The organism is Micromonospora gifhornensis (genome assembly GCF_016863515.1).
GTDB lineage: Bacteria > Actinomycetota > Actinomycetes > Mycobacteriales > Micromonosporaceae > Micromonospora > Micromonospora gifhornensis.
The window spans coordinates 57,672-114,779 of sequence record NZ_BOPA01000003.1 but is presented as its reverse complement, the minus strand read 5'-3'; the positions used below and the strand labels follow the sequence as shown (position 1 = coordinate 114,779).

The 57,108-nt window shown below is 72.5% G+C and carries 50 protein-coding genes and 1 pseudogene (2 of these 51 running past the window's edge); 22 read left to right on the top strand and 29 right to left on the bottom strand.

The features are described 5' to 3' along the window. The 5 genes from Vgi01_RS01940 to mraZ form a co-directional block, all read right to left on the bottom strand. On the bottom strand, nucleotides 1-959 hold the 5' portion of the coding sequence (locus Vgi01_RS01940; protein WP_204289962.1) for a UDP-N-acetylmuramoyl-L-alanyl-D-glutamate--2,6-diaminopimelate ligase. The gene continues 562 nt to the left of window position 1, outside the view; the window shows 959 of its 1,521 coding nt (coding positions 1-959); the start codon lies at nucleotides 957-959; its stop codon lies off the left edge, out of view. A gap of 159 nt (nucleotides 960-1,118) precedes the next feature. Beyond that, nucleotides 1,119-3,335, bottom strand: a complete 2,217-nt coding sequence (locus Vgi01_RS01935) for a peptidoglycan D,D-transpeptidase FtsI family protein (RefSeq protein ID WP_204289961.1) — start codon at nucleotides 3,333-3,335, stop codon at nucleotides 1,119-1,121. A 3-nt stretch (nucleotides 3,336-3,338) separates the two neighbouring features. Next, nucleotides 3,339-3,947, bottom strand: coding sequence for a cell division protein FtsL (gene ftsL / locus Vgi01_RS01930; protein ID WP_204289960.1), 609 nt, complete (start codon nucleotides 3,945-3,947; stop codon nucleotides 3,339-3,341). After that, the gene (gene rsmH, locus Vgi01_RS01925; RefSeq protein ID WP_204290012.1) at nucleotides 3,944-5,044 is read right to left on the bottom strand and encodes a 16S rRNA (cytosine(1402)-N(4))-methyltransferase RsmH; all 1,101 of its coding nucleotides are present in this window, start codon (nucleotides 5,042-5,044) and stop codon (nucleotides 3,944-3,946) included. Before rsmH ends, ftsL begins: the two co-directional genes overlap by 4 nt. Before the next feature lie 209 nt (nucleotides 5,045-5,253). Continuing rightward, nucleotides 5,254-5,685, bottom strand: coding sequence for a division/cell wall cluster transcriptional repressor MraZ (mraZ, locus tag Vgi01_RS01920; protein WP_102660399.1), 432 nt, complete (start codon nucleotides 5,683-5,685; stop codon nucleotides 5,254-5,256). A gap of 345 nt (nucleotides 5,686-6,030) precedes the next feature. On the opposite strand from mraZ, the gene Vgi01_RS01915 reads away from it, so the two are divergent. The 3 genes from Vgi01_RS01915 (at nucleotide 6,031) to Vgi01_RS01905 (ending at nucleotide 8,775) form a co-directional block, all read left to right on the top strand. Beyond that, nucleotides 6,031-7,278, top strand: coding sequence for a MurT ligase domain-containing protein (locus Vgi01_RS01915; RefSeq protein WP_102660398.1), 1,248 nt, complete (start codon nucleotides 6,031-6,033; stop codon nucleotides 7,276-7,278). Further along, nucleotides 7,268-7,990, top strand: a complete 723-nt coding sequence (locus Vgi01_RS01910) for a type 1 glutamine amidotransferase (RefSeq protein ID WP_102660397.1) — start codon at nucleotides 7,268-7,270, stop codon at nucleotides 7,988-7,990. The genes Vgi01_RS01915 and Vgi01_RS01910 overlap by 11 nt, the downstream gene beginning before the upstream one ends. Before the next feature lie 152 nt (nucleotides 7,991-8,142). After that, nucleotides 8,143-8,775: a TVP38/TMEM64 family protein gene (locus Vgi01_RS01905; RefSeq protein ID WP_102660406.1), complete on the top strand. Its 633-nt coding sequence runs from the start codon at nucleotides 8,143-8,145 to the stop codon at nucleotides 8,773-8,775. A gap of 38 nt (nucleotides 8,776-8,813) precedes the next feature. Here Vgi01_RS01905 and Vgi01_RS30380 read toward each other — a convergent pair. After that, nucleotides 8,814-9,202 (bottom strand): annotated as a pseudogene (locus tag Vgi01_RS30380) (response regulator); the annotation flags it as partial. Between Vgi01_RS30380 and Vgi01_RS01900 the strand changes: the two are divergent. Together Vgi01_RS01900 and Vgi01_RS01895 are read left to right on the top strand one after the other, a co-directional pair. Continuing rightward, the gene (locus tag Vgi01_RS01900) at nucleotides 9,141-9,602 is read left to right on the top strand and encodes a DUF8746 domain-containing protein (RefSeq protein WP_505842218.1); all 462 of its coding nucleotides are present in this window, start codon (nucleotides 9,141-9,143) and stop codon (nucleotides 9,600-9,602) included. The pseudogene Vgi01_RS30380 and the gene Vgi01_RS01900 sit on opposite strands and share 62 nt — an antisense overlap. Before the next feature lie 132 nt (nucleotides 9,603-9,734). Continuing rightward, the gene (locus Vgi01_RS01895; RefSeq protein WP_204289958.1) at nucleotides 9,735-9,965 is read left to right on the top strand and encodes a hypothetical protein; all 231 of its coding nucleotides are present in this window, start codon (nucleotides 9,735-9,737) and stop codon (nucleotides 9,963-9,965) included. Nucleotides 9,966-10,046: 81 nt separating this feature from the next. On the opposite strand, the gene leuS is transcribed toward Vgi01_RS01895, so the two are convergent. Next, nucleotides 10,047-12,905, bottom strand: a complete 2,859-nt coding sequence (leuS, locus tag Vgi01_RS01890) for a leucine--tRNA ligase (RefSeq protein ID WP_204289957.1) — start codon at nucleotides 12,903-12,905, stop codon at nucleotides 10,047-10,049. Nucleotides 12,906-13,360: 455 nt separating this feature from the next. Between leuS and Vgi01_RS01885 the strand changes: the two genes are divergently transcribed. From Vgi01_RS01885 to Vgi01_RS01875, 3 genes are read left to right on the top strand one after another with little or no spacing between them, the layout of a single operon-like run. After that, entirely contained in the window at nucleotides 13,361-14,413 is a 1,053-nt protein-coding gene (locus tag Vgi01_RS01885; RefSeq protein ID WP_013735099.1) for an AAA family ATPase, read from the top strand. Nucleotide 14,414: 1 nt separating this feature from the next. Further along, nucleotides 14,415-15,710, top strand: a complete 1,296-nt coding sequence (locus Vgi01_RS01880) for a DUF58 domain-containing protein (protein WP_102660392.1) — start codon at nucleotides 14,415-14,417, stop codon at nucleotides 15,708-15,710. Nucleotides 15,711-15,726: 16 nt separating this feature from the next. Continuing rightward, a complete protein-coding gene (locus Vgi01_RS01875; protein ID WP_204289956.1) occupies nucleotides 15,727-18,198 on the top strand; it encodes a transglutaminase TgpA family protein in 2,472 nt (823 codons plus the stop codon). A gap of 671 nt (nucleotides 18,199-18,869) precedes the next feature. On the opposite strand, the gene Vgi01_RS01870 is transcribed toward Vgi01_RS01875, so the two are convergent. The 6 genes from Vgi01_RS01870 to Vgi01_RS01845 form a co-directional block, all read right to left on the bottom strand. After that, on the bottom strand, nucleotides 18,870-19,265 hold the full coding sequence (locus tag Vgi01_RS01870) for an SCO2097 family morphological protein (protein WP_102660460.1): 396 nt from the start codon (nucleotides 19,263-19,265) through the stop codon (nucleotides 18,870-18,872). 115 nt (nucleotides 19,266-19,380) lie between these two features. Next, nucleotides 19,381-20,640, bottom strand: coding sequence for a DNA polymerase IV (locus Vgi01_RS01865; RefSeq protein WP_102660459.1), 1,260 nt, complete (start codon nucleotides 20,638-20,640; stop codon nucleotides 19,381-19,383). Between the two features lie 67 nt (nucleotides 20,641-20,707). Further along, complete coding sequence (locus Vgi01_RS01860) at nucleotides 20,708-21,925, bottom strand: alkaline phosphatase family protein (protein ID WP_204289955.1); 1,218 nt, start codon at nucleotides 21,923-21,925, stop codon at nucleotides 20,708-20,710. Continuing rightward, the gene (locus Vgi01_RS01855; protein ID WP_102660457.1) at nucleotides 21,922-22,728 is read right to left on the bottom strand and encodes a methyltransferase domain-containing protein; all 807 of its coding nucleotides are present in this window, start codon (nucleotides 22,726-22,728) and stop codon (nucleotides 21,922-21,924) included. Before Vgi01_RS01855 ends, Vgi01_RS01860 begins: the two co-directional genes overlap by 4 nt. A gap of 51 nt (nucleotides 22,729-22,779) precedes the next feature. Then, complete coding sequence (locus Vgi01_RS01850; protein WP_204289954.1) at nucleotides 22,780-26,232, bottom strand: error-prone DNA polymerase; 3,453 nt, start codon at nucleotides 26,230-26,232, stop codon at nucleotides 22,780-22,782. A gap of 72 nt (nucleotides 26,233-26,304) precedes the next feature. Beyond that, a complete protein-coding gene (locus Vgi01_RS01845; protein ID WP_204289953.1) occupies nucleotides 26,305-27,885 on the bottom strand; it encodes a DNA polymerase Y family protein in 1,581 nt (526 codons plus the stop codon). A 182-nt stretch (nucleotides 27,886-28,067) separates the two neighbouring features. Between Vgi01_RS01845 and Vgi01_RS01840 the strand changes: the two genes are divergently transcribed. Continuing rightward, complete coding sequence (locus Vgi01_RS01840; protein ID WP_204289952.1) at nucleotides 28,068-28,739, top strand: hypothetical protein; 672 nt, start codon at nucleotides 28,068-28,070, stop codon at nucleotides 28,737-28,739. Between the two features lie 170 nt (nucleotides 28,740-28,909). On the opposite strand, the gene imuA' is transcribed toward Vgi01_RS01840, so the two are convergent. Together imuA' and Vgi01_RS01830 are read right to left on the bottom strand one after the other, a co-directional pair. After that, on the bottom strand, nucleotides 28,910-29,629 hold the full coding sequence (gene imuA', locus Vgi01_RS01835; RefSeq protein WP_102660453.1) for a DnaE2-dependent mutagenesis accessory factor ImuA': 720 nt from the start codon (nucleotides 29,627-29,629) through the stop codon (nucleotides 28,910-28,912). Nucleotides 29,630-29,785: 156 nt separating this feature from the next. Then, nucleotides 29,786-30,235, bottom strand: coding sequence for an SAV_6107 family HEPN domain-containing protein (locus Vgi01_RS01830; RefSeq protein ID WP_102660452.1), 450 nt, complete (start codon nucleotides 30,233-30,235; stop codon nucleotides 29,786-29,788). A gap of 580 nt (nucleotides 30,236-30,815) precedes the next feature. Here Vgi01_RS01830 and Vgi01_RS01825 point away from each other — a divergent pair. The 7 genes from Vgi01_RS01825 (at nucleotide 30,816) to Vgi01_RS01795 (ending at nucleotide 37,109) form a co-directional block, all read left to right on the top strand. Next, a complete protein-coding gene (locus Vgi01_RS01825; RefSeq protein WP_102660451.1) occupies nucleotides 30,816-31,304 on the top strand; it encodes a YbaK/EbsC family protein in 489 nt (162 codons plus the stop codon). A 93-nt stretch (nucleotides 31,305-31,397) separates the two neighbouring features. Further along, on the top strand, nucleotides 31,398-32,135 hold the full coding sequence (locus tag Vgi01_RS01820) for a monooxygenase (protein ID WP_102660450.1): 738 nt from the start codon (nucleotides 31,398-31,400) through the stop codon (nucleotides 32,133-32,135). After that, entirely contained in the window at nucleotides 32,132-32,695 is a 564-nt protein-coding gene (locus tag Vgi01_RS01815) for a GNAT family N-acetyltransferase (protein ID WP_204289951.1), read from the top strand. Before Vgi01_RS01820 ends, Vgi01_RS01815 begins: the two co-directional genes overlap by 4 nt. Next, complete coding sequence (locus Vgi01_RS01810) at nucleotides 32,692-33,549, top strand: carotenoid biosynthesis protein (protein WP_204289950.1); 858 nt, start codon at nucleotides 32,692-32,694, stop codon at nucleotides 33,547-33,549. The genes Vgi01_RS01815 and Vgi01_RS01810 overlap by 4 nt, the downstream gene beginning before the upstream one ends. Further along, complete coding sequence (locus Vgi01_RS01805) at nucleotides 33,546-34,673, top strand: glycosyltransferase family 2 protein (RefSeq protein WP_102660447.1); 1,128 nt, start codon at nucleotides 33,546-33,548, stop codon at nucleotides 34,671-34,673. The genes Vgi01_RS01810 and Vgi01_RS01805 overlap by 4 nt, the downstream gene beginning before the upstream one ends. Nucleotides 34,674-34,728: 55 nt before the next feature. Then, nucleotides 34,729-36,216: a phytoene desaturase family protein gene (locus Vgi01_RS01800; protein WP_102660446.1), complete on the top strand. Its 1,488-nt coding sequence runs from the start codon at nucleotides 34,729-34,731 to the stop codon at nucleotides 36,214-36,216. A gap of 122 nt (nucleotides 36,217-36,338) precedes the next feature. Continuing rightward, a complete protein-coding gene (locus Vgi01_RS01795) occupies nucleotides 36,339-37,109 on the top strand; it encodes a GNAT family N-acetyltransferase (RefSeq protein WP_102660445.1) in 771 nt (256 codons plus the stop codon). Nucleotides 37,110-37,157: 48 nt separating this feature from the next. Here the strand turns inward: Vgi01_RS01795 and Vgi01_RS01790 are convergent, their stop codons facing one another. The 3 genes from Vgi01_RS01790 to metF are packed head-to-tail and all read right to left on the bottom strand — an operon-like array spanning nucleotide 37,158 to nucleotide 39,792. Further along, nucleotides 37,158-38,105, bottom strand: a complete 948-nt coding sequence (locus Vgi01_RS01790; RefSeq protein WP_239088755.1) for an RNA polymerase sigma factor — start codon at nucleotides 38,103-38,105, stop codon at nucleotides 37,158-37,160. Between the two features lie 36 nt (nucleotides 38,106-38,141). Further along, complete coding sequence (locus Vgi01_RS01785) at nucleotides 38,142-38,831, bottom strand: CDP-alcohol phosphatidyltransferase family protein (protein WP_102660443.1); 690 nt, start codon at nucleotides 38,829-38,831, stop codon at nucleotides 38,142-38,144. Nucleotides 38,832-38,874: 43 nt separating this feature from the next. Then, nucleotides 38,875-39,792 (bottom strand): methylenetetrahydrofolate reductase [NAD(P)H], encoded by a 918-nt coding sequence (gene metF / locus Vgi01_RS01780; RefSeq protein WP_013735117.1) that lies wholly within the window; start codon nucleotides 39,790-39,792, stop codon nucleotides 38,875-38,877. A gap of 276 nt (nucleotides 39,793-40,068) precedes the next feature. Between metF and Vgi01_RS01775 the strand changes: the two genes are divergently transcribed. Continuing rightward, complete coding sequence (locus Vgi01_RS01775) at nucleotides 40,069-40,500, top strand: helix-turn-helix transcriptional regulator (RefSeq protein ID WP_146017636.1); 432 nt, start codon at nucleotides 40,069-40,071, stop codon at nucleotides 40,498-40,500. Between the two features lie 9 nt (nucleotides 40,501-40,509). After that, entirely contained in the window at nucleotides 40,510-41,592 is a 1,083-nt protein-coding gene (locus tag Vgi01_RS01770; protein WP_102660442.1) for a polyprenyl synthetase family protein, read from the top strand. 237 nt (nucleotides 41,593-41,829) lie between these two features. Here the strand turns inward: Vgi01_RS01770 and Vgi01_RS01765 are convergent, their stop codons facing one another. Further along, nucleotides 41,830-42,207, bottom strand: coding sequence for an Rv2175c family DNA-binding protein (locus Vgi01_RS01765; protein ID WP_204289949.1), 378 nt, complete (start codon nucleotides 42,205-42,207; stop codon nucleotides 41,830-41,832). Between the two features lie 164 nt (nucleotides 42,208-42,371). Here Vgi01_RS01765 and pknB point away from each other — a divergent pair, with 164 nt between their 5' ends. Together pknB and Vgi01_RS01755 are read left to right on the top strand one after the other, a co-directional pair. Beyond that, nucleotides 42,372-44,360, top strand: coding sequence for a Stk1 family PASTA domain-containing Ser/Thr kinase (gene pknB / locus Vgi01_RS01760; protein ID WP_204289948.1), 1,989 nt, complete (start codon nucleotides 42,372-42,374; stop codon nucleotides 44,358-44,360). Next, a complete protein-coding gene (locus tag Vgi01_RS01755; RefSeq protein ID WP_013735121.1) occupies nucleotides 44,360-45,232 on the top strand; it encodes a deoxyribonuclease IV in 873 nt (290 codons plus the stop codon). Before pknB ends, Vgi01_RS01755 begins: the two co-directional genes overlap by 1 nt. Nucleotides 45,233-45,463: 231 nt before the next feature. Here Vgi01_RS01755 and Vgi01_RS01750 read toward each other — a convergent pair whose 3' ends face one another. The 4 genes from Vgi01_RS01750 to Vgi01_RS01735 form a co-directional block, all read right to left on the bottom strand. Further along, complete coding sequence (locus Vgi01_RS01750) at nucleotides 45,464-46,486, bottom strand: threonine aldolase family protein (RefSeq protein ID WP_204289947.1); 1,023 nt, start codon at nucleotides 46,484-46,486, stop codon at nucleotides 45,464-45,466. Nucleotides 46,487-46,591: 105 nt separating this feature from the next. Then, the gene (locus tag Vgi01_RS01745) at nucleotides 46,592-47,998 is read right to left on the bottom strand and encodes a class II 3-deoxy-7-phosphoheptulonate synthase (RefSeq protein ID WP_102659501.1); all 1,407 of its coding nucleotides are present in this window, start codon (nucleotides 47,996-47,998) and stop codon (nucleotides 46,592-46,594) included. A gap of 86 nt (nucleotides 47,999-48,084) precedes the next feature. Beyond that, entirely contained in the window at nucleotides 48,085-48,564 is a 480-nt protein-coding gene (locus Vgi01_RS01740) for a hypothetical protein (protein WP_204289946.1), read from the bottom strand. 202 nt (nucleotides 48,565-48,766) lie between these two features. Beyond that, nucleotides 48,767-50,377, bottom strand: a complete 1,611-nt coding sequence (locus Vgi01_RS01735; protein ID WP_102659499.1) for a glycosyl hydrolase family 18 protein — start codon at nucleotides 50,375-50,377, stop codon at nucleotides 48,767-48,769. A gap of 202 nt (nucleotides 50,378-50,579) precedes the next feature. On the opposite strand from Vgi01_RS01735, the gene Vgi01_RS01730 reads away from it, so the two are divergent. Continuing rightward, nucleotides 50,580-51,065, top strand: coding sequence for a glutathione peroxidase (locus Vgi01_RS01730; protein ID WP_204289945.1), 486 nt, complete (start codon nucleotides 50,580-50,582; stop codon nucleotides 51,063-51,065). Nucleotides 51,066-51,203: 138 nt separating this feature from the next. Next, nucleotides 51,204-51,893 (top strand): NADPH-dependent F420 reductase, encoded by a 690-nt coding sequence (locus tag Vgi01_RS01725; protein WP_204289944.1) that lies wholly within the window; start codon nucleotides 51,204-51,206, stop codon nucleotides 51,891-51,893. A gap of 215 nt (nucleotides 51,894-52,108) precedes the next feature. Here the strand turns inward: Vgi01_RS01725 and Vgi01_RS01720 are convergent, their stop codons facing one another. The 6 genes from Vgi01_RS01720 to Vgi01_RS01695 all read right to left on the bottom strand — a co-directional run. Next, a complete protein-coding gene (locus Vgi01_RS01720; RefSeq protein WP_146017590.1) occupies nucleotides 52,109-52,837 on the bottom strand; it encodes a hypothetical protein in 729 nt (242 codons plus the stop codon). Nucleotides 52,838-52,931: 94 nt separating this feature from the next. Then, the gene (locus Vgi01_RS30375; RefSeq protein ID WP_239088754.1) at nucleotides 52,932-54,440 is read right to left on the bottom strand and encodes a helix-turn-helix transcriptional regulator; all 1,509 of its coding nucleotides are present in this window, start codon (nucleotides 54,438-54,440) and stop codon (nucleotides 52,932-52,934) included. A 3-nt stretch (nucleotides 54,441-54,443) separates the two neighbouring features. Continuing rightward, nucleotides 54,444-55,037 (bottom strand): GNAT family N-acetyltransferase, encoded by a 594-nt coding sequence (locus Vgi01_RS01710; RefSeq protein WP_204289943.1) that lies wholly within the window; start codon nucleotides 55,035-55,037, stop codon nucleotides 54,444-54,446. Between the two features lie 111 nt (nucleotides 55,038-55,148). After that, complete coding sequence (locus Vgi01_RS01705; RefSeq protein ID WP_102659494.1) at nucleotides 55,149-55,499, bottom strand: DUF2203 domain-containing protein; 351 nt, start codon at nucleotides 55,497-55,499, stop codon at nucleotides 55,149-55,151. 217 nt (nucleotides 55,500-55,716) lie between these two features. Further along, a complete protein-coding gene (gene proC, locus Vgi01_RS01700; RefSeq protein WP_238358924.1) occupies nucleotides 55,717-56,478 on the bottom strand; it encodes a pyrroline-5-carboxylate reductase in 762 nt (253 codons plus the stop codon). Between the two features lie 127 nt (nucleotides 56,479-56,605). Further along, nucleotides 56,606-57,108 carry the 3' end of a 6-phosphofructokinase gene (locus Vgi01_RS01695; RefSeq protein ID WP_102659493.1) on the bottom strand. 526 nt of this gene lie beyond the right edge of the window, so 503 of the gene's 1,029 nt are visible here — the last part of the coding sequence; the start codon falls outside the window, past its right edge — the gene reads right to left on this strand; the stop codon is at nucleotides 56,606-56,608.

Sequence of the window (57,108 nt, the reverse complement as noted above, 5' to 3'; positions counted from 1 at the left end):
AGCACGGCGACGGCCAGCAGGGCGTTCGCCACGTTGTGCCGCCCGGGCAGCGCCACCCCGGCGTCGAGGACCAGCCCGTCGGGGCCGTGCAGGGTGAACCGCTGGGCGTACCCCTCGCCGTCGACGTTCTCCGCCCACCAGGTGGCGGAGGGGTCACCGGCGGCCGAGTAGCTGATCGTGGCGGGCTTGAACAGGGCCTTCAGCGCCGGGTCGTCATGGTTGAGCACCTCGTGGGCGCAGCGGCCGTCGAACAGTCGGGCCTTGGCCGCGAAGTAGTCGTCGGCGTCGGCGTGGAAGTCGAGGTGGTCGGAGCCGAAGTTGGTCCAGCCGCCCACGTCGAAGCGCACCCCGCCGACCCGCCCCATCGCCAGGGCGTGGCTGGACACCTCCATGACCACCGCGCTGACGCCGCGTTCGAGCGCGGCGGCGAGCATCGCGTGCAGGTCGGTGGCCTCCGGCGTGGTCCGTACGCTGTCCAGCACCAGGTCGCCGAGGCGGGTCTCCACGGTGCCGATCAGGCCGGTGGTGTGACCGGCCGCCCGCAACCCCGACTCGACGAGGTACGCGGTGGAGGTCTTGCCGGCGGTGCCGGTCACCCCGATCACTGTCAACTTCTCGGTCGGGTCGCCGTAGACGGCCGACGCGAGCGTGCCGAGCACCGCGCGCGGGTCGGCCACCACCAGGGTCGGCAGTCCGTGCCCGGCGGCCAGTTCGGCACCGGCCGCATCGGTGAGCACGGCGACCGCGCCGGCCGCCGCCGCGTCGGCGACGAACTCCGCGCCGTGGCGTCGGGCACCGGGCAGGGCCGCGTACAGATCGCCGGGGTGGACCTCACCGCTGGCGTGGGTCACCCCGGTCACCATCGCATCGACGGTGGTGGGGGGCGCCACGGCGAGCCGGGCGGCTAGGTCACCGAGCCGGATTCCGGTCACGGTACGGGGACGAGGATTGCCGCGCACGGCGTCAGACCCTACCCGGTCGCCCGCTGATGGCCGCACGGCGCGCCTGAATCTCCGCCACAGGGGGTCGAACCGCAGGTCGTGGCCGACTGGCGAACCGAAGGCGGAATCGACCCGCCGGCCGGACGTGCCGGCGGGTCGACCGTGGCGCACTCCGGCCTACGGGAAGACGGTGAACTTCGGTGGCGCCTCACTCGACGGCGGCACCTTGAAGTGCCGCAGGGTGAAGGTCATCATGTCCCGGAACGCCGGAGCTGCGACCTTTCCACCACCACCGCTCGGGCTGTGCACGAATACCGCGATCACGTACCGCGGGTTCTCCGCCGGTGCCATCCCGATGAACGAGGCCACGTCGCCGGGCTGCTTCTTGCCGTCGACCAGCCGCCAGCCGGTGCCGGTCTTGCCGGCCACCCGGTAGCCGGGGACCGCGGCGGCCAGCCCGGTGGCGTTCTCCACGGTGGTGACCGCCTCCATGATCGTCCGCAACGCCTTGGCGTTGTCCGGGCTGAGCACCGGACGGGTCGCCGGCGGCTCGGCCGGGGTCCGGTTGCCCTGCGGGTCGATCGTCTCCTTGACCAGGTGCGGCTGGATGTACGTGCCGTCGTTGGCGATGGCGGCGTACGCGGCGGCCATCTGCAACGGGGTGGCGTCGACGCTGTGCCCGATCGGCACCGACCCGTGCGACGAGTCGCTCCACTCCGACAACGGCAGCAGCCGGCCGCTGGCCTCCCCGGGCATGCCGACACCGGTCGGCTTGCCCAGGCCGAAGCGGCGCTGGTAGTCGATCAGGCGTTCCGGGCCGAGCTTGTCGGCGATCTGGATGGTGCCGACGTTGGAGGAGTAGGCCATCATCCCGGCCACGCTCATCCGGCGACCGTTGGCGAAGTGCGTGTCCGGGAACCAGGTGTCGCCCTTGCGGATGGCGTTGGACACCGGGAACGACGTGTCGGGGGTGATCACCCCTTCCTGGAGCGCCGCCCCGAAGGTGATCGCCTTGTGCACCGAGCCCGGATCGACCACGAAGCTGGTGGCCGCGTCCTCCCGGTCGGTCGGGTCGCTGTGCTGCGGCCGCGCCGCGTTGTAGGTCGGCTCGCTGGCCTGCGCCAGCACCTCCCCGGTACGCACGTCCAGCACGATCGCCGCGGCGGTGCTGGCCTGCGCCGCCTTGGCCTGCTCGCTGAGGATCCGCTGCGTCATGAACTGCAGGTCCCGGTCGATGGTCAGCACCATCGAACTGCCCGGTTTGGCCGGGGTGGTGCGACTGTAGCCGCCGGGGATGGGCGCACCGAGGCCGATCTCGAAGGTCCGTTCGCCGTCCTCGCCGTGCAGCAGGTCGTCGTAGCGTGCCTCCAGCCCTTCCAACCCGGCCATGTCGATGCTGGTGAAGCCGATCAGGTTGGCGGCCAGGTCACCGCCGGGCACCTCGCGTCGCTCGTCGCGCTGGGTGTAGATGCCGGGCAGTTCGAGCTTCATGATCTCGCGGGCGCGGTCGATGTCCACCCCCCGGGCCAGGTACTCGAACCGCGAGTCGACCCCGTACCGCTTGCGGGGTCGCATCTTCTCGGTCAGTTCCGAGGCCGGGATGCCGAGCAGCGGGGAGAGCGTCCGGGCGGTGGACTCGATGTCCTTGACCCGGGTGGGGTCGGCGTAGACGTAGCGGGCCTCGACGCTGTGCGCCAGGGCCGCGCCGCCCCGGTCGTAGATCGCCCCGCGCGGCGCGGGTAGCTGCACGGTGCGCAGCCGGTCGGCCACCCCGCCGTCGGCGTACGCGGGCGTGTCCACCGCCTGGAGCACGACGAGCCGGATGCCGATCGCGACGAACATGACCATCACCAACGCGGTGCCCAGCCGCAGACGGCGCACCGGATCGGCGAGCCGGGGCGGGCGGGGCGGCTTGCGGGCGGGGCGGCGCGGGGCCGCCCCGTCCTCGCGGCGAGGATCCCGGCCGCCGACCCGCCGACGTGGCGACTCGGCCGCTTCGCCACGCGGAGTGCGGGCCGTGACGGTACGCACCACCGTGGCCCGGCCGGTGCCGCCGTCCCGACGCGTCGGACCGCCGGGCCGGCCACCGGCCCGGGTCGCCGCCGCCCGACCGCCGTCGAGCACCTGCAGCGCCGGCCGGAACGGATCCTGCGACCTACTGCTGCGCGGGGTACGCCGCTGCTCGGCCCGACCGGCCGCCGGGGTGCCGCCGCCTTCCCGGATGGTGCGGCCCCGCGGGGTGTACGCCCGGGCGTCGGAGATGCCACCGATGCCCGGTTCGCCACCGCGCTCCCCGGTGGTGCGCGGCGGTACCCCCCGATCCGATGCACCACGCGACGAACCGCGCCGGGAGCCTGTGGCGTCCCGGCGCGGTTCATCCGACCTCGATGGCACGGTCTACCCCTCCGCGCCCTGAGTGCTCGTGATCGACGCCTGCCCCCCGGCCGGCTGCGGCACCCCGATCAGCTTGCCGTCGGGCAGCCGGATCAGGGCCGGCTCCCCCGACTCGACCAGCCCCAGCTTGCGGGCCTGGGCGGCCAGGTTGCCCGGCGCCTCGGCGTCGGCGATCTGCTTGGTCAGCTGCTGCTGCTCCACGTCGAGCTTGGCCTGCTGCTCCTGCAACTCCAGCAACCGGAAGGCGTTCTCGTTGATCTTCGTGTTGACCGCCAGGATGCCCAGCACCCCACCGACGACCAGCATCACCACCAGCGCCGCGAACGGCGCCCGAGGCACCCGCACCGGCGGCGGCGGAGCGACCCGCAGTCGCGGTGCCGCCTCCCGCTGCGGCTCGCTGACACCGGCCCGCTCGACCGGCCGCAGCGCGGCGCTGCCCTCGGTGCGGAACTCGCGCGCCCCCCGGGCGCGAGTCTGCTCCAGCGGGCTCATCCGCTCCGTACGCCGGGTGGTGTCCCCGGCCCCCCGGGCCCGCTCCGCCGCGATCCGGCCCCCCGACCGCGGTACGCGCTGCCCGGCGCCGGCGATGTTCCGGCGCTTGTCCACGCTCATGTTCCCTCCCCCTCTTCGTCCGTCGTCTCCCCCGGCCGTGGACCCGATTCGGATCCGGTGGCCGATCCCGTCCCCGGTTGGTGCATCGCCTTGACCCGGCGGCGGTACCGTTCGCGGTCGGTACGCCCCTGCTGCCGGGCCTGCGGGTCGATCCGTTCCGCCGCCCGCAGCCGCACCGAGGCGGCGCGCGGGTTGGCGGCGACCTCCGCCTCCCCGGGCAGCTCCGCGCCCCGGCTGAGCAGCCGGAACGTCGGCTCCGACCCGGGCAGTTCGACCGGGAGGTCGACCGGGCCGGTGCTGCGGACCCGGTCGACGAGCGCATGTTTGGTGAGCCGGTCCTCCAGCGAGTGGTAGGACAGGACCACCAGGCGACCGCCGACGGAAAGTCGGTCCAGGGCGGCCGGCAGTGCCGTCTCCAGCACTGCCAGTTCCCTGTTTACCTCGATCCTCAAAGCCTGAAACGTTCTCTTTGCCGGGTGTCCACCCGTTCGTCGGGCTGGCGCCGGAATCGACTCCCGGACCAACTCGGCCAGTCGCGCCGACGAGGTGATCCGGGCGCGTTCCCGTTCCCGGATGATCGCCGAGGCGATCCGGCCGGCGAACTTCTCCTCGCCGTACACCCGCAGCACCCGGGCCAGCTCCGGATGGGTGTACGTGTTGACCACCTCTTCGGCGGTCACCCCCCGGGTCTGGTCCATCCGCATGTCCAGCGGCGCGTCCTGCGCGTACGCGAACCCGCGGTCGGGCGCGTCGAGTTGCAGCGAGGAGACGCCGAGGTCGAACAGGATCCCGTCGACTGTCGGATAGCCCAGCCGGTCGAGCACCTCGGGCAGCTCGTCGTAGACGGCGTGCTCCAGGTGGATCCGGTCGGCGAAGCGGGCCAACCGCACCCGAGCGTGCTCGAGCGCCTCGGTGTCCCGGTCCAGGCCCACCAGGATCGTCTCCGGATGCGCCTGCAGGACCGCCTCGGCATGGCCGGCCAGGCCCAGTGTCGCGTCGACATGCACGGTGCGCCCGCTGCGACCCAGTGCGGGGGCCAGCAGCTCGAGACACCGCTCAAGCAGCACCGGCACGTGCGTGCCGCGTAGCTCCCCCATGTCGACCCCCACTGGCTTGACCTTGTTTTCTTCTGCGTCCTGCTCGTCGGACGACGCCGTGCCGTCGTACCGCCAGATCCCCATCCGCTCCCCGCCCGCCCGTCGGGCCACAGCCCTCCGTGTCGGATCGTGCGCCTGGCACCGGGGAAGGGATGCCAGGAACTCGAAAGCGGCTGGAGATCTCGCAGTACGTCGGGCGTCGTCACGCCCTACAGACCGCCGGGCAGCACCCCTTCCTCGATGTCGGCGAAGTCGTCTTCGCTCTCGGCGAGGTAGGTCTCCCAGGCGACCTTGTCCCAGATCTCCACCCGGGTGCTCGCGCCGATGACCACCAGGTCCCGGTCGAGCCCCGCGTAGCTGCGCAGGTGTGCCGGGATCGTCACCCGGCCCTGCTTGTCGGGCACTTCGTCGTGTGCGCTGGCGAAGAAGACACGGCTGTAGGCCCGGGCCGCCTTGTGTGTCATCGGCTGCTCACGCAACTGATCCGCGATGCGCTGGAACTCAGGCGTCGGGAAGACGTAGAGGCAGCGCTCCTGCCCTTTGGTGATCACGACACCCCCCGCCAGCTCATCCCGGAACTTCGCCGGAAGGATCAACCGGCCCTTGTCGTCCAGGCGCGGAGTGTGGGTGCCGAGAAACACGGCCCAACCCCCTCGCCCTTGTAGCGGCGTTCGCGCGCCGCTGACCCCCCGGGCCGGTGGGCCCTCCCGGCCTCACCAATGCGCCCCACTCTACTCCACTTCCCTCCACCCGCAACCAGATTGGACCGCGTGGCGCGCCACGTTGGACCACAAAAGCGCACGTCAGTCGGGGTGGGGCGGAGTGGAGGGCGCAGCGGGCCCCGCGGCCTGGTCCGCTATCCGACATAGATCCACTCCGGCCGGCCAGCCGCCACCGACCGCATCGCCGACAAAGCCCACCCGAACGGATCGGCAATCTGAGCCCCGCCATGGTCCGGTAACCTCGCTCGCGTGACGGACGCAAAGATGCCCCTTCGGGCAAAGGTGGCCAGTTCCGTGTCACGGACCGCCGCGGCGCTGTCGCGGGCTGCGGGCCGTGGCGACGGTTCGGTGATCGGCGGCTGGATCGGCTTGAAGATCGACCCGGACCTGTTGGCTCATCTCTCCGCCGGTCGGGCCATCGCGCTGATCTCCGGCACCAACGGCAAGACAACCACCACCCGACTGGCCGCCGCGGCCGTCGGCGTGCTCGGTCGGGTCGCCACCAACTCGTTCGGCGCCAACATGCCCACCGGCCACACCTCGGCGCTGGCGAAGGCGGGCAGCACCCCGTACGCCGTGCTGGAGGTCGACGAGCACTACCTCGCGCAGGTGATCGAGGCGACCGAGCCGCACGTGGTGGCGCTGCTCAACCTCTCCCGCGACCAGCTGGACCGCGCCAAGGAGGTCGCCATGATGGCGCAGCTCTGGCGCGCGGCGCTGGTCCGGCATCCCGACATCCGCATCATCGCCAACGCCGACGACCCGATGGTGGTCTGGGCGGCCACCCCGCCGGCCACCCACGACCAGCGGATCACGCCGCCGCACGTCACCTGGTTCTCCGCCGGGCAGCGCTGGCACGACGACTCCTGGGTCTGCCCCGAGTGCGGGTCCACCATCCAGCGCTCCGGCGAGCAGTGGTGGTGCACCGGCTGCCCGCTGCGCCGGCCGCAACCGCAGTGGACCGTCGACGAGCAGGGCGTCCTCGACCCGACCGGCGCCTGGTACAAGGTCAAGCTCCAGCTTCCCGGCAAGGTCAACATCGGCAACGCGGCCACCGCGCTGGCCGTCGCCGCCGAGTTCGGCGTACGTCCGTTCGACGCCGTTCCCCGCCTGGCCGACGTCACCTCGGTCGCCGGACGGTACGCCCAGGTCGTCCGGGACGGGCGTACGGTCCGCCTGCTGCTGGCCAAGAACCCGGCCAGTTGGCTGGAGGCGTTCGACATGGCGGAGCTGGCGCCGACACTGCTGTCCATCAACGCGCGGGATCCCGACGGGTTGGACACCTCATGGTTGTTCGACGTCGACTTCGCCCCGCTGCGCGGACGCCAGGTGCTGATCACCGGCGACCGGGCGTACGACCTTGCGGTCCGCCTCGACGTCAACGACGTGCCGTTCCAGCACGTACGCACGTTCGACGACGCCGTGCGGGCGGTGCCGCCGGGGCGGCTGGAGGTCATCGCGAACTACACCGCGTTCCAGGACATCCGAGCGGAGTTGGACCGTGTCAACTGAGACCCTGCGCATCGTCTGGATCTACCCCGACCTGCTGTCCACCTACGGCGACCGGGGCAACGCGCTGATCCTGGCCCGGCGGGCGCGCCAACGCGGGTTCCCGGTCGAGGTGCATGAGGTCCGCTCCGACCAGCCGCTGCCGACCACCGCCGACATCTACCTCATCGGTGGCGGCGAGGACGGGCCGCAGGCGCTCGGCGCGCAGCGGCTGCTCGCCGACGGTGGCCTGCACCGGGCCGTGGCCCAGGGGTCGGTGGTGTTCGGGGTCTGCGCCGGCTACCAACTGCTCGGCACCTCGTTCTTCGCCAAGGGCACCCAGTACCGCGGCCTGGAACTACTCGACATCAGCTCGGACCGGGGCGACAGCCGTGCGGTCGGCGAACTGGCCGGGGACATCGACGCCCGGCTGGGTCTGCCGCCGCTTACCGGCTTCGAGAACCACGGCGGTCGTACCCGGCTCGGCCCCGGTGTGTCCCCGCTGGCCCGGGTCACCGCCGGGGTCGGCAACGACGGCGCCACCGAGGGGGCCTGGCGGGGCAAGCTGCTCGGCACGTACTCCCACGGGCCCGCGCTGGCCCGCAACCCGGCCCTGGCCGACCTGCTGCTGCGCTGGGCCACCGGCGCCCAGCAGTTGCCGCCGCTTGACGACACCTGGGCCGACCGGCTGCGCGCCGAGCGTCGAACCGCGGTGGCAGCTGCCGCCCGGCCATGATCCCGGCCGTCCGGCGGCTGCTCGGCCGCCGGTCACCAGATCCCGGCGGTGCTCCGTCCGGCGGCACCGCTCCGTCGCGGGGTGCGTCGTCCGGCGGTGCGCAGCGACGGGTGTTGCGCGTCGTCGCGACGTCGTCGGCGCTGCGGTTCGGCATGCTGTTGTTCCTGCTCGCCGGATTCGGGTTGATGCTGCTGCTCACGCCGCTGCCCGACCCGGCGACGCTGCCGCACCTGGCCGACCGGCTGGGCGGGTTCGCCCCGGTCGCGGCGGTCCTCGGCGGTGCGCTGCTGCTGGTCGCGCTGGTCCCGCGTACCTTCATCACGCTCGCCGCCGGCGCGATCTTCGGAATGCTGCCCGGCGCCCTGTACGCGTTGGGTGCCGCACTGCTGGCGGCAGCGGTCGGCTTCGCCGTCGGCCGGCTGCTCGGCCGGGACTTCGTCGCCGAACGGGTACGCGGCCGACTGGCCCGGCTGGACCGCTGGTTCACCCGGCAGAGCGTGTTCGGGGTGATGACCGTACGGCTGCTGCCCATCTCCGGGTTCGGCCTGGTCAGCTACGGCTACGGCACCACCGGCGCGCGGCTGCTGCCGTTCCTCACCGGCAGCGTCATCGCCTCCGCGCCGACCGCGTTCGGCTACGCGGCCCTCGGTGCCGCCGTCACCTCCCCCGGCGGGATCAACTGGTACGCCGCCGCCCCCGCCGCCCTGGGCTTCATCGCCAGCGCAATCCTGCTCACCCGCTGGTGGCGCGCCGAACGCCGAACCCGCGCCGCCCACCGCCCCTGACCACCCACCCTGGAAGCGTGCAGTTTCGGAGAAGATGCTGCCTCCGGAGGCCCTGAAGCGACACTTTCCCTGAAACTGCCGCCCGGAGGGCCGGAGGGGTGGTTACGGGGGTCGGTGATCCCGGCCAACGACCGCGAGCGGGGCGCCGCTGCCGGCCGACGGATGAACTCGGCGATGAGCCGGCGGGTGACGCCCGGGGCGATCAGCGCGTCCCCGGCGGCGACCACCCGGATCGCGGCGAGGATGTCCTCCAGCGCCATGTCCTTGACCAGAAAGCCGCTCGCCCCGGCGCGTAACGCGCTGTGCACGTGTTCGTCGTCGTCGAAGGTGGTGAGACCAGCACCCGGGTGGGACCACCCGCAGCGATGATCTGGCGGGTCGCCTGGATGCCGTCCGTACCCGGCATCCACAGGTCCATCAACACCACGGGGCTCGCCGCCGAAGGCCGTACCGTCTTCGTCTCCAGCCACCTGATGGGCGAGATGGAGCATTGTGTCGACCGACTCGTGGTGATCGGCCGGGGCCGGTTGATCGCCGAGGAGTCCCTGGCCGAGTTCGCCGCCCACGCCGGCCGGTCGGAGGTGGTCGTGCGTACACCCGATCCGGCATCGCTGGTGACGGCGCTGGCCACCGAGGGTGCGACCACACGGTGCGATCCGGACGGGACGCTGACGGTGACCGGAGTGACCGGAGAGCGGATCGGCGAGCTGGCTCTGGGCCTGCGGATCCCGCTGCACGGGCTGACCACCCGCACCGCATCGCTGGAGAAGGCTTTCATGGCGCTCACCGCCGCCGACGTCGAGTACGCCGCCGGGGAGGACCGATGACCACCGTGACCCCGTCCGCCACCGGGCGCACACGGATCCGGCAGCCGGCACGCTACCGGGATCTGCTCGCCGCCGAATGCCCTGGCGGCGCTGACCCGGCACACCGCGCCCGCGATCGTCGCCGCCGCGACCGTGCTGCTCCTGCTGCCCACCGCCGTCGACGCCGACGAACGCTGGAGCGCGCTGATCCGGCACGCCATGCCGGTGCCGGCCTGGCAACGGTTGATGGAGCCGACCGGTCCCCTGCCGTGGATCAACGACCCCTACCCGGCCACCGTCGCCTGGTCCTGGACGACGTACGCCGTCTGGGCAGCGGTGGCCGCCATGGTCACCGTACTCGCGCTGCACCGCCGCGAGCCGTAACGCCGGCGCGCCTGTTCGCTCGGTGTGTGGTTAAGAAGGGGCCCTTCCTCTACACGAGGCGTTAGGAAGGGCCCCTTCCTTTCACAGCACCACGGAGACCATGCGGCCGGGGATGACGATGACCTTGCGGGGGTCCTTGCCGGCCAGCACGGCGGCCACCGCCTCCAGCGCCTGCTCCCGCACCGCTTCCTCGGTCGCGTCGGCGGGGACCTCGATGCGGCCGCGGACCTTGCCGTTGATCTGCACCGGGTAGGTGACCGACTCGGCGACCAGCAGGGCCGGGTCGGCGACCGGGAAGTCCGCGTAGGTCAGCGAGGTGTCGTGCCCCAGTCGCCGCCACAGTTCCTCGGCGATGTGCGGGGCGACCGGGGCCAGCATCAGCACCAGCGGCTCGGCCACCTCGCGCGGGGTGGCCGGCAACCGGGTCACCCCGTTGGTCAGCTCGATCAGTTTGGCGATCGCGGTGTTGAACCGGATCGCCTCCATGTCGCCCCGGACGCCGTCGATCACCTTGTGCAGCAGTCGCCTCGTCGCCTCGTCGGCCGGGGTGTCGACCACCCGGGACGCGCCGGTCTGCTCGTCGACGATGGCCCGCCACACCCGCTGCAGGAACCGGTACGAGCCGATGACCGCCCGGGTCTCCCACGGGCGGGACACCTCCAGCGGCCCCATCGACATCTCGTACACCCGGAAGGTGTCGGCGCCGTAGGCGGCGCACATCTCGTCCGGGGTGACCACGTTCTTCAGGGACTTGCCCATCTTGCCGTACTCGCGGTTGACCTGGACGTCGCCCAGGTAGAAGCCGCCGTCGCGTTCGGCGACCTCCTCGGCGGGCACGTACGCGCCACGGGCGTCGGTGTACGCGTACGCCTGGATGTAGCCCTGGTTGAACAGCTTGCGGAACGGCTCGAAGCTGGAGACGTGGCCCAGGTCGTACAGCACCTTGTGCCAGAACCGGGCGTACAGCAGGTGCAGCACGGCGTGCTCGGCACCGCCGACGTACAGGTCCACGCCGCCGCAGTCGCCCTCGCTGCGCGGGCCCATCCAGTAGCGCTCGTTGTCGGCGTCGACGAACCGGCCGTCGTTTGTCGGGTCCAGGTAGCGCAGCTCGTACCAGCAGGAGCCGGCCCACTGCGGCATGACATTCGTCTCGCGGGTGTACCGCTTGGGGCCGTCACCCAGGTCCAGCTCCACCTCGACCCAGTCGCGGCGGCGTGACAGCGGGGTCTCCGGGTCGCTGTCGGCATCCTCCGGGTCGAAGGTACGCGGGGAGAAGTCGTCCACCTCGGGCAGCTCGACCGGCAGCATCTCCTCGGGCAGCGCGATGGCGGTGCCGTCGGCGTCGTACACGATCGGGAACGGCTCGCCCCAGTAGCGCTGCCGGCTGAACAGCCAGTCCCGCAGCCGGTAGGTGGTCGCGCCCTGACCGTTGCCGGTCTCCTCCAGCCAGGCGATGATCCGGGCCTTGGCGTCGGCCACCCCGAGGCCGTTCAGGTGCAGGCCGCGGTCGGGCGCGGCGCTGTTGATGGCCGGGCCGTCACCGGTGTACGCCTTGCCGTCGAAGTCCTCCGGCGGCGCCACGGTACGCACGATCGGCAGCTCGAACACCTCGGCGAAGTCCCAGTCCCGCTCGTCCTGGGCGGGCACCGCCATGATCGCGCCGGTGCCGTAGCCGGCCAGCACGTAGTCGGCGATGAAGATCGGGATCTGCCCTCCGGTGACCGGGTTTGTGGCGTACGCCCCGATGAAGACGCCGGTCTTCTCCTTGGTGTCGGCCTGCCGCTCGACGTCGGTCTTGGCCGCCGCCGCCTTGCGGTACGCCTCGACGGCGGCCCGGGGGCTGGCGTGCCCGCCGGTCCACGCGTCCCGGGTCCCCTCCGGCCAGGCGCCCGGCACCAGCGCGTCGACCAGCTCGTGCTCGGGCGCCAGCACCATGTAGGTGGCCCCGAAGACGGTGTCCGGCCGGGTCGTGAACACCCGGATCGGGGCGGTCGCCGTCGGGAAGTCGATGTGGGCGCCGGTGGAGCGGCCGATCCAGTTGCGCTGCATCAGCTTGATCGGCTCGGGCCAGTCCAGCTTGTCCAGGTCGTCCAGCAGCCGGTCACCGTACGCGGTGATCCGCATCATCCACTGCTTCAGGTTGCGCTTGAAGACCGGGAAGTTGCCCCGCTCGGAGCGCCCGTCGGCGGTGACCTCCTCGTTGGCCAGCACGGTGCCCAGGCCGGGGCACCAGTTCACCGGCGCCTGCGACACGTACGCCAGACGGTGGTCGTCGATGATCGCCCGCTGCTCGGCGGCGGACAGCTCACCCCACGGACGTCCGTCCGGGGTGCGCCGGGTGCCGCCGGCGAACTCGGCGGTCAGCTCGCTGATCGGGCGGGCCCGACCGGCGTCGCGGTCGTACCAGGAGTTGAAGATCTGCAGGAAGATCCACTGGGTCCAGCGGTAGAAGTCCGTGTCGATGGTGGCCACCGACCGACGCTGGTCGTGGGCCAGGCCCAGCCGGCGCAGCTGCTCCCGGTACCGCTCGATGTTGGCCTCGGTGGTGGTCCGGGGGTGGGTGCCGGTCTGTACCGCGTACTGCTCGGCGGGCAGGCCGAAGGCGTCGAAGCCCATCGCGTGCAGCACGTTGCGCCCGGCCATCCGCTGGTAGCGGGCGAAGCAGTCGGTGCCGATGTAGCCCAGCGGGTGCCCGACGTGCAGGCCCGCGCCGGACGGGTACGGGAACATGTCCAGCACGTACAGCTTCTCCGCGCCGGAGCGCGGGTGGGCCGGGTCGGCCAGCGGGCCGGACGGGTTCGGCGCGTGGAAGGTGCCCTCGCGTTCCCAGACGTCCTGCCAGCGGCGTTCGATGTCGTCGGCCAGCGTCGCGGTGTACCGGAACGGTGGGGTGTCGCTGGTCGGGATGGCTGCCTCGCTCGCTCGTTGCCGCTCGCTCATGGCCTTCTCCTCGCATCGCTCGGCGGAGTCTGTCGGAGTGCTGGCTGGTCTCGGATCTGTCTCGGCGGCCCGCCCCGGCCCGGCGGCGGGCACGAAAAAGCCCCTCACGCAGGAGGGGCCGCCGTGCTGTCGCGCCTTCAGCGCATCAGCACGGCTGGGTAAGCAGGAAGACTCCGGCCATGTCCGGCAGTGTACCGCCAACCGGTACGAGCGCGTCGTGCACCACCCACCCGGGCCCCCATCACCCGAGAAGAACCAGCGACATGCGCTGCGTGAGTGACAAACGTTGCGTAAGCGCTCAAACAGCTGCGCAGGTCGGCGTCGGCGACAAACATGGTTAGCCTGAGAGGCCAGTGAGATTGTTGCGGCAGACGAGGCTTGCACGTCGCGAACCCAACGGCGGGGCCAGGTGCTCTTACTACAGAGCTGCCGTGATGGCGACGAGGAGGAGGCCCGTGACACAGCAGACCTGGGACGAGGTTGGCGGCCTGTTGCCGTTCGACGAGTTCCGCGCCGCGAGCGACGCCATCGTGGCCAACATCGAACAGGTAATCGAGGGCAAGACCGCCACCGTGCGGCTCGCCCTGGCCGTCCTGCTCGCCGAAGGTCACCTGCTCATCGAGGATGTGCCGGGGGTCGGCAAGACGAAGTTGGCCAAGGCCCTGGCCCGCTCGATCGACTGCTCGGTACGGCGCATCCAGTTCACCCCCGACCTGCTGCCCAGCGACGTCACCGGCGTCAGCGTCTACAACCAGGAGACCCACGACTTCGAGTTCCGGCCGGGTGCCGTCTTCGCCAACCTGGTCGTCGGCGACGAGATCAACCGGGCCTCGCCGAAGACGCAGTCCGCCCTGCTGGAGTGCATGGAGGAACGCCAGGTCACCGTCGACGGCGTGACCTACCAGCTGCAGACGCCATTCATGGTGATCGCCACCCAGAACCCGATCGAGATGGAGGGGACGTACCCCCTGCCGGAGGCGCAGCGGGACCGCTTCACCGCCCGGATCGCGATGGGCTACCCGGACCCGACCGCCGAGCTGGCCATGCTCGACGCGCACGGCGCGGTGGATCCGCTGGCGGCGCTGCGGCCGGTCTCCGACGCCGAGACGGTACGCCGGCTGATCGGGCACGTCCGGCAGGTGCACGTCGCCGACGCGGTCAAGCAGTACGCCATCGACCTGGTCACCGCCACCCGCGAGTCGCCCGACCTGCGGCTCGGCGCGTCCCCCCGGTGCACGCTGCAACTGCTGCGCACCGCGCGGGCGGTGGCCGCCCTCGACGGGCGCGACTACGTGCTGCCGGACGATCTTCAGGTGCTCGCGGTACCCGTGCTGGCACACCGGCTCATCCCGACCGCCGACGCCCAGCTCGCCCGCCGCACCACCGACGCGATCATCGCCGACCTGGTGCACCGGTTGCCGCTGCCGCACGACCGTAAGCGCTCGCCGTACGACAACCGGCCGCCGACCGGCAACGGCCGGCCCCCCTTCGAGCCGCGGAGGCCGTGACGTGCGTGACGGTCTACGCGGACTGACCACCCGTGGCCGCTCGTTCCTGGCCGCCGCGGTGGCGGCAGCCATCTCCGCCGTCATCCTCGGCGAGAAGGATCTGCTGCGGGTGGCCGTGCTGCTGGCCGTCCTGCCCCTGCTGGCCGCCCTCTACGTCGGCCGGAGCCGGTACAAGCTGGCCTGTCACCGGTCGCTTGAGCCGCACCGGGTACCGGTCGGCGCGAGCGCCCGGGTGGTGCTGCGGTTGCAGAACATGTCCCGGCTGCCCACCGGCACCCTGCTGCTGGAGGACCGCCTGCCGTACGCGCTGGGCAGCCGCCCCCGGGTGGTGCTGGAACGCCTCGGCGCGCACCAGGCCAGCTCGGTGGCGTACACCGTGCGGGCCGACGTACGCGGCCGGTACGAGGTGGGTCCGCTGGTGGTCCGGTTGACCGACCCGTTCGGGTTGTGTGAACTGACCCGGGCCTTCCCCGGCACCGACCGGCTCACGGTCATCCCGCAGGTGGTGCCCCTGCCGTCGGTGCGGCTGCCCGGGGAGTACACCGGCAGCGGGGAGAGCCGGGCCCGTTCGGTCGCGGTGCACGGCGAGGACGACGCGGCGACCCGTGAGTACCGCCGCGGCGACGACCTGCGCCGGGTGCACTGGAAGTCGACCGCCCGTACGGGTGAGCTGATGGTGCGGCGCGAGGAGCAGCCCTGGGAGAGCCGGGCCACCGTCGTGCTGGACACCCGGGCGTACGGCCACCACGGTGACGGGCCGACGGCCAGCTTCGAATGGGCCGTCTCGGGGGCGGCAAGCATCGCCGTCCACCTGCGCCAGGCCGGCTACAAGCTGCGGCTGGTCACCGGGGGCGGCGCGGACGTCGACGCGGGCGAGGGCGGCGACGGGCTGCTGCTCGACCATCTCGCGGAGGTCCGGCTGGACCAGCGGGTCGAGATCACCACCCTGATGCAGCACGTCCGGCAACGCGCCGACGGCGGCCTGGTCATCGGCCTGTTCGGAACGCTGAGCACCGCCGAGGCGGAGTTGCTGGCCGGTCTGCGGGCCAACAACGCCACCTGCGTGTGTTTCCTGCTGGACAGCTCCGCCTGGCTCAATCTGCCCGCACACGCCCGGGCCGAGGCCGACCAGGCACACGACGCCGCCGCCCTGGTCCTGCTCCAGGCCGGCTGGCGGGTCATCGGCGTCGACCACGGTGCGCGACTGCCGGCGCTCTGGCCGCAGGCCGGCCGCGGCTCACAAGGGTTCGCCCTGCGTGCGGCGATGGCCGAGACGGTGGCCGGCGGCGTGCGATGAACGGAAGGTCCCCCTCATGATCGCCCACCGGAACCTGGGCCTGGTGGCCGCCGCAGCGACGCTGCTCGCCGCCGCGCCCCTGTCGGCCATCTTCGAACGCTGGACGTGGTTCGTGCAGGCCGTCATCGCGGTGGCCGCGGTGGCCGCCGCGGCGGCGCTGGCCCGGCTCGGCCGGGCCCCGCTCTGGGCCCAGGTGCTGGCCATGCTGGGTGGCCTCGTCCTCGCCCTGACCTGGCTGTTCCCCAGCGGTTCCGAGTTGCTGGCCGTGCTGCCCGCGCCGGGCACCTTCGGGCACTTCGCCGAGCTGCTCACCGGCTCGGTCGAGGACATGCGCTCCTACGGTGTGAAGGTTCCCGACACCGATCCGCTGCTGTTCGTCACCGTGCTCGGCATCGGCTCGGTGGCGGTGCTGGTGGACGTGCTCTGCGTCGGGATGCGCCGCCCGGCCCTGGCCGGACTGCCGATGTTGGCCATCTACTCGGTGCCGGTGGCGGTCTACGTGGACAGCGTCCCGCCGCTGCCGTTCGCCATCGGCGCCGCCGGTTTCCTCTGGCTGCTCGTCACCGACAACGTGGACCGGGTCCGCCGGTTCGGCCGCCGGTTCACCGGTGACGGCCGCGACGTCGACGTGTGGGAGGCCTCCCCGTTGGCCGCCGCGGGCCGGCGGCTGGCCGTGCTGGGCCTCGCGCTGGCGGTGCTGGTGCCGCTGGCCGTGCCGGGGATGACCGTCGGCCTGATGAACTCGCTGAACTCCGGTGCCGGTTCCGGCCTCGGCGGCCCGGGGCTGGGCGGTTCCCCCGGTCGGGTGGACCTGTTCGCCGCGCTCAGCGGTGAACTCAACCAGTCGCAGGTGACCGACCTGGTCAAGGTCACCACCACCGAGGAGGAGCCCTTCTACCTGCGCTTCGGCGTCGCCGACGACCTGCGCGCGGACGGCTTCCGGGTCCGCGGCCCCAACGGCCAGCGAGCCACCGGGGACCTGCCCGACCCGGGCGGGCAGCGACCCGGCGTCGAGCGTACGCAGCACCGGGCCACCGTGGAGGTGTCCCGCGAGCTGAACATGCCGCTGCTGCCGTTCTACACCGAGCCGGTCAACTTCTCCGACCTCGGCAACAACTGGTTCTACGACCCCAACCTGCAGGTGCTCTTCTCCAACCGGGACAACTCCCGGGGCAAGAAGTTCTCGTTCGACTACGTGCGTTCGACGTACACCCCGCAGGCCCTGCGCTCGGCGCAGCCGCTGCCGGCCGACCTGCCGTTGCGTCGGCAACAGACCGTCACCCCCGACGTGCCCGAGGTGCGGGCCCTGGTCGCGGAGCTGACCCAGGACAAGCGCACCGAGTACGACAAGGTGCGCGCCCTCTACGACTACTTCTCCGAGGACAACGGCTTCACCTACCAGCTGAGCACCGCGGAAGGCACAAGCGGTCAGCAGATCCTCGACTTCCTCGAGAACAAGGCCGGCTACTGCCAGCAGTACGCCGCCGCGCTGGCCTGGATGGTGCGCGACGCCGGCATCCCGGCCCGGGTCGCGTTCGGCTTCACCAACGGCAACCGGCGCAGCGGTGACACGCTGACCCTGACCAACCGGAACCTGCACGCCTGGACCGAGGTCTACTTCGACCAGATCGGCTGGGTGCCGTTCGACGCCACCCCGACCTACGGGGTGCCCGGCTCGACCCGCTCCGCCTGGGCGCCGGACGTCGACGCCCCGGAGGAGACGACGCCGCAGACCGACACGTCGGACGCACCCGACGACACCGACACCACGGAGACACCGGATCGCGGTCCCAACCAGTTCGAGGAAGGTGTCGACACCGGCGCGGGCGCCGACCCGAACACCCCGGCCAGCCGTACGTCGACCTGGCCCTGGCTGACCGTCGCCGGCCTGCTGGCGCTGCTCGCCCTGCTCGCCGTGCCGGCGCTGCGCCGACTCGCCCTGCGGCGGCGACGCGGTCGACTCGCCCCGGTCGCCCGGACACTCGACCCGTCGACCGCGGACTCGACCACCACTGGTCAACCACGGGTGACGGTCAGCACCGACCCGGACCGGGCCCGCGCCGACGCACACGCCGCCTGGGACGAGCTGATCGACACGCTTGTCGACTACCGCGTCCGGGTGGACCCGACGGAGACCCCCCGGGCGACCGCCGACCGGCTGGCCCGGGAGTCGGTCGGCACCGACACCGACGCCGGTACGGCCGTACGCCTGCTCGGACGGGCCGAGGAGCGGGCCCGCTACGCGCGCGACCCGTTGACCGGCGAGCCCCTGCCGGCCGCACTGCGCACGGTGCGCAGCGCCCTCGCCGGACAGGCCGACCGCCGAACCCGGCTGCTGGCGACCACGTTGCCGCCCTCGGTGCTGGGCCGCTGGCGTACCGCCATCGCGGACACCTCCGCCCGCCTGGTCACCTCCGGCGGACAACTCCGATCCCGACTCCTACGCTTCAACCCCCGCCGCCTACTAGCCACCCGCACCACCCGCTAACCCCCACCCCCACCCACGCCCGCCCCCCGCGCCCCACGCCCCGCGCCCCGCGCCCTGGGCCCTGGCCCCTGGGCCCCTGGGCCCCCGCGATCTTGCAGTTTCGGTCGCCCGAATGACCGTTTCGCTGCAATAAGTCCCGACCAAAAGTGCAAGATCGCGGGACGGGACCCGACGCAACGCAGGGCGGGACGTGACGGGAAGTGACGGGACGCAGGACGCGACACGGGGCGGGGCGGGGTACGACCGGGCCGGGCGCAGAGCGCGACGTGCCCGCACGGGATCCTGCGCCCGCGATCTTGCAGTTTCGGTCGCCAAAATGCCCGCCTTGCTCCAGTAAGTCCCGACCGAAAGTGCAAGATCGCGGGGACGCCGGGCGAGCGCGGGGCGAACGCGGACGCGGGGCGAACGCGGGGACGCGGGGCAGGGCTCAGCGGTACGCGAGGGCGCAGGGTCAGGCGGGATCGGGTGCTGGGGGGCCGGGGAGCGCGGCCAAGGGCTATGGGTGACGCGCGAGGTGGGTGGGTGGGGCGTGCGGGGTGAAGGGTGCCGTCAAGGGGGTGGGGCAGGCCGATGGCTCGATCGACCGGGGGTCGATCGAGTCAGGTGTGCGCCCCGGGGTGGGCCCGGTGACGCGATCCGCCGCCTAAGGCTGCACGGGCCGGATCACCGGGTCAGCGGTGCCCCTCCGGGCGCTGCCGCCACCGGTCCTCCATCCGGTCGATGAAGCCCGGCCTCCGGCCGGCACGACCGCGGGATCGGCGACGACTCGCCGTGCCCCCGACGACGTGCAGGTCCGGCGACTGCGCTCGACGGTGCGACTGCACGGCGAACGCGGCCGAGGCCAGCATGACAACGAATCCCGCCACTGCCAGCGGCGGAGTTTTGATCACCGCGCCATATACCAACAACGCCAAGCCGGCGATGATCAGGCCGGCAGCGACGAGCAGGCGACGCCGCGCGTGGAAGCGCGGATCGCTGGCGCGCACGGCCGAGGCGAATTTGGGGTCCTCGGCAAGCGACCGCTCGATCTGCTCGAACAGCCGCTGCTCGTGCTCCGAGAGCGGCACGGCACTCCTCCCCGGTCACGTTGGTCGGTCCGGTCGGGCCGACAGACCGTGGCAGCCAACCGGCTGCTTACCCGCAAGTCTACGAGGGGGCTCGCGCGTCGGAAAGCGGGACGACCTATGGCCGCGTCGGATTTTCCTTTCGTCGCGTATCTCGGCCGCTGAGAAGACTCGCCGGGCCTATGACGGACCGCCCGAATCGGGCAGCCGCCGCGTCGGCGGCGACCTCCGCCTCCCGCCATCCGCGCTCCGGTTCACCAAGGGTGAGCTGCCGGGGTGTGGCGTCCGCCCGGTGCAGTCCTTCCGCTCGTACGCCGACGAGACGGATTCGCTCGCCGGAGGGCAGGGCGGCGAACAAGGACCACGCTATGTCGAAGATCTCCCGAGCGACGTCGGTGGGAACTTCCAGAGTGCGCGATCGACTGATGGTGCGGAAGTCCGACATCCGCACCTTAATCGACACGGTCCGCCCGACCTGTTCGGCATCGCGCAGTCGGGCACCGACCTTCTCGGCCAACGCGAGGAACGTCCGGCGGAGGTGTTCCGGGTCGTCGACGTCGACGTCGAAGGTGACTTCCGCCCCGATCGACTTTTCCACCTGCTCGGGGCTGACCCGGCGCGGATCCCGCCCCCAGGCCAGCTCGTGCAGGTGCGCTGCGGCGGCCTGGCCCAGCGCGGTGCGCAGCATGCCGATCGGCGCCTGGGCGAGGTCACCGACGGTACGCAGACCGAGCCGCAGCAGCGCCTCGGCGGAACGCTCCCCCACCCCCCACAACGCCGACACCGGCAACGGGTGGAGGAAGTCGAGCACCTGGGCGGCCGGGACGACGAGCAGCCCGTCGGGTTTGGCGCGGGTCGAGCCGAGCTTGGCGACGAACTTGCTCGGCCCCACCCCCACCGAACAGGTCAAGCCCTGTTCGGCCTCGACCCGTTCACGGATGCGGCGGCCGATCGTCGCCGGTGAGCCGAACAGCCGCCGGGCCCCCGCGACGTCGAGGAACGCCTCGTCCAGCGAGAGCGGTTCGACCAGCGGGGTGACGTCCCGGAAGATCTGCATGACCGCTCGGGAGGCGGCCGTGTAGCGGGTGAAATCCGGCGGCAGGAAGATCGCGTGCGGGCAGAGGGCGCGGGCCCGCATCGTGGGCATCGCGCTGCGTACGCCGTACCGTCGGGCCTCGTAGCTGGCGGAGCTGACCACCCCGCGCGGGCCGACTCCGCCGACCACGACGGCCCGGCCGCGCAACTCCGGCCGGTGCCGCACCTCCACCGAGGCGTAGAAGGCGTCCATGTCGACGTGCAGGATCGGGCAGCCGGTGTCGTCGGCGTCCGGCCCGAAGCGGGGATCACCGCCCCGGGGTAACGACTGGCTGCGGCCCACCTGGGCAGGTTAGCCCCCGGCACCGACATCCAGGCCGGTCAGCCCCCGGCACCGACATCCAGGCCGGTCAGCCCCGTACGACAAGCAGTGGAATGGTCATCTCGGCTGCCGTGTCCGCGCCGTGGAAACCCACAAGCCGGGACAGCATCGGGCTCTCCGACCGGCTGGCCAGCACGGCGTACGTGTCGTTGCAGACCACCACCACGTCGCCGATGCGGCGCAGGTGCTCCTCCGGTACCGGCCCGAACCAGCCGGTGGCCACCGCCTCGTCGCGGGTCAGCACCCGGGCGGCCGGGCCCAGCACCTGCGACCAGGCGGCCCGTACGTCTTCGGTGGCCCCCGGGACGACGTGCAGGTAACGCACCCGGGGTTCCCCCGCGACCACCTGCAACCCGGCGGTCAACCGGGGGTCGGTGTCCAGGTCGAACCGGTGCTCGGCCGGTACGTTCAACTGCCCGTGGTCGGCGGTGACCAGCAGCGCCGCGTCCGACGGCAACCCGTCCACCAGCCGGGCCAACAGCGCGTCCAGGTCGGTGACGGCGGTACGCCAGGGCACCGAGTCGACGCCGCTGAGGTGGCCGTGCCGGTCGACGTCCGGGTGATAGCCGGAGACCAGGGTGCGTCCGGTCCCGGCGGTCAGGGCGGCCAGCATCGTGGCGGCCAGCGCGTCGACCCCGGCGGCGCCCCGGTAGTCGCCTCCCCGGTTGGCGGCCACGGTCAGGCCGCTGCCACCAAACTCCGGCCGACTGACCACTGTCACCGCGACACCGGCGGCCCGGGCGCGTTGCAGCGCGGTGGTGACCGGCTGCCAGCGCATCGGTGGCGGGTCGTCGGTCCACTCGATGTGGTTGAGCACCCGGTCGGTGCCCGGCACTCGCAGGGTGAAACCGAGCACTCCGTGCGCGCCGGAGGCCGTACCGGTGCCCAGGGTGACCAGGCTGGTCGGGGTGGTGGAGGGGAATCCGCAGGTGAGCGGTCGTCCCGTGGTGGCGGTCAGCCCGGCCAGGGTCGGCGCGTACGGCGCGGCGATCGGGAGCTGGTGCCAGCCGAGCCCGTCGACAAGCAGCACCGCGATGCGGCGTACCCCGGCCAGTTCGTCGGCGAGCCCGAGCAGGTCGGCGCCGCCGGGCACCCCGAGCACCGCCAGCGCGCTGGGCAGCACGTCCGCCAGGCTTCTCCCGCCGTACTCCGGCGTCACCGGTGCGAGGAGGGAACCCTGGACGCGTTCGCTGCCTCCCGGATGCGGCACGGCAGTGCCGCCGGGCGTCGCGGTGGGGTCGGTCATGCCGGGCGGCGGGCGAACAGGTGCAGTTGCACGGCAAGGTCCCGCCAGGGCGGGCGGGCAGCCAGCGCCCGCTCCAACTCGACGAGGGCACCCTGCTGGCCGTCCGCCACGGCCGCGGGCAGCAGGTCGGCGAGGACGCGTACGCCGTGGATCTCCTCGACGGTGAGGCCGGCGGCGGTCAGCAGCGCGGCGGCGCCCTCGGCGTCGAAGCGGCGGCGCAACGTGTCCCGGGGCCCGGCGGTGCCGGCGGGGTCGGTGGCCAGCGTGGCGGCCACGTCGAGGTGCCCGTTCATGGCCCGGCCGAGCACCGCCGCCGACCGGCCGGCGACCAGCACGCTCACCGCGCCGCCGGGACGCAGTGCGGTGGCCAGCGCGGCCACCACCGACGCCGGCTCGTCGACCACCTCCAGTACGGCATGACAGAGCACCAGGTCGACGCTGTCCGGCTCGACCAGCCCGGCGAGCGCGTCACCGTCACCCTGCACCGCGCGTACCCGGTCGGCCACCCCGGCCTCGGCGGCCCGGCGGCTGAGCGCGGCGAGCGCGTCCGGACTGGCGTCGACCACGGTGACCTGGTGCCCGGCCTGGGCCAGCGGCACGGCGAAGCCGCCCGTGCCGCCACCCACGTCCAGCACGGTCAGTTCGGCGGAGGGCCGACGGTCCAGCTCGGCGCGCAGCACCGACCAGACCACGGCGGTACGGGGGGTCAACGGCGGCCCGGCCGCGCCTGGGGTCTGTTCCACCCGGTCGAGCCTAGGGCCTGCCCCGCCGGCCCTGCAGCCGAGGTTGAGTCCACCGGGCATCGGCCCCGGTCACACCGGTCGGGTACGCCGCAGCGGCGCTGTCCATCGTCGTCAGCGGAAATCGCGGGAGGCCGGCCGGACCGGCGGCTCGATGGCCTCCAACCGGTCGGCGATCAGGTTTGTCACCCCCTCGTGCCGTTGCAACCTTCCCCGCACCACAAGCGCCGCGCTGGTCCGGGCCACCCGCCGCTGGCGCTGCCACAACCCCGGTGAGCAGGTCACGTTGAGCATCCCGGTCTCGTCCTCCAGGTTGAGGAAGGTGACCCCGCCCGCGGTCGCCGGCCGCTGCCGGTGGGTGACGATCCCGCCGACCCGGATCCGCCGACCCGGTTCCACCCGACCCAGCCGGTCGATCGGCACCGCACCCATCGCCTCCAACTGCGGGCGGATGAACCGGGCCGGATGATTCTCCGGGGACAACCCGGTGGCCCACACGTCGGCCACCAGCCGGTCCACCGCCTCCATTCCGGGCAGGGTCGGCGCGGCCGCGCCGGTCACCGTGCCGGGCAGCCGGTCCGGTCGGTCCTGCGCCGCCGCGCCCGCCGCCCACAACGCCTGCCGCCGGCTCAGTCCGAAACAGGCGAAGGCGTCCGCGGTGGCCAGGGCCTCCAGGTGGGCAGCGGTCAGACCGACCCGCCGGGCCAGATCCGGCATGTCCCGGTACGGCCCGTGCGCCGTCCGCTCCGCCACGATCCGCTGCGCCACCGGCTCGCCGAGGGTACGCACACCCGACAGTCCCAGCCGTACGGCCGGCCCGCCCAGCCCCCAGGCGTGCGGCGGCTCCCCCGGCTGGCTGCCCCACCGGGTGTCCGCTGTGGACTCCAGCACCGGTTTCACACCGCTGGCGTTGACGTCCGGTCGACGGACCTCCACCCCGTGCCGGCGGGCGTCGTCGACAAGGGTCTGCGGCGAGTAGAAGCCCATCGGTTGGGCGCTGAGCAGCGCGGCCAGGAACGGACCCGGGTGGTAACGCTTGAGCCAGGAGCTGGCGTACACCAGGTAGGCGAAGCTCATCGCGTGGCTCTCCGGGAAGCCGTAGCTGGCGAACGCGGTGAGCTTGCGGTAGACGTCGTCGGCCAACTCGCCGGTGATGCCCCGCTGCGCCATGCCGGCGTAGAGCCGGTCGGCGATGCGTGCCATCCGCTCCACCGAGCGCTTGGCCCCCATCGCCCGACGCAGCTGATCGGCCTCGGCCGCGTCGAAGCCGGCCAGGTCGATGGCGAGCTGCATCAACTGCTCCTGGAACAGCGGCACGCCGAGGGTCTTCTCCAGGGCGTTGCGCATCAGCGGATGGGCGTACGTCACCGGCTCCTGCCCGTTCTTGCGCCGGATGTACGGGTGCACCGAGCCGCCCTGGATCGGGCCGGGCCGGATCAGCGCCACCTCCACCACCAGGTCGTAGAACGTCCGGGGCTTGAGTCGGGGCAGGGTGGCCATCTGGGCCCGGCTCTCCACCTGGAACACCCCGACCGAGTCGGCCCGGCAGAGCATGTCGTAGACCTCGGGGTCGTCGAGCGTCATGTCGCCCAGATCCAGGCTCATCCCGATCATGTCGTAGCCGTAGTGCAGCGCCGAGAGCATGCCCAGGCCGAGCAGGTCGAACTTGACCAGGCCGACGGCGGCGCAGTCGTCCTTGTCCCACTGGAGCACGCTGCGGCCGGGCATCCGGCCCCACTCCACCGGACACACCTCGATCACCGGCCGGTCGCAGATCACCATGCCGCCGGAGTGGATGCCCAGGTGCCGGGGGAAAGTCTGCACCTCGTTGGCGTACGCGACCACCTGCTCGGGGATCTCCGGCACGTCCACCGCCGCCACGTCACCCCAGCGGTCGATCTGCTTGCTCCAGGCGTCCTGCTGACCGGGGGAGAAACCGAACGCCTTGGCCACGTCCCGCACCGCCGACCGGGGCCGGTACGAGATCACGTTCGCCACCTGGGCGGTGTGCTCCCGGCCGTACCGGGCGTAGACGTGCTGGATGACCTCCTCCCGGCGGTCGGACTCGATGTCCACGTCGATGTCGGGCGGGCCGTCGCGTTCGGGGGCCAGGAAGCGTTCGAACAGCAGCCGGTGCCGGACCGCGTCCACATTGGTGATCCGCAGGGCGTAGCAGACCGCCGAGTTGGCCGCCGAGCCCCGGCCCTGGCAGTAGATGTCGGCCCGGCGGCAGAACTCGACGATGTCGTAGACCACCAGGAAGTAGCCCGGGAAGCCCAGCGCCTCGATCATGTTCAGCTCGTGGTCGAGCTGCGCGTACGCCTGCGGGTGGGCCTCGCGCGGGCCGTAGCGTTCCCGCGCGCCGGCCTCGGTGAGCTGCCGCAGCCAGCTCATCTCGGTGTGCCCCGACGGCACCGGGTACGCCGGCAGTTGCGGTGCAACGAGTTGCAGGTCGAAGGCGAGTTCCGCGCCGAACTCGGCGGCCCGGGCCACCGCACCCGGGTACGCGGCGAACCGGGCCGCCATCTCGGCACCGGAGCGCAGGTGGGCGGTGCCGGCGGCGGGCAGCCAGCCGTCCATCTCGTCCAAGCTGCGCCGGGCCCGTACGGCGGCCAGGGTGGTGGCCAGTCGACGTCGCCCCGGCGTGGCGTAGTGCACGTTGCCGGTGGCCACTGTGGGCAGCCCGGCGGCGGTGGCCAGCTCGGCCAGGGCGTCGTTGCGGTCCTCGTCGACCGGGTGCCCGTGGTCGGTCAGTTCCACCGCCACCGTCTCCGCCCCGAACAGGGCGGTGAGCCGGTCCAGCTCGCGGGCCGCCGCCTCGACCCCCTCGGTGAGCAGGGCGGCCGGCACGTGCCCCTTGCGGCAGCCGGTCAGCACCAGCACGTGGTCGCGCAGGTCGGCGGCGATCTCCTCCAACTCCCCGTAGACCGGGCGACCCTTCTCCCCGCCCCGCAGGTGGGCGCGGGCGATGACGGTGGCCAGCCGGGCGTACCCCTCGTGACCGTGGGCCAGCACCAGCAGGTGCTTGCCGTGCGGGTCGGGTACCCCGTTCTGCGGGCCGGGCAGGCCCAGGGTCAGCTCCGCCCCGAAGATCGTCGGCAGGTGCAGCGCGCGGGCCGCCTCGGCGAAGCGCACCACGCCGTAGAAGCCGTCGTGGTCGGTGACGGCGAGCGCGGTGAGTCCCAGCCGGGTGGCCTCCTCGACCAGTTCCTCCGGGTGGCTGGCGCCGTCGAGGAAGCTGAAGTTGGTGTGCGCGTGCAGTTCCGCGTACGGCAGCACATCGTCGGGCCGGGTCAGCTCCGGTGGCAGGTAGTGCTCCCGCCGCCGGCTCCAGGCCGGCGAGTCACCCCCGTCGGCGTCGACGGCGAGCGGATCCACCACATGCAGATGCCGCTCCCCACCGCCTTCCCCTTTCCCGCTGCCCTTCCTGCCCCCACCACTCCGGCCCTCACCGCTCCTGCCCCCGCCGCTCCTACCCCCGCCGCCCTGCCCGTTCCCGCTCCCCGGCCGACCGGAAAGCACCCGCTCCAACTCCGACCACGGCAGCCGTGGATTGTGGAAACTCATCGTCCCCACCTCGCCGCCACGATCTTGGTACGTTCCGGCCCCCAGGAGGGCTGTTTCGTACCAAGATTCACGTCAGTCATAGATCGCCTCCAGCAGCCATCGGCCGCGCTCGACGGCGAGCAGCAGTGCGCTGCCGTCGGCCAGGCAGACCTGGAAGCGGGCTCGGCGACGGGCCTCGGCCGGGGCCCACCATCGCTCGTCGACCGGCCACGGACCGGCCCAGCCGACGATCTCGGCTGCCCTGCCCACGCCGACCGGGACCAGGGCTTCCACCGTCGCATCGATGCTCAGCCGGGCCGGCGGGGCACTCATCGCCAGCCGGGCACTCACCGTCACCGGCTCACCAGCGGCATCCCACACCTGCGCGGCGAGCGCAGTGGGCAGCACCACCGCCGGCGAGGGCGGCGGCAGCCGCCCCGGCCAGGACGGCAGCGGGGTGGCATCGGGACGGGCGGGTAGCCGTTCGTCGCCCCATGGGACCAGCCGTACCTGGTCGGCCGGAGAGCGCCCGCCACCGAGCACGGCGGTGACCACCGCTTCGGGGCCGAGCAGTCCCTGCACCCGGCTCAGCGCCCGATGCGCCCGCTCGCGCTCCTCGCCGGTCTCGCCCCACAGCCCGGGTTGCAGGCCGGCCTGGGCCAGCAGCCCGTCCGGCACCAACCGCAGCCGGATGATCCCGGCGGTGGGCCGGGCCGGGCCGCCCCGGCGAGCGCCGGTGAGCCAGCCGTCCAGTTGCCAACGGACCCGGTCGGCGATCGCCGCCGCGTCCAGCAGACCGTCGTGCCGCCAGACCCGGTGCAACTCCTGGCCGTGCGCAGTGACCGCCTCGATGCCGAGCCGGGTGCAGGCCAGCCCGTGCCCGGCGAGCCGCTCGTGCAACCGTTCGGCCAGCGTCCGGGCGGCGAACGCCGCGACGTCGACCCGCTCGATCGGCTCGTCGAGGTCGGTGGTGACCGTCAGGTCGACCGGGGGCCGCCGGACCGCGAGGGGGCGGTCGTCCCGGCCGGCGGCCATCCGGTGGGCCAGCGCCCCGTCGAAGCCGAACCGGGCCAACACGTCACCGGCGGACAGCGCGGCGAAGTCACCGAGCGTACGCACTCCGAGCCGGCGCAGCAGGTCGGCCAGGGTGGGCCGGCCGAGCGCCTCGACGGGCTGGGCGGCCAGGAACTCCGGTGTCTCGCCGGGCGGCACGATCCGCCCCTGTCGGGCGGCCAACCCGGCGGCGAAGACCCCGTCGGCGACACCGACCTGGCTCTCCACCGCGCAACTCTGCGCGACGTGCTCGACGATCCGTTCGGCTGCCGCCTCCTCACCGCCGAGGTAGCGGCTCGGCCCTCGGGCGGGCAACGCGCAGGCGCCCGCGCGGACCACCTCGACCCCGACCGCCACCTCCTCGACCGCGGCCACCACCGGCTCGAAGGCCCGTGCGTCCCGCCCGGGATCGTGGTCGACGACGGTCAGCCCCGGGCAGCGGCCCTGTGCCTCCCGCCGGCGCAGCCCTCGGCGTACCCCCTCGGCCCTGGCCTGTTCGGAGCAGGCGAGGACCCGGTTGGCGTGCAGCACCGCCACCGGCCCGGTGGCCGGTACCCCGTCGGCTATCTCGGCGGCGAGCACCGGCCAGTCCGGGCACCAGAGCAGCAAGGTCCGTGTCATCGGCCGTACCTCGCGATGGTCGTGCTCACCACCAGGCCGACTTGACCCCGAAAGCTAATGGCATTAGCTTTCTGGCTACAGCAGTAAGCCAAGTCCTGCCGGGCCGCCGACGTTGCACTGCGGCGGTTCCCGCCACCCCTGCTGCCCCTCATCCGGCCCGCATGGCCGTCAAGGAGTCCGCAATGAACCGGATCCGAGCCGGTGCCGCCGCCCTCGCCGCCGCGGCCGTCATGTTCGTCCTCTATCCCGCCCTGCGCCCCTGGCACGACGAATCCACCGCGGCCGGCGCCCTCGCCGCGATGTCCGCCAGCACCTGGGTGCCCTCGCACACCTTCGCCATGATCGGCTTCATCCTGGTGCCGCTCGGCCTGCTGGTCCTCGCCCGGACCGTCGCCGGCACCGGGTCGGGCCGCACCCTCGTGGCCGCCTTCGTCACCAGCACCGTCGGCGCCGGTCTGGTGCTGCCGTACTACGGCGCCGAGGCGTTCGGCCTGCACGCGATCGCTCGCCAGGCCACCACCAACCCACAGATCGACCTGCTCGCCCTGGCCGATCAGGTGCGGTACGACCCGATCGCGATCTCCACCTTCGGGATCGGCCTGCTGGCACTCGCTGTCGGCGCCACCCTCGCCGCGGTGGCGATCTGGCGCGACAACCTGCTGCCCCGACTCAGCGGGGTGCCGTTCGCCCTCGGGTTCCTGCTCTTCCTGCCCCAGTTCTTCACCCCGGCGGCGGTCCGGATCTCCCACGGCGTACTGCTCGGCGCCGGGCTGCTCTGGCTCGCCACGGCGCTGTGGCGAACCGCAGGCGCCGCCCGTCCCCGGCCCACCCGGCGAGCCGACCCGGGCCGCTGACCCACAAGCGGTCGACCCACCGACCACCGACCGGCCGACTGCACACCAACCGGCCCGGAGCGCACCGTTCTGACGCACACCGAACTGACGCGCACCGAACTGACGCGCACCGAACTGACGCGCGCCGAACTGACGCGCGCCGAGCTGACGGTTTGCCTGGGGGTGGACGCTCATGCCGATGCCACCACGCGTAGCGCGGCCTCCGGCCGGCCGGCCGGTGCCGACCGGGGGATGACCCGGGTCAGTTCGGCACCGGGCAGCCACACCGTGAGCTCCTTGGGGCGGGCGGCGGCACCCCGGCCGCGCGCCGAGATGGTCATCTCGCGGCGACGCAGCCGCCCCCGCCCCGACCCGAGCCCCTCCCACACCCCGCGTACCACCTGGAGCGTCACATCCGCGCCGTCCCACCGGCCGTACGGCACCAGCACGCTGCCGCGTTGCCGGGCCCGGGCGGCCAGTCGGCCGGCGACGGAGGCGGAGACGGCGGCCGGCACGGCGGTGACCACCACGTCGACCCCGTCGATGAGCGCGGCGACCACGGTCGGCCATTCCGGACCAGGCTGCGGCACCAGGGCGAGCCGATCCAGGGCGATTCCCGCCTCGGCCGCCGCGCCGGGCCCGAAGGTCGGCATCCCGACCACCGCGCACCAGGAGCCGGCGCGGGACGCCTCGGCGAGCAGGGCGAGCAACAGCGATGTGGTGCCGCTGTGCCGGTGCTGCCCGACGCCGACCGCGATGGTGCTGCCGCGCCGCAACCCTCGGCCGGGCAGCAACCCACTGAGCTCGGGCCGTACCGGCAGCATCCGGTGGCCGCCCGCCGGATCGGGGGCGCTGGCCGGACGCACCAGTGCGGCCAGCGCGGCAGAACCGACGACCATGCGGCCCGCCATCGGATCTACCCCCGTCGGATCGCCCCGGGCACCGGCCCGAGGATGGTGCTGTCGTTGCTTCGGATGAGGACGTGCCGACACGGCATGGTCGGGTCGGCGTTGCCGGACGACGCCCGGCCACCCTGGGTCCCGCCAGTGGTGACCGGACGCCGAGACTCAGGCGACGAGTCCCTCGATCGCCGGCTGATGGGCCATGCCGAGTGCGGACTCGACCACCGTGACGAATTCCCCGGCGGCACGGAGCAGGTCGTCGGCCTCCCGGGCGGTGACCACCCGAGGTATGCCGGCCTCGGCGGCGGCCCGCTTGCCGGCGGCGACGGCGAAGTAGTTGGCCCACTCGTTCAACTCGGGGGCGACGCCGGCGAGCAGGACCCAGACACTTGTGATCCGGCTGCGGCGGGTGGGCGCGGGACGGGCGCGGGCGGCGAGCACCGCAGCGGCGGCACGCAGGGCCGCGAGGTGGGCGGTGGCGTACCGGAGGCCGTCGGGACTCGTCCGAGCGGCTTCGGCGAGCCCTTGCCGCGCCACCGCCAGCAGTTGGGCGGGAGTGCGGTGCGGCAGCACGTGCGCGGGCACCGTCGGCACCTGGGCCGGGCTGGTCGGCATGTCTCCTCCAGGCGGACCGGGGCGGGCGGTCGCACGACGGAGGAGATCCGTCGGCGCGGGACACCCGCGGCGGGCGGTGCGGAGGAAGACGCACCAGGTGGGTGGCCGGGCCGGGTGTGGAGCTTCCCCACACCACACCCGGCCGGCGTACCGGCGGGTCCGTCGCTCGCCGCCCGGGGGTCGTGGGCGGCGAGCGACGTTCCTGCCTGATGGGTCCGGACTCGCGACTGCCCGGGGCCCGGTGCGGTCCGCGGTACCGCACCTCTCTCGGAGCCGGATGCCGCGAAACACCCGCCCCGAGGGGGTTGGAACGAACGTTCGACTCAATCGAACACTCGTTCTAACTGCTGCTGACAGTACACCCTCCCCCCGACGAAAATGCAACGTGTGGCGCGCCGGCACCCTCCGGTCACCGATTTCCCCGGCCCCTGACGCCGCCTCACCCCGAGCCCGCCTCACCCCGAGCCCGCCTCACCCCGAGCCCGGCAGCCCCCACGGCCTCGAAGACGAGCGAGTCAGCGACGGCCACCCACCCGACTCCGGCTGCACCGCCCGGCCGGGCACCGGGGAGAATGGCGGGATGCAGTCACACCCGAACGTCCGGGCGGTGCAGGACGCGCTCGACGCCGCACAGGCGCGCAACGGTTCCGACGCACCGGCCACGGTCCGCCTGTTGCCCGACGCCGTGCACACCGCCGCGGCCGCCGCCGAGGCGCTCGGCGTCGACGTGGGGGCCATCGCCAACTCGCTCGTCTTCGACGCCGACGGGGCCCCGCTGCTGGTGCTGACCTCCGGCGCGCACCGGGTGGACACCACCGGCCTGGCCGCCCGGCTCGGCATCACCCGGCTGCGCCGGGCCACCCCGCAGTTCGTCAAGGAACACACCGGCCAGGTGATCGGCGGGGTCGCCCCGGTGGGCCATCCGCAGCCGCTGCGCACCCTGGTGGACAACGCCCTGGACAAGTACGACGAGGTCTGGGCCGCCGGTGGCGTACCGCAGGCGGTCTTTCCCACCACGTACGCCGAACTGCTGCGGATCACCGGCGGAACCCCGACCGACGTGGCGTGAACGAGCGAAGCGAGCGAACCATCAAGCGCAGCAGCGTGGTGCCTCGCGCCGGCGGCGAGCGCAGCGAGGCGGCGATGTGAGCGAGGCGGCGGCGTGAGCGAGCCAGAGCACGTTCCGGAGCTGGTCACCCTGCATGTGTGGCGGATTCCCCGGGCCGCCGTGGGCCGGGCGCTGGTCCGGATGGCGCGGGATCCGCGCCGGTTGCGCGCCCTGCCCGGCGTACGGTTCGGCAAGCTGCTCGGCACCGGGACCGGCACCGGCTTCGGGCCGGGTGACGCCGACCTGACCCGCTGGGCGGCGTTGACGGTGTGGGACTCCCCCGTCGCGGCCACCCGGTTCGCCGAATCATCGGTGGGTCGGGCCTGGTCCCGCATCGCCGTGGCCGGCGTCCGGCTCGACCTGCGGCCACTGAGCAGCCGGGGTGAGTGGTCCGGCCGGCGGCCGTTCGGCGAGCCGACCGGTGGCCGGGTCAGCGGGCCGGTGCTGGCCCTGACCCGGGCCCGGCTGCGACCGACCCGAGCGCTCACCTTCTGGCGGGCGATCCCGCCGGTGGCCGCCGCCCTGCACGCCGCGCCCGGCCTGCTGGCCCGCTTCGGCGTCGGCGAGGCCCCGTTGGGTTGGCAGGGCACGGTGAGTGTGTGGCGTGATCCGACAGACCTGGTGGGGTTCGCGTACCGTCACCCGGAGCACCGGGCCGCGATCGCCCGGACGGAGACCGCGCGGTGGTACGCGGAGGAGCTCTTCACCCGGTTCGAGGTGCGTGACGTGATCGGTGACCGGACGGTACTGGGGTGGGTCGACGGCGACCCGGCGAAGGGTGGACGGGCATGAGGTTGGTGCGGTGGACACCGGACGATCTCCTCCGGCGGCTGGACGACGTGGTGGCCGTCTACGGCGAGGCCATGGGTTACCGCGCCGACCTGCTGAAGGCCCGCCGTGGCTACATCGCCACCCACGTACGCCGTCCCGGCTTCCGGGCCGTCGCCAGCCTGACCGCCGAGGGGCACCTGGCCGGGTTCGGCTACGGCTACCTCGGCGGCCCCGGCCAGTGGTGGCACGACCAGGTCTGGCGGGCACTCGACCCGGACGCCCGACGACGCTGGCTGACCGACTGCTTCGAGGTGGTCGAGTTGCACGTACGCCCACCGGCGCAGGGGCACGGCCTGGGTGCCGGGCAACTGCGGGCGCTGCTCACCATGGCCGAGGGCGCGACCACGCTGCTGTCCACCCCGGAGGCCGACGAGCAGACCTCCCGCGCCTGGCGGTTGTACCGCCGGTTCGGCTTCGTCGACCTGCTGCGCGACTTCCACTTCCCCGGCGACGAACGTCCGTTCGGGGTGCTCGGCCGGGATCTGCCCCTACCCGCGCCCACGCAGCCGCCACGATCATGAACGGCGGACCATCGGCCCGGTCGGCGATCCGGGCGTACGCCTGGGGGATGCTCGCCCTGCTGGTGCTGGCGCAGATCTGCTACCCGCTGACCAGCGGGACGACCCGGGCCCGGCTGACCGTGGCCACCGTCGTGCTCGGCTACCTGCTCTCGGTCGGCCACGCCCTGCTCAGCCGGGGCCCGCGTACGGCGCTCGCGCTGATCGCGTTGGCCAGTGGCGGTGGTTTCGCCATCGAGGCCCTCGGGGTGGCCACCGGATTTCCGTTCGGCAGCTACGACTACTCCGGCCAACTCGGCCCGAAACTGGCCGGGGTGCCGCTGATCATCCCGCTGGCCTGGACCTGGATGACCTGGCCGGCCTGGCTGGTGGCGACCCGGCTCACCGGCGGCGGCACGGCACGCCGGTGGTGGCGGTGGCCGGCGCGGATCGGGCTGGCCACCCTCGGCCTGGCCACCTGGGACCTCTTCCTCGACCCGCAGATGGTCGCCGAGGGGCACTGGGTGTGGCGTGACGCCACCCCGGCACTGCCCGGGCTGGCCGGCATCCCGGTCAGCAACTACCTGGGCTGGCTGCTGTTCGCCGTGCTGGTGATGACCGCGCTGCGGCCGCTCGCCGGTGCCGCCGTGGCCGACACCGACGCCCGCGACCGGCCGATGTACGCGCTCTACCTGTGGACGTACGCCTCCAGTGTGCTGGCCCACGCGGTCTTCCTGGACCTGCCCGCCTCCGCGTTGTGGGGCGGGTTCGGCATGGCGGTGATCGCGGTGCCGCTGGCGGTGACGCTGCTGCGGGCCCGCCGGACCGGCGACGACCACGCCGGCGCGGAGCGCACCAGGGCCGACGTCGCGGCATGACCTGGCTGCTCGTCGTCCTGCTCGTCGTCGTCGCGTTGACCGGGCACACCGTGGTCAACGCCGGCCGGTGGCTGCGCCGCCCGGCGGACCGTCCGGTGCAGACCGACGAACGGGTGAGTGTGCTGCTGCCGCTGCGCGACGAGGCCGACCGGGTCACCCCGTGCCTGCGGGCGCTGCTCGCCCAGCGCGGCGTACCGGGACTGCGGATCGTGGTGCTCGACGACGGCTCCACCGACGGCACCGCCGAGGTGGTCCGCGCGGTGGTCGGCGACGACCCCCGGGTCACCCTGCGCACCGGGGTCGCCCCGCCGCCGGGCTGGCTGGGCAAGCCACACGCCTGCTGGCAGTTGGCCGGCCACGTCGAAGGATCGACCGACGCGCTGGTCTTCGTCGACGCCGACGTGGTGCTCGGCCCGTACGCCGTGGCGGCGGCGGTCACCGAACTGCGCGCCGCCGGGGCTGAGCTGCTGTCGCCGTACCCGCGGATCGTGGTGCGGACGGTGGCCGACCGGTTGGTGCAGCCGTTGTTGCAGTGGTTGTGGCTGACCTTCCTGCCGCTGCGGGCGATGGAACGCTCGCGGCGGCCGTCGCTGGCCGCGGCCGGTGGGCAGTTCCTGGTCGTCGACCGGGCCGGCTACCTGCGGGCCGGGGGGCACGCGGCGGTCGCCGACCGGGTGCTGGAGGACATCGAGCTGGCCCGCGCGGTGAAACGTGCCGGCGGCCGGATCGCCCTGGCCGACGGCTCACGGCTGGCCACCTGCCGGATGTACGACACCTGGCCGCAGCTGCGCGACGGCTACACCAAGTCGCTGTGGGCCACGTTCGGGCATCCGCTGGCCGCCGCGCTGGTGGTCGGTCTGCTGCTCCTGCTCTACACCGCGCCGCCGCTGGTCGCCGTGGCCGCCCTGCTGGCCGGGGCGCCGGTCCTGGCCGGGGTGGCCGCCCTGACGTACCTGACGGGGGTGGTGGGACGGGTGGTCAGCGCCCGTGCCACCGGCGGGCGGGCCTGGCCCGACGCGCTGAGCCACCCCGTGTCGGTCGCGGTCCTCGGCTGGCTGACCGTACGGTCGTACCATCTGCGCAAGCGGCGGCGCCTGTCCTGGCGCGGCCGTCCGGTCGGCTAGATCCGCCTGCGGCGGGCCGGAGCGAGGACTTCGACACGGTCTAGGAGGACGCGGCATGGCGCGGATCGTGGTCGTCGGCGCCGGGGTGGGCGGGTTGGCCACCGCCGCCCGGCTGGCCGTCACCGGGCACCAGGTGACCGTCCTGGAGCAGGCCGACACGGTCGGCGGCAAGCTCGGGCGGCACACCCGCGACACCGAGGCGGGTCCGTTCCACTTCGACACCGGGCCCAGCCTGCTCACCCTCCCCGAGGTCTTCCACGAGCTGTTCGAGGCGACCGGGGCGAAGCTGGACGAATATCTCGACCTGGTGCCGCTGGACCCGATCGTGCGGCACGTCTTCGACGAGGGTGCTGCAGTGCTGGACTCCTGCGCCGACCCGGCGGAGTTCACCGCCCGCATCGGCGCGGCCCTCGGTGACCGGGCCGCCGCCGACTGGCAACGGTTGTGGCGGCGCGCGGCCCGGGTGTGGCGGGCCAGCGAACACGACATCCTGCGTCGCCGCGTCGACTCGCCCCGGGACCTGGCCCGACTGGCCTGGCGGCTGGGCGACCTGGCCGCCATCCGCCCCGGGCAGAGTCTGCGTGGGCTGGGCCGGTCCCACCTGTCCGATCCTCGGCTGCGGATGCTGCTGGACCGGTACGCCACATACACCGGCGCGGATCCGCGGCGCGCCCCGGCCGCCCTGGTCGCGGTCCCCTACGCCGAGTTGACCTTCGGCGGTTGGTACCTGCGCGGCGGGCTGGGCACCCTCGCCGACGCGCTGCTGTCGCGCTGCCTGGACCTGGGGGTGGTGGTACGCACCGGCACCACTGTCACCCGGATCGACGCCACCGGCGGTCGGGTGCACGGGGTACGCGTCGCCGACCAGCGCGCCCCGATCCCCGCCGACGTGGTGGTGGCAAACGTCGACGCGCTCACCGTCTACCGTGACCTGCTGCCCGACGCGCGCCGGCTGGCCGGGCTCACCGACCGCAGCCTTGCCGGTTTCGTGCTGCTGCTCGGCGTACGCGGGGACAGCGGGCTGGCCCACCACAACGTGTTCTTCCCCCGCGACTACGACGCCGAGTTCGACGCGGTCTTCGGCGACCCGGGTCGGGGGGTACGGGCCCGGCCGGCCGCCGACCCGACGATCTTCGTCACGGTGGCCGACGACCCGGCGGTCCGCCCGGACGGCCACGAGGCGTGGTTCGTGCTTGTCAACGCCGCCCGGCAGGGCACCGCACCGGGTGCGGTCGACTGGCGTCGGCCGGGGCTGGCGCAGGCGTACGCCGATCGGATCCTCGACGTGCTCGCCGAACGCGGCGTGGACGTCCGCGACCGGCTGGTGTTCCGCGACATCCGGACCCCGGCCGACCTGGCCACCGCCACCGGCGCCCCGGGCGGCACCATCTACGGCACCGCCGGTGGTCTGCTGCGCCCGGCCAACCGGGGGCCGGCTCGCGGCCTGTGGCTGGTCGGCGGCTCCAGCCATCCGGGCGGCGGCCTGCCGATGGTGACCCTGTCCGCCCAGATCGTCGCCGACGCCGTCGGCCCCGCCTGGTAGGCGCACCAGGCGGTGAGCGCCGCAACAGCATCGTTGAAGGCCGCAAAGCATCGGTGAGCGCCGCCACAGCAGAAGTCCGGCGGGGCGTCGAACTACCGCCGGGCCGAGGACAACGTGTCGACATGATGCCCACGAACGACGTCGTCACCTCGATCCACGACCTGCCGGCGCAACTGGCCAACAACCGGGCCTACTGGTGCGGCTGGGTCAGCCCGGACGGGGCCGACGACGACCTGCCCATCTTCCGCACGGGCGTGCCGCACCCGCTGCTCAACGGGGTCCTGCGGGTACGCAACCGGCCGATCGACGAGACCGTGGCGCAGGCCGGCCGGCGGCTCGCCGGTACGCCCTGGCTCTGGTGGGTCGGCGCGGACAGTGATCCCGGCATCGCCGACGCCCTGGCCGCGCAGGGCGGCAGGCAGGTGTCGACGATGCCCGTGATGGCCGTCGACCTTGACCAGGTGGCCGAGCTTCCCGGCCCGCCGGGCCTGGTCGTCGACCAGATCGACGATTCGGAGATCCCCGCCTTCGTCGCGGTGTACGGGCCCTCGCTGGGGGTGCCGGACGACGCCGTCGCCACCGTCACCGAACTGGAGATCGACCGCCCGGCCGGCCGAGCCGAACTGCTCCGCTTCGTCGCCCGCCTCGACGGTCGGGTGGTCGGCACGGCCGCCACGTTGATCAGCAACGGGGTGGCCGGGATCTATGTCGTCAGCACCGTCGCCGAGCAGCGGGGCCGGGGCATCGGCACGGCCGTCACCGCCGCCGCGCTGCGGGCCGGGCGGGAGCGTGGCCTGCGCGTCGGCACGCTGCAGGCCAGTTCCGCAGGCGAACCCGTCTACCGGCGGATGGGCTTCGAGACCATCGACCACTACCGGTTGTTCAGCCTGTAACGCCCCGCCGGAGCACGAGGGTGGCCGGGCATCCGGCCACCCTCGCGGTCACCGAACCTTGGCCCGGTCGGGGTGGAACACCCGCAGCCGAGACACCCGGTCCGCCTCCAGGGACTGCACCCACACCGCGCTCGGTGGGCAGTGGAACGGGTCCTCCGGCGGGTTGATCAGATCGGTTTCCAGGATCACCACGTCCCGTGCCGCCACGATGTTGGCAAGCCGGTAGACCACCCCGTCGTGCACGTCGGCGTACATCGTCCGGGCCAGCGGGTCGATGCCGTTGGTGCGGCGACCGTCCGACCACCACGTCTGCACCGCCGGGCTCCAGGTCTTGGCAAGGGTCCGCGCGAAGCTGCCGTGCCGTCCGGACCAGAGCATCTCCTCCGCCTCGGCCCGACGCCGCCGGGTGAGCACGGCCACGTCATCGTGTACGGCGTCGGCCGTCGCCAGCAGCGCGTCGGTCAACTTCGCCCGCGCCTGGTGCAGCCGGCTGCGCACCGTACCGATGGGCACCCCGCAGAGCGCGGCGATCTGGTCGTACGCGGTGACCTCGGTGAAGTAGCGGAGCATCGTGACCAGCCGCAGATTGGGCGACAGCTCGTGCATGGCGGTCCAGAGCCAGTCGGCGTGGGCGGTCCGCTCCACGATCCGTTCGGGATCCGACCCGACGGCCGGGGACGCGACAAGTTCCAGCTGATCGACCGGTACCTCCCGCTGTGCCCGGAACTGGAGCCGGCCGACGTTACGCACGATCGTCCGCAGCCAGGGCCCCACGGCCGCCGGGTCACGCAGGTCACCGATGCGGCGCAGCGCGATGAGCGACGCCTCCTGCACCGCGTCCTCGGCCTCCGGCCGGTGACCACAGACACTCAACGCCACCGCGCGCATCGCCGCCGTGTGCCGCGCCAGCAGCAGCCCCAGGCAGCCGACGTCGCCGGCCTGCGCCGCCCGGACCAGCGCGACGTCCGAAAGATCCCCCGTCGTTGCAGTTGTCACTCGGCAAGATTAGCCGCCGTCCGTCCGGCGGGCCGATCACCCTGCGTCGATCAGTGCCCGGCGTACGGCCGAGAGCAGTTGCCCCAGCCCGAAGGCGGCCAGCAGCACCCACACCGCGGTCGCCATGGTGATGGTGCCGGCCGCCAGATCCGGCTGGATCAGACCGGTCAGACCGGCCAGCAGCAGTCCCACCAGGGCCACGCAGACCCGGGTGGGCCGCTCCCCCACCGTCACCGCGCCGATCTCCCGCATCCCGGCGGCGACCGCCCGGGCCCGGACGTACTCGTGCAACCAGGACAGCGCGCCGGCCGCGGCGACCAGCGCGCCGGGCGCGCCCACCAGCCAGAACGCCACCAGCCAGGCGACCTCACCGATCCGGTCGGCAAGCGAGTCGTAGACGTAGCCGAGCCGCGTCGTGCGGCCGGTGGCCACCGCCACCGCCCCGTCGACGCTGTCGGCCACCGAGGCGAGCAACACGAACAGGGCACCGAGGAACGGGCCGTCACCCGCCCGGACCGCGAACAGGGGTACGCAGAGGCAGAGCAGCACGCCGACCGCCGTCACCGCGGTCGGGCCGACCCGCAGCCGGCCCAGCAGAAACCCGAGATGGTACGACAGGCGCAGCCAGGCGCGTACCACCGGAGTGGCCGCCCGAGGGTCGAACCCACCGTGCAACCGTGCCCACGCGGTGGCGTACTCGTTCCAGTTCAGCTGTCTGCCCACCACGGTTCAACCGTCACGGCGGCGCTGAGGTATCGCGCCGGCACGCTCACGTCGAGGCGCCCACCCGCAGGTTCTGCCAGATCTCCCGGGTCGCGGTGGACCGGTTGAAGGTGATGAAGTGGATCCCCGGCACACCCTCGTCGAGCAGCCGCTGACACATCTCGCTGGCCTGCTCGATGCCGAGCCGGCGGACCGCCTCCGGGTCGTCGGCGACCCGCTCGAAGCGGGCGGCCAGCGCCGGTGGGAAGGGTGCCCCGGACAGCTGCACGGAGCGTTCGATGGTGCCGATGCGGATCACCGGCATCACGCCGGCCAGGATCGGGGTGTCACAGCCGGCGGCGGCCACCCGGTCACGCAGGCGGAGGTACTCGTCGGCGTCGAAGAACATCTGCGTGATGGCGAACTCGGCGCCGGCCCGGCATTTGCGGACGAAATACTCGGTGTCGCTGGCGATGTCCGGCGAGCGCGGATGCCGGTACGGGAAGGCGGCCACACCGACGCTGAAGTCACCCGAGCGGCGGACCAGGCGAACGAGATCCTCGGCGTAGTCGATGCCGTCGGGGTGCCGTACCCACTCGCCGGTCGGATCACCGGGCGGGTCGCCCCGCACCGCCAGCACGTTGCGCACCCCGGCGCCGGCCAACCGCCCGATCACGTGCCGCAACTCGGCCACCGAATGGTTGACCGCGGTCAGGTGGGCCATCGGCAGCAGGGTGGTCTCGGTGGCCACCCGTTCGGTGACCGCGACCGTGGTGTCCCGCGTGGTTCCGCCGGCACCGTAGGTGATCGAGACGAACGACGGCTGCAACGGCTCCAGCTCACGGATGGCCTGCCAGAGCTGCCGCTCGCCCTGCTCCGTCTTCGGCGGCATGAACTCGAAGGAGAAGGTCGGCTGGCGGTCACGGACCAGCTCCCCGATCGCCGGTTGCGGATTGGGGAGGATCGACGGTAGACCGAGCGCCACGCGTCGACTCTAGCCGGATCGGCCGCGTATCCCCATCTTCTTCCCACAGCCAGGGATCACTGTCCGCATCGTTCTCGACCCGACGACTCGCTCGCACCTGTGCCGTACGTCGGTGTCCCGGGCTTCGTTCGCGGACGGAAACGTCGGACCCCTGCGATAACCATGACTCAGCGCGGGCGGTCGAGGACCGCAGGGGGCCGCGCGGGGGTCACGATCCACCGGTGGGCGGTCCGGTTCCGGGCCGGCCACCAGCGCGCGCCGACCTCCGGAGGACCGATGCCCCCGCACCCGCCCGATTCGCTGTCCGGGCCGCCGCTGACCCGGTTGCGCCTCGCCCGAGGCTGGAGCCAGTCCCGGCTCGCCGCCGAACTGTGCGCCGCCGCCGGGGTGCCGACACTGAGTCGGCACGAGATATCCCGCTGGGAACGCCAGCGGCGCACGCCCGGCCGCTACTGGCACGCCTGGTTGGCCATCGTCCTCGGCGTGCCGACCGGACCGCCGCTCGACTCCTCGGGCCCGGCGCCGACCTGCCTGCCAGCCGGCCGGACCGTGCTCACCGATGGTGACGTGATCTGTCCGAAGGGCGACCGTGATCGGCGTGTCGGCCGTTGCCGACCGACCTCCGCACGCCCACCGACGCGAATCGTCGGGCGAACCGCGACGCGCCGGAACGTGGGTGGGTCAGCACGCGACGACCTGACCTATTAGCGTCGGGACGTGACCCACGCTGCTCCTGTCTCTCCTGTCGACCGGGCCGGCCTCCGCCAACGGGTGGACCAGGCCCTGTCCGACTTCCTCGCCGGTCGCCGATCGTGGATGACCGACCTCGATGACGCCCTGGTTCCGGTCGCCGAGGCGATCGAGTCGTTCGTGCTCGGCGGGGGCAAGCGCCTGCGGCCCGCCTTCGGCTACTGGGGCTACCGGGGTGCCGGCGGAGTGGACACCGACGCCGTGGTGACCGCCCTCGCAGCACTGGAGTTCGTCCAGGCCAGCGCCCTGATCCACGACGACCTGATGGACCGTTCGGACACCCGGCGCGGAGAGCCGGCGATGCACCGCCGATTCGCCGCCTGGCATCGTACGGCCGGTTGGGGTGGCAACCCGGACGGCTTCGGCGACGCGGCGGCGATCCTGCTGGGCGACCTGTGCCTGGTCTGGTCCGACGAGTTGCTGCACTCCGCCGGGCTGGACCCCCGCACCGTCGCCCGGGCCCGGCCGGACTTCGACGAGATGCGCACCGAGGTCACCGTCGGGCAGTACCTCGACGTGGTGACCCAGGCCACCGGGGACGCCTCGCTGGAACGGGCCAGCAAGATCGCCCGCTACAAGTCGGCGAAGTACACAGTCGAACGACCGCTGCTGCTCGGCGCGGCGCTGGCCGACGCTCCCGCGGACATACGGGTCGCCTACTCGGCGTACGGGCTGCCGTTGGGCGAGGCGTTCCAACTGCGCGACGACGTGCTGGGAGTCTTCGGCGATCCCGCCCAGACCGGCAAGCCGGCCGGCGACGACCTACGCGAGGGCAAGCGGACCTACCTGGTGGCAGCGGCCCTGGAGGCGGCTGACGACGCCGGGCGGGAGGTGGTGCTCACCGGGCTCGGCGATCCCGCCCTGGACGCGGCCGGAGTGGCCCGACTACGGGACGTGATCATCAGCACCGGCGCACTGGCCCGTACCGAGCAGCGCATCGTCACGCTCACCGACGCCGCACTCGCCGCGCTGACCGCCGTCGACCTGGACACCGAGGCCCGCCAGTCCCTCGTCGACCTGGCCATAGCCGCCACCCGCCGCACCGACTGACCCACCCTCCCACCCTCCCTACCCCACCCTCCCTACCCCACCCTCACCACCCGCCCTCACCACCCGCCCTCACCGGGCTCACCCGACGAGGTCGACGCGCTGCTCACCCCCACCGCGTCGATCTTGCAGTTTCGGTCGCACTTCTGGGCGATTTGCACCATTCGCGGGGACACAAAGTGCAAGATCGACGGGGCGGGAGGGTGGGGCGAGGGGGCGGGGAGGGTGGGGTGGGGTGGGTTAGAAGCCGAGGGCTTGGGCGCGGCGTTTGATTTCGCGGGCCTGGTCGCCGCCGAGGGCGGTGGCGGGGGTGCCACCGGGCAGCGTCGGGTCGGGCTCGTAGAGCCAGCGCAGCGCCGCCTCGTCGTCGTAGCCGGCGTCCGCCAGCAGGTTCAGCACGCCGGGCAGGTGCTTGAGTACGGTGGCATTGGCCACCAGGTCAGCCGGAATCCGGCGGACACCGTCGCGGCGTACCGCGATCAGTTCCCGATCCCTGATCTTCTGGTGCACCTTGCTGATCGTCAGGTCGAGCCGCTCGGCGACGTCCGGCAGGGTCAGCCAGTCCGTCGGCCCGGTGGTCTCCGGCGCGGCGTTGTCGGTGGGTACGGAGTCGGTCACTCGACCACCCTGCCACGTCCTCCCGGCACCAGGTCAACAGCCTCCCGGCACCCACTCTGACCAGGATCGACCACAGTCTGTCACGCCACGGCGGGCCCGAGAAGGTCCGCTCGGCGGTAGCATCCTGTTCAACCTTCATCCCCCGACACATAGACTGCCTGCCGATGGACACACAGGTCGCCGACACGTTGCTGGGCTCGCTGATCGACGGGCGTTACCGCATCCGCGGTCGCGTCGCCCGTGGCGGCATGGCGACCGTGTACACCGCCACCGACGAGCGACTCGAACGCACCGTGGCGGTCAAAATCATTCACTCGTCGCAGGGGCCGACTGATCGGGCCGGCCTGGCCGGCTTCGTCGAGCGGTTCACCGACGAGGCCAAGACCATCGCCCGGCTGACCCATCCCAACGTGGTGGCGGTCTACGACCAGGGCACCCATGGCGGTCGGCCGTACCTGGTCATGGAGTACGTCCGCGGGCGCACCCTGCGTGAGGTGCTGACCGAGCGGCGCCGACTCAACCCGGACGAGGCGCTGGCCATCACCGAGCAGATACTCGCCGCGCTCGCCACCGCCCACCGGGCCGGGCTGGTGCACCGCGACGTCAAGCCGGAGAACGTGCTCGTCGCCGAGGCGCCCAGCGGCGGCCCGGCCAACCTCGTCGACAGCGTCGTGAAGGTCACCGACTTCGGGTTGGCGCGGGCCGTGGAGGCGAGCACCGATCACGACAGCGGCAACCAACTGATGGCGACCGTGGCGTACGTCGCCCCGGAGCTGGTCACCACCGGCCGCGCCGACGCCCGTACCGATGTCTACTCCAGCGGCATCGTGCTGTTCGAGATGCTCACCGGCCGGGTGCCGTACGACGGTGATCGTCCGATCGACATCGCCTGGCAACACGTCGATCGGGACGTACCGGCGCCGTCGACCCTGGTGCCCGGCCTGCCGAAGGCCCTCGACGATCTGGTCGCCCGAGCCACCCGCCGCGACCCGGCGGGCCGTCCGGCCGACGCCGGGACCCTGCTGGCCGAGGTGCAGGTCGCCCGGGACGGGCTCGGTAACGCGAACGCCCAGACCGCCATGCTGTCTGCGGTGTCCGACGGCCCGGCGGTCGCCCAGCCGACCATGGTGGTGGCAGCGGTCCGCCCCGCCGAACGGCCGACCTGGGCCCGGCTGCCGGAGGGTGGCACACCCACCCGGGGGCGTCGTCGGGCGGTTCCGGACGAGGACGTGCACCGGTTCTCCCAGCTTGCCGGGTGGCGTGCCCGGCTGTTCGGCGATTCGAGCAGCCGCCTCGCGGTCGCCGCCGTCGTGGTGGTGCTGGGCCTGGTGGCTGCTCTCGGCGGATGGTGGTTCGGCGTCGGCCGCTACACCACCACCCCGCAGCTGGTCAGCATGACCAAGGCCCAGGCGGAGGCGCAGGCCGCGCAGGGCGGCTTCACCCTGCAGTACGCCGACCCACGCCACGACGAGCAGATCCCGCGTGACGGCGTGGTGGCGCAGCAGCCCGCCTCGGCCGCCCGGATCCTCAAGGGCGGCACCATCACCCTGACCCTGTCCTTGGGGCCGGCCCGGTTCCCGATGCCCGACGTGGTGGGCAAGGAGTTCGACCTGGCCGAGGCCGACCTGGTCAACGCCCAGCTGAAGGTTGTCAAGGGCACCGCCCGGTACGACGACGGCCTGCCCGAGGGCGTCGTGGTGGCCACCAAGCCGGAGGCCGGCAAGGAGGTCGAGCCGGGCGACGAGATCACCGTCATCCTGAGCAAGGGCCGCGCCCCGATCACCGTGCCGAACCTGGTCGGCAAGAGCCTCAACGACGCCCGTACGCAGATCGCCCAGCTCGGCCTGGTCCTGGTGGAACCGACCTACAAGCAGTCCGACAAGCCTCGCGACGAGGTGCTCGGGCAGAGCCCGGCCGACGGCAGCGGGGTCGAGAAGGGTGCCCAGATCCGGCTGGAGGTCAGCGAGGGTCCACCGCTGGTGACCGTACCCCGGGTCATCGACCTGCCGTGCCAGCAGGCCAAGCAGGTGCTGGAGAGTCAGGGCTTCCCGGTGGCCGTGCAGTTCAACCCGGAGGCCGTGGCCCGGTTCCAGAACCCGAACGAGAACGCGCAGGTGGCACCGGGCACCCAGATCACCATCGGGTGTTTCTGATGACGGCTACCCAACCCGGCCACCGGCCGATCGGCTCGCACACGCCCACCTCCGGTGGGCTGGCGAAGGCGGCGCTGCCGTACCTCGACGCCGCCGGCTCCGAGGTGGCGCAGGTCTACGTCGGCAACTCCCGAGGGTGGGCGATGCCGGCCGGTGACCCGGTGCAGGACGCCCTGTTCCGCGACGGCTGCGCCGAACGGGGAGTCGCCGCCTACATTCACGCGTCACTGCTGGTCAACCTGGGTTCGCCGACCCCGGCCACGGTGGAACGATCGCAGCAGACCCTGGCCCACGCGCTACGCCGGGGCGCCGCGATCGGCGCCCGCGCGGTGGTGTTCCACGCCGGCAGCGCGGTGGACGCCGGGCACGCCGAGGCGGCCATGCGGCAGGTACGCGAATCACTGCTGCCGCTGCTGGACTCGGCCGCCGACAGCGGCGGGCCGATGCTGCTGGTCGAGCCGAGCGCCGGTGGCGGCCGGTCGCTGGCCTGCCGGGTGGAGCAGCTCGGCCCCTACCTGGACGCGGTGGACCGGCACCCCTGGCTGGGCGTCTGCTTCGACACCTGCCACGCCTGGGCGGCCGGGCACGACCTGGCCGCCGAAGGCGGCATGACCGAGACGCTGGACACCCTGGTGGCGACCGTCGGCGCGGATCGGCTCCAGCTGGTGCACGCCAACGACTCGAAGGACCTGTGCGGCTCCACCCGTGACCGGCACGAGAACATCGGCAAGGGCAGCATCGGCGAGCCCGCCTTCGCCGAACTGATGCGCCACCCCGCCACCGCCGGCGTCCCCATCCTCGTGGAGACCCCCACCGACCGCCACGAAGGTCACGCCGCCGACATCGCCACCCTCCGCCGCCTCCACCCCTAACTCCCCCTACCCCACACTCCCTCCCGCACGCGCCCTGCGCCCCGCCCCCTCCCCCGCGCCCTGCGCCCTGCGCCCTGCGCCCTGCGCCCTGCGCCCTGCGCCCTGCGCCCGCGATCTTGCACTTCTTGTCGCCGCATAAGCCGCACAAGGGGCATTTCGGCGACCAAAAGTGCAAGATCGCGGGAGCGCGGCCTGGGGTGGGAGCGCGAGGGGCGCGGGGTAGGAGCGGGGTCAGGCGCGGAGGATGTGGGTGAGGGTGGTGGCGGCCTGGTCGACGGCGGTGTCGGTGACGTCCATGTGGGTGACCAGGCGGGCGATGCGGGGTCCGAGCACCGAGATGAGTACGCCTTCGGCGCGCGCCGCGGCAGTCAGCGCGTGCGCGTCCATGGGTGCCTTGGTCAGGTCCAGCGGGACCAGGTTGGTGCGTACCGGGGCGGCCAGCACCCCGAACGGGGCGATCGCCTCGGCCAGCCGGGCCGCCTTCGCGTGGTCCTCGGCGAGCCGGTCGATGTGGTGGGACAGGGCGTACCGGCCGGCAGCGGCGAGGACGCCGGCCTGACGCATCCCGCCACCCATCCGCTTACGGATCACCCGCGCCCGCTCGATCTTGTCGGCGGCGCCGACGATCAGCGAGCCGACCGGCGCGCCGAGCCCCTTGGAGAGGCAGACCGAGAGGGTGTCGAACAGCGCGCCGTAGCTGGCCAGCGGCACCCCGTCGGCGACGTGGGCGTGCCAGATCCGTGCCCCGTCGCAGTGCAGCGCCACCTGCGCCTCGTCGGCGACCCGGCGCAGCTGGCGCAACGTGTCGAGGGGGATCACTCCGCCGCCGCCGCGATTGTGGGTCTGCTCCACCGCGATCGCCCGGGTGGGCACCGCCCAGTAGCCGTCGGGCCGGATCATGCCGGCGACCACGTCGGGGTCAACGTCCGCGCCCACCGCAGGCCAGGTCCGCGAGGTGATGCCGCCGTACGCGGCAGCGGCCCCCATCTCGTACGTGATCACGTGCGCGTCGGCGTCGCAGAGCAACTCCGCGCCGGGCGGCACCGACAGTTGCAGGGCGATCTGGTTGGCCATCGAGCCGGTCGGGCAGAACAGTGCCGCCTCGTGCCCGAACAGCGCGGCGACCTCGGCCTCCAACGCGTTGACCGTCGGGTCCTCGCCGTAGACGTCGTCGCCGACCTCGGCGGCGGCCATCGCCTCCCGCATCCCGGGGGTGGGCCGGGTCACCGTGTCCGAACGCAGATCAATCGGCATGTCACGCTCCATCCCGTCAGCCACAGTCATGCCAGACAGCTGCCGACTGTGGGGCTCGCAAGCTCACTCCTCGCGTCCGCCACAGTCATGCCACCCGATCACGCGTCAGCCACGGAGCATCTCTGCTACGAGGAAGGCCAGTTCCAGCGACTGCTGGGTGTTCAGGCGCGGGTCGCAGGCGGTCTCGTAGCGGTCGGGCAGGTCGAGATCGGCGATGTTCTGGGCGCCACCGAGGCACTCGGTGACATCCTCACCGGTCAGCTCGACGTGCAGGCCACCGGGGTGGGTCTCCAGGCTGCGGTGCACCTCGAAGTAGCCCAGCACCTCGTCGACGATCCGGTCGAAGTGGCGGGTCTTGTAGCCGTTCGACGACTCGTGGGTGTTGCCGTGCATCGGGTCGCACTGCCACACCACCTTCGCCCCGGCGGCGGTCACCTTGGCCACGATCGGCGGCAGCGCGTCGCGTACCTTGTGGTTGCCCATCCGGCTGATCAGGGTGAGCCGACCGGGGATGTTCTCCGGGTTCAGCTTCTCGCACAGCTCGATCGCCTCGTCCGGCGTGGTGGTCGGGCCGAGCTTGACCCCGATCGGGTTGGCGATGCGGGAGATGAAGTCGATGTGGGCGCCGTCGATCTGCCGGGTGCGCTCGCCGATCCACAGGAAGTGCCCGGACAGCCCGTACGCCCGGCGGTCGGAGACCCGGGTCAGCGCCCGGTCGTACTCCAGCGCCAGGGCCTCGTGGGAGCAGTAGAGGGTGACCGTACGCAGCGCCTCGTCGTCGGTCATCCCGCAGGCCCGGATGAACGCCAGGGCACGGTCGATCTCGCGGGCGATCGCCTCGTACCGTTCACCGGCCGGGGAGTTGCGCACGAAGCCCTTGTTCCAGTCGTGCACCGCGTGCAGGTCGGCCAGTCCTCCGGCGAGGTAGGCGCGCAGCATGTTCATCGCGGCGGCGGAGTTCGCGTACGCCCGGATCATGCGCTGCGGGTCGGCGACCCGCGCCTCCGGCGTGGCCTCCAGCGAGTTGATCATATCGCCGCGGTAGGCCGGCAGGCCGCGCGCGTCGGTCGGCAACGACCGGGGCTTGGTGTACTGCCCGGCGACCCGGGCCACCTTCACCACCGGCAGCGACGCGCCGTAGGTCAGCACGATCGCCATCTGCAGCAGCGTGCGGGCGTTGGCCAGCAGATGACTCTCGGTGTTGTCGGCGAAGGTCTCCGCGCAGTCGCCGCCCTGCAGCAGGAACGCCTTGCCCTCGCAGACCAGCGCGAGACGCTGTCGCAACTGGTCGACCTCGTACGGGGCGACCACCGACGGGACCCGGTCGAGGACCTTGCAGACCTCGGCGACCTGGGCCGGGTCCTCCCAGGGCGGGGTCTGGGCGCGGGGCAGCTCCCGCCAACGGTCCAGACCGAGGGCCTCGTCCTCGGCGGAGTCGACGGTCGGACGGCTGGTCTGCAACACCGGGCTGCTCACCGCCGGATGACTCAACTGATGCCACTCATGGCGCATGACGAAAGCGTACGGCGGCCGACCGGGTGACCGCCCAGTGAGGGGCCGGGTTCCGGCAGATGGACGACGCGGCGCGCTGCCGCAGGTCAGGGCGTCGGCGTGGGAGACGGGCTGTGCCCACCGGGCCGCTCGCCCGAAATGCACCAGTCCAGGCCGTCGCGGGTGACCGTGAACAGCAGCGATCGACTGGCCTCGCGCTTACCCACCGTGACGGTGACCACAGTGCTGACTTCCTGCCCGACCGGTCCCGGGCGGATGTCGACGATCTCGGTCTGCGCCACGGTGAAGTGGTCGGCGAAGTCGCCGTTCGGCCCGGTCGCCGCCGCGTCGAACGACTCGTGCAGCACCGTGCAGAGTTGGCTGCGCCCGGCCGCGACGTCCTTGGCGGTCATCGCGTCGAGGTACGCCTGCACCCGTTCGCGGGACTTCGCCAGGGCCTCGTCGGCCGGTGCCCGGCCGGGCTGCTCCGCCGGCTTCTCGTCGCCGCCGATCAGTCCGCAGCCGACAAGCGCGAGCGAGGCGGTCGTGAGCAGGACGAGGGCGGCGCTGCGCCGGTACACCCGCATCGCTACCTCCCCATCTGCGCACATCGCACCGTTCCGACCGGCGAGTCTGTCACACCCTGCCCTGATGTAAGGAAGGGCCCCTTGTTATCGCCTTTTGCATAGGAAGGGCCCCCTGTTAACACACGGCAAGATCGAGCTGCCGGAGTGTTAACAGGGGGCCCGTGCTCTACCGGAGGCGTTAACAGGGGGCCCTTCCTTACAGTCAGCCGAGGCCGTTGCGGATGGCGCTGATCAGCTCTCCGTTGCTGGTGTCACCGGAGAGTTCCCAGAAGAAGGCGCCACCGAGGCCCTGGTTCTTCGCGTACGTCATCTTGCCGCCGATGGTCGACGGGGTGTCGTAGCTCCACCAGTTGCTGCCGCACTTGGCGTACGCCGTGCCACCGATGGTGCCGGTCGCCGGGCAGGTGTTCTTGAGGACCTTGTAGTCCTCGATGCCCTGCTCGTAGGTGCCTGGCGCGGGGCCGGTAGCGGTGCCGCCCGGCGCGGACTGGGTGACCCCGGTCCAGCCCCGACCGTAGAAGCCGACGCCGAGCAGCAGCTTGTTGGCTGGGATGCCCTTGCTCTTGAGCTTCTGGATGGCCGCGTCCGACCAGAAGCCCTGCTGCGGGATGCCGGAGTACGAGTAGAGCGGCGAGTGCGGGGCGGTGGGGCCCTGCGCGTTGAAGGCGCCGAAGTAGTCGTATGTCATCGGCATGATCCAGTTGAGGTGGGTGGCGGCACCGGCGTAGTCGGTCGCGTCGATCTTGCCACCGTTGCTGCCGTCGGCGGTGATCGCGGCGGTGACCAGTGCCGACGAGCCGAACCGGGTACGCAGCGCGCTGGCCACGTTCTTGAACGCGTTCGGGCCGCTGGCGTCACAGGTCAGCCCGCAGGCGTTCGGGTACTCCCAGTCGATGTCGATGCCGTCGAAGACGTCCGCCCAGCGCGGGTCCTCGACCAGGTTGTAGCAGCTCTCGGCGAAGGCGGTCGGGTTCTGCGCGGCCTGGGTGAAACCACCGGACCAGGTCCAGCCGCCGAACGACCAGATCACCTTGATGTGCGGGTACATCCGCTTGAGCTTGCGCAGCTGGTTGAAGGTGCCGCGCAGCGGCTGGTCCCAGGTGTCGGCGACGCCGTCGACACTCTCCGCCGCGGTGTACGCCTTCTCGTAGTCGGCGTAGCTGTCACCGATGGTGCACCGGCCGCCGGTGGTGTTGCCGAAGGCGTACAGGATGTGGGTCAGCTTGGACGCCGAGCCGCTGGTGTGGATGTTCTTGACGTGGTAGTTGCGGGCGTAGACGCCCCACTGGGCGAAGTAACCGACCACCTTCTGTCCACTCGGCGGGGGCGGCGGCGTGGTCGGGGGCGGCGAGGTCGGCGGCGGCGGTGCGGTGGTGGTGGTCGGCGGCGGCGGGCTCGTCGGGGGCGGGGTGCCACCGCCGCAGGCCGCGCCGTTGACGGTGCAGTTCAACGGCGCCCGGTACGCACCGGTGCCGTTGTAACCCCAGCTGAAGGAGGCGCCGGGCGCCAGCGCGCCGGCCCAGCTCTTCTTGACCGCCACGTACCGGTTGCCGTTGCGGGTGACGTCGGCGTCCCAAGAGCTGCTGATGCTGGTGCCCGAGGGCAGCTCGAACTCGATGCGCCAGGTGCTGACGCTGGCGCTGGAGCCGTTGGTGATGGTGACCCTCGTTTCGTGACCGGTCCCCCAGTCCTGCACCCGGGTGAACGAGGTGGTCACACTTCCGGCGCCGAACGCCGTGGCCATCGGGACCGAGGCGACGGTCACCGCGACCACGGCGCCGACCCAGAGGGCCCGGCGGAGCGATCTCTTCATGTGGCGTCTCCAAACAGTTAGGAAACTTTCCAAAATGTTGATGAGACGCTACTCACACGACTCCACTTCGTCAAGATGTCGATGTATCGATTTGTCGGCTCGGGCGAAACCCGCGCCGCCCGAAGGGTCTTCGCCGGTGGATGGCCATTACCGAGCGGTAGCCGCCGCGCCGCGAACCGACGTTCGGCGATACCCTCACGCCATGTCCGTCTTCGACACCCCCATCAACTCCCTCACCGGCGGCCCCGCCGATCTCGCGCAGTACCGTGGGCGCGCCCTGCTGGTGGTCAACGTCGCCTCCCGCTGCGGTCTCACCCCGCAGTACGCCGGCCTGCAGGCCCTTCAGGACGAGTACGCCGACCGCGGGCTGGTGGTACTCGGCGTGCCGTGCAACCAGTTCGCCGGCCAGGAACCCGGCAGCGCTGCGGAGATCAGCGAGTTCTGCCAGGTCAACTACGGCGTGACCTTCCCGCTGACGGAGAAGGTCGCGGTGAACGGCCCGGACCGTCATCCGCTCTACGCCGCCCTGGTGGACACCCTCGACGCCGACGGCCACACCGGTGACGTCCGTTGGAACTTCGAGAAGTTCCTGGTCGCTCCGGACGGGACCGTGGCCGCCCGTTTCGCCCCGACGGTCACCCCCGACGACCCCACGCTGCGCGCCACCGTGGAGAAGACCCTGCCCTGACACCCCGCTGCTGACTCACCGGCGACGGCGCCCGGGGTTCGGGTGCCGTCGCCGCCGCACGCTCGTCGGGCGGAGATCACCCTGGATCGGCCGGAAGTGTCCGGCTGGCGAGTAGGTTCGACGGGAGAGCCCGAGTCGATGGGAGTTGACGTGTCGGTCGTGGGGTTGATCGGAAGTGGACACATCGGAGGCACTGTCGCGCGGTTGGCGGTGGCGGCCGGGTACGAGGTGGTGCTGAGCAACTCGCGGGGGCCGGAGACCCTGTCCGACCTGGTCGACGAGTTGGGGCCGGGTGCGAGCGCGGGCACCGCCGACGCCGCGGCTCGCGCCGGTGACCTGGTGGTGGTCAGCATCCCGCTGAAGTCGTACCGGGCGGTGCCGGCGCAGCCGCTGGCCGGCAAGGTCGTCATCGACACCAACAACTACTACCCGCAGCGCGACGGCCAGATCCCCGAGCTGGACGAGGGCAGCGTCACCAGCAGTGAGCTGCTGCAACAGTACCTGCCCGAGGCCCGGGTGGTGAAGGTGTTCAACAACATCTTCTTCCGACACCTGCTCGCCCTGGCCCGGCCCGCCGGTGCGGCGGACCGCAGTGCGCTGCCGATCGCCGGTGACGACGCCGAGGCCAAGGCCGTCGTCACCGCCTTCCTCGACCGGATCGGCTACGACGCGGTGGACGCCGGCACGCTCGCCGACAGCTGGCGGTTCCAGCCGGACACCCCGGCGTACGGCACCATCTACTCCGCCGACCCGGCGAACTGGGAGCAGGAGGCCCCCGGCGACGCCGACAAGGTGCGTGCCGCACTGGCCAAGGCCGAACGGAGCTGACCGCTCGCCGCCGGGCCAGCGGGTCGGTTCTCCGCCGGGCCAGTGGGTCGGTTCTCCGCCGACCCGCTCGCCCGGTCCGCGTCACGCGACGGCGAATCCCCTGCGCGTCACGTGGGCGGGCGAACTCCGCGCAGGTCACCCGGCAGGCGGACTCCGCGCGGGTCACGGACAAACGGACTCCGCGCGGGTGACGCGGCAGGCGGACTGCGCGCGAGTCACGCGACGGCGGATTCCGTGTGCGGGGTGGAGCGATCGTCGGCCGCCTGCGGGGTGGTGTCCCGTGCCTCGCGGTCGACGGCTCGCAGCCCGTACCAGCCGATCGCGGCGACCAGGGCCACCTGGAGCAGGTAGTCGACGATGACGACGGCGCGGCCGAACTGCGCCAGCGGGAGCGCTACGAAGAGCACCGCGTAGACCAGGGCGGCGATGGTCAACGGCCGGGGCATGGTCCGCGCGATCAGCGCACCGACCAGGGCCAGGAGCATGCCCGCGACGATCGCCAACTGGCTGCTGATGATGGCCGGGATCACCCAGTCCAGCCGGTCGTTGAGCACGTCGAACAGGGCGCGTCCCTGCGCCTCCGGCAGCACGGCCGGGTCGGCCGCGTAGGCGAACGGGAGCACCTCCGCGGTGATCGTCAGCGCGAACACCACGCCACCGAGACCGACCAGGAACGCGCCGACCAGGTTCAGCACCCCGGCGCGTCCCCTGCCGAGCCGGACGATGAAGACCGCGACGGCGACCCAGGACACCGCGTACGCCGGGCCACCCAGGTAGAGGTTCATCGGCCAGTACGCCGAGCCCAGTTCGCGAATGTCGTCGTACCGGATCGTGCCGTCGAACGGTGGTTCCCAGAGCATGAACACGGTCCGGCCGACCAGCGAGACGAGCAGCAGGACGAACAGGGCGACGAGCGCGACGCGGCGCAGGTACGGGACGGACACGGTGCGAGCCTCCACGGTCGAGTGATGGCCCACCGTGCCCCGAGGCCGCCGTCACGGGCATCGGCCTCAACACCTATCTTCAGCAATCTCCTGCTCAGGAGCGCTGTCGGCTGTGCTCCAGCCAGATCCGTGCCGCCTGCACCCGCCGGTTGGTGGTGCCGCCGGGCGTCAGGTCGAGCTTCATGAAGATCGCCCGCAGGTGTGCGTCGACCGTACGCTCGGATACCACCAGTTGCGCCGCGATCCCGGCGTTGCTGGCCCCCTCGGCAAGCGCAGCGAGCACCTCCCGCTCCCGCGCCGTCAACCCACCGAGGGCCACCAGCCCGACCCCGCCCGATGCCCCGGCCGCCGTGGGCCCAGCGACCGCATCCGCCGTCCCGACCACGCCAGATCCACCGGCCGCGTCCGGACCAGTGACCGCATCCGTCGTCCCGGCTGAAACCTCGGCTGTGGGCGGCGTGTCGGACGGCAAAAGGTGCGGGGCTCCGACATGTGTCGGTGCGATCGTCGCCTCGACTCGCGGCGTCGTCTCCGGACCGACCGGTCCTGAAGGCGGCGGGGATGTGAGGGTTCGGGCCAGCAGGCCCGTCGCGACCCAGGCCGCGCCGCCGACGAGGACGGTAAGCGCCGAGACGAGCAGGGCTACCGTGGTCGGGCCGAGCGACGAGCCGGGAGCGGCCACGATCGTGCCGACGCCGGCGATGATCAGGGCTGCGGCGGTCAGACCGGCGACGCGGACCACGACGGTGACCTGACGAGGTTCGGCGGCACCCCGGGCGGCGGCGAGCGCGCAGCCGGCGGCGAACGCGGTGGCACCCGAGAGTGCCACCAGGAAGGCCACCGAGCCCAGCGCGGGTTCGACGCCGCCGGGTGCCCGGGCGACGGCGAGGAGCAGGCAGAAGGCGACGGTCAGCGGTGCCGCGGTGGTCGCCGCGGCGGCGATGCCGAGCCGTGCCCGGACGGTCTCGTGCGAGCCGAGGGCGGCTCGCCAGAGCGTCACCGGCAGCAGGAGCAGCGCGCCCATCCCCAGGAGGGTGACGGCGGCGCCGACCGGCGCGAGCGCGGTACGCCACGACTCCCCCGCGATCGTCGGGAGCCCCGCGAACGGTTCGCTCGCCGTGGTCAGTACCGCGTTGACAAGTGTGACCACGCCCAACGTGAGGCCCACGACGCGGTGCGTCCAGGGGGTGGCACCGCTGGTGCGGACGGCCGCCGAGGCGGTGAGCTGCATCAGCGCGAGCGGCGGGATCCAGGCCGAGTTCCACGCCGCGACGGTCACCGCAGCCCACGGCTGGCCGGTAGCGACCGCGGCCACCGTCAGGACGGTGAGCAGGAGGTAGGCGAGCAGGGACACGGCCAGTCCGGCGGCGAGCCGGCCCGCGGCGCGGTGGCCCGATCGACCGAGTCGGGCAGCCACGACGGTGCTGACCGTCGCCGCCGCGGCCAGGGCGACAGCGCCGACCGGGTCGCTCGCGTAGCCGCCGTGGCCGGCCGCCCCCAGCGCGGCGAGCGCGACGACACTCGCCCCCGCCGTGCTCGCGGCGACGACGGGCAGAACCTGTCGGGCCGGTGCAGGTCGGACGAGAGTCGTCGAGCGCGCCATACCCTAGTTTTCTAGTCGCTCGCCGCCATCCGCACCGCGCGGCGCACCGGCGCGGTGGGCGCGCCACTCCGGGGCCAGCAGCGACCAGATCTCCAGGTCGGACCGCCCGTCCGGGCCCGCAACCACTTCACGCAGTACGCCGTCACGACGCATGCCGAGCCGACGGGCCACCGCGATGCTGCGGACGTTGCCGGCGAGGACGCGCCACTCGACCCGGTGCAGGCCGCGTTCGTCGACCGCCCAGTCGATGAGCCGGCTGACCGCGCGGGTCACCAGCCCGCGTCCCTCGGCGGCCGGCTCCAACCAGCAGCCCGCCTCGCAGACTCCCGTCCCGGCGTTCAGTGACACCAGCAGCACCCCGCCGACAAGCGTCCCGTCGGACCAGATGCCCCAGATGCCGCCGTCGTCGCGGGCCCACCGGTCGGCGTAACGCTGGAGCACCAGCCGTGCCCCGTCCAGGTCGGTGGCCACGAAGGCCGGCGACACCCAGGGCGTCATGTTCTTCCGGGCCCGGTCCAGGTTGGCCAGGAACTCCTCCGCGTGCCACGGATTGAGCGGACGCAGCTCGGCATCGGCGGTCAACCGTACGGCGAACATTCAGTGCCCTCCCCCGTTGGTAAGCATGATCCACGCCCACCGTAGCGAGTGTCGCCACCGGACGAGTGGCCTCCACATCGGACCCGTGCCCGGCGCGGAGTTCAGTGGAGATCAGAGGGGGCGGCGGCCGGCGAAGCCGCAGTCTGCGCGGTGGTACCAGCGCACGTCGGCGTCCCCTTCCAGCCAGCACCAGAGCACCTGTCGGCCCTCGCGTTCGCCGGGGAAGTCGAGCAGCACCGGCGCGACGCTCTTGATCTCGATGCCGTGCTGCCCGATCTCGTCGCAGATCGCGTGCAGGCGCGCTTCCAGCCCCTTGAGCTCGGGTCGTCCGCCGAGTGCGCTGAGCCCGTGGTTGGTCAGATCGACCTGCAACTCGGTCAGGTCGGCGCGGACCCGGATCAGCTCGTCGATCCGAGGTTGCAGGGTGGCCACCAGGTGCCGGGCCTGAGCGAGAGTGAACACCGCGCCAGTATGCGTCACCCGGACCTGCCGGGGATACCAGCGCCGGGCGTGATCGACTCCGTTTCGCTGAACTGGCGGTTTCCCCGCCACAGGGAACCCGCCATATCGGCGTAACGGAGTGGATCATCCGCGACCCGACGCTGACCGGCGTCCGCGCCGAGCTGTCCGGCTGCCCGAGGAGGGGTCACTCCGAGCTGTCCGACTGCCCGGGGAGGGATCATTCGGCCTGGGCGGCCAGCTCGCGAGCGCGGTCGCGGGCCGCTTCCAGGGCGGCCAGCAGTGCCGCGCGTACGCCGTGATTTTCCAGCTCGCGGACGGCGGAGATGGTGGTACCGGCGGGCGAGGTGACCGCCTCGCGCAGCTTCACGGGATGTTCGCCGGAGTCGCGCAGCATCACCGCCGAGCCGATCGCGGTCTGCACGATCAGGTCGTGCGCCACCTGGCGGGGCAGGCCGAGCAGGATGCCGGCGTCGGTCATCGCCTCGACCAGCAGGTAGAAGTAGGCCGGGCCGGAGCCGGACAGGGCGGTCACCGCGTCCTGCTGGCTCTCCGGCACCCGGATGGTGGAGCCGAGCGGCTTGAACATCTCCTCGGCCAGCGCCAGGTGTTCCCCGGTGGCGTGCGCGCCGGCGGAGATGGCGGTCATCGCCTCGTCCACCAGGGCGGGGGTGTTGGTCATGACCCGTACGACCGGGGTGCCCTCGGGCAGCCGGCGGCTGAAGAAGCTGCTGGGCAGGCCGGCGCAGAGGGAGATGACCAGCTTGCCGCCGGGCACCTTCGGCCCGATCTCGTCAAGCAGTACCGCCGCGTCCTGTGGCTTGACCGACACGGCCAGCACGTCGGCCTCGTCGACCGCGGTGAGATTGTCCACCACCCGTACGCCGTAGCGGGCGGTCAACTCCTCGGCGCGGGCCGGGCGGCGGGCGGTGGCCAGCAGGCGGTCCACCGGCCAACCCGAGCGCAGCAGCCCGGACAGCATCAACTCGCCGATCTTGCCTGCGCCGATCACCGCGACGGTGCGCACTCCGGCTGACACCTGACGTACCTCCTCCGGGAAAGCGGTGTCGCGGCGGACCGGGCGGCCCGCCGCGACACCGGAACCACGATCAGCTCCCGAAGAAGACCTCGGCCTCGGCGTAGCGCTCCAGCGGGACGGTCTTGAGCTCACGGGTGGCGTCGGCGAGCGGGACGCGGACGATGTCCGTGCTCTGCATCGCGACCATCTTGCCCCAGTCGCCCTCGTGCGCGGCGTCGATGGCCTGCAGGCCGAGCCGGGTGGCCAGCACCCGGTCGAACGCGCTCGGGGTGCCGCCGCGCTGGATGTGCCCGAGCACGACGGTCCGGGCCTCCTTGCCGGTCTTGGCCTCCAGCTGCTCGGCCAGCCACTGGCCGATGCCACCGAGCCGGACGTGGCCGAACGCGTCAAGTTCCTGGTTCTGCAGGACCATCTGGCCCTCCAGCGGCTGGGCACCCTCGGCGACCACGACGATCGGCGCGTACTGGTGCTGGAAGCGCTTCTCGACGTAGCCGGCCACCTGCTCGACGTCGAAGGCCCGCTCCGGCAGCAGGATCACGTTGGCGCCGCCGGCCAGGCCGGCGTGCAGGGCGA

Coding starts and splice junctions, on each gene's coding strand:
- Vgi01_RS01745 (WP_102659501.1), bottom strand. CDS start 47,998: ATGCGCCATGAGTGGCATCAGTTGAGTCATCCGGCGGTGAGCAGCCCG.
- Vgi01_RS01840 (WP_204289952.1), top strand. CDS start 28,068: ATGAACCGGATCCGAGCCGGTGCCGCCGCCCTCGCCGCCGCGGCCGTC.
- leuS (WP_204289957.1), bottom strand. CDS start 12,905: ATGAGCGAGCGGCAACGAGCGAGCGAGGCAGCCATCCCGACCAGCGAC.
- Vgi01_RS30375 (WP_239088754.1), bottom strand. CDS start 54,440: ATGGCGCGCTCGACGACTCTCGTCCGACCTGCACCGGCCCGACAGGTT.
- Vgi01_RS01775 (WP_146017636.1), top strand. CDS start 40,069: ATGCCCCCGCACCCGCCCGATTCGCTGTCCGGGCCGCCGCTGACCCGG.
- Vgi01_RS01725 (WP_204289944.1), top strand. CDS start 51,204: ATGGGAGTTGACGTGTCGGTCGTGGGGTTGATCGGAAGTGGACACATC.
- Vgi01_RS01750 (WP_204289947.1), bottom strand. CDS start 46,486: ATGCCGATTGATCTGCGTTCGGACACGGTGACCCGGCCCACCCCCGGG.
- Vgi01_RS01710 (WP_204289943.1), bottom strand. CDS start 55,037: ATGTTCGCCGTACGGTTGACCGCCGATGCCGAGCTGCGTCCGCTCAAT.
- Vgi01_RS01730 (WP_204289945.1), top strand. CDS start 50,580: ATGTCCGTCTTCGACACCCCCATCAACTCCCTCACCGGCGGCCCCGCC.
- imuA' (WP_102660453.1), bottom strand. CDS start 29,629: ATGGCGGGCCGCATGGTCGTCGGTTCTGCCGCGCTGGCCGCACTGGTG.
- rsmH (WP_204290012.1), bottom strand. CDS start 5,044: ATGGGGGAGCTACGCGGCACGCACGTGCCGGTGCTGCTTGAGCGGTGT.
- Vgi01_RS01800 (WP_102660446.1), top strand. CDS start 34,729: ATGGCGCGGATCGTGGTCGTCGGCGCCGGGGTGGGCGGGTTGGCCACC.
- Vgi01_RS01735 (WP_102659499.1), bottom strand. CDS start 50,377: ATGAAGAGATCGCTCCGCCGGGCCCTCTGGGTCGGCGCCGTGGTCGCG.
- Vgi01_RS01860 (WP_204289955.1), bottom strand. CDS start 21,925: ATGACCGACCCCACCGCGACGCCCGGCGGCACTGCCGTGCCGCATCCG.
- Vgi01_RS01815 (WP_204289951.1), top strand. CDS start 32,132: ATGAGGTTGGTGCGGTGGACACCGGACGATCTCCTCCGGCGGCTGGAC.
- Vgi01_RS01795 (WP_102660445.1), top strand. CDS start 36,339: ATGATGCCCACGAACGACGTCGTCACCTCGATCCACGACCTGCCGGCG.
- pknB (WP_204289948.1), top strand. CDS start 42,372: ATGGACACACAGGTCGCCGACACGTTGCTGGGCTCGCTGATCGACGGG.
- Vgi01_RS01845 (WP_204289953.1), bottom strand. CDS start 27,885: ATGACACGGACCTTGCTGCTCTGGTGCCCGGACTGGCCGGTGCTCGCC.
- Vgi01_RS01900 (WP_505842218.1), top strand. CDS start 9,141: ATGATCTGGCGGGTCGCCTGGATGCCGTCCGTACCCGGCATCCACAGG.
- Vgi01_RS01915 (WP_102660398.1), top strand. CDS start 6,031: ATGCCCCTTCGGGCAAAGGTGGCCAGTTCCGTGTCACGGACCGCCGCG.
- Vgi01_RS01905 (WP_102660406.1), top strand. CDS start 8,143: ATGCTGTTGTTCCTGCTCGCCGGATTCGGGTTGATGCTGCTGCTCACG.
- Vgi01_RS01810 (WP_204289950.1), top strand. CDS start 32,692: ATGAACGGCGGACCATCGGCCCGGTCGGCGATCCGGGCGTACGCCTGG.
- Vgi01_RS01830 (WP_102660452.1), bottom strand. CDS start 30,235: ATGCCGACCAGCCCGGCCCAGGTGCCGACGGTGCCCGCGCACGTGCTG.
- Vgi01_RS01875 (WP_204289956.1), top strand. CDS start 15,727: ATGATCGCCCACCGGAACCTGGGCCTGGTGGCCGCCGCAGCGACGCTG.
- ftsL (WP_204289960.1), bottom strand. CDS start 3,947: ATGAGCGTGGACAAGCGCCGGAACATCGCCGGCGCCGGGCAGCGCGTA.
- Vgi01_RS01805 (WP_102660447.1), top strand. CDS start 33,546: ATGACCTGGCTGCTCGTCGTCCTGCTCGTCGTCGTCGCGTTGACCGGG.
- Vgi01_RS01825 (WP_102660451.1), top strand. CDS start 30,816: ATGCAGTCACACCCGAACGTCCGGGCGGTGCAGGACGCGCTCGACGCC.
- Vgi01_RS01755 (WP_013735121.1), top strand. CDS start 44,360: ATGACGGCTACCCAACCCGGCCACCGGCCGATCGGCTCGCACACGCCC.
- Vgi01_RS01855 (WP_102660457.1), bottom strand. CDS start 22,728: ATGCCCGGTGGACTCAACCTCGGCTGCAGGGCCGGCGGGGCAGGCCCT.
- proC (WP_238358924.1), bottom strand. CDS start 56,478: ATGCTGTCCGGGCTGCTGCGCTCGGGTTGGCCGGTGGACCGCCTGCTG.
- Vgi01_RS01850 (WP_204289954.1), bottom strand. CDS start 26,232: ATGAGTTTCCACAATCCACGGCTGCCGTGGTCGGAGTTGGAGCGGGTG.
- Vgi01_RS01740 (WP_204289946.1), bottom strand. CDS start 48,564: ATGCGGGTGTACCGGCGCAGCGCCGCCCTCGTCCTGCTCACGACCGCC.